The 56,172-nt window shown below is 40.0% G+C and carries 56 protein-coding genes, 1 tRNA gene and 1 pseudogene; 38 read left to right on the forward strand and 20 right to left on the reverse strand.

Annotated features, from left to right (window positions below; all coding sequences use genetic code 11):
* On the forward strand, positions 1–285 hold a 285-nt coding region (locus B5X76_RS20325), incomplete at its 5' end, for an integrase core domain-containing protein (RefSeq protein ID WP_139375431.1).
* Positions 286–301: 16 nt separating this feature from the next.
* Here B5X76_RS20325 and B5X76_RS22315 read toward each other — a convergent pair.
* From B5X76_RS22315 to B5X76_RS20340, 4 genes and pseudogenes are all read right to left on the reverse strand, one after another.
* The gene (locus B5X76_RS22315) at positions 302–1,042 is read right to left on the reverse strand and encodes an error-prone DNA polymerase family protein (protein ID WP_245801103.1); all 741 of its coding nucleotides are present in this window, start codon (positions 1,040–1,042) and stop codon (positions 302–304) included.
* A gap of 390 nt (positions 1,043–1,432) precedes the next feature.
* Positions 1,433–1,738 (reverse strand): annotated as a pseudogene (locus tag B5X76_RS22320) (PHP domain-containing protein); the annotation flags it as partial.
* A gap of 3 nt (positions 1,739–1,741) precedes the next feature.
* A complete protein-coding gene (locus tag B5X76_RS20335; protein ID WP_245801101.1) occupies positions 1,742–3,277 on the reverse strand; it encodes a Y-family DNA polymerase in 1,536 nt (511 codons plus the stop codon).
* A complete protein-coding gene (locus B5X76_RS20340; RefSeq protein WP_079645760.1) occupies positions 3,228–3,971 on the reverse strand; it encodes an ImuA family protein in 744 nt (247 codons plus the stop codon). The genes B5X76_RS20335 and B5X76_RS20340 overlap by 50 nt, the downstream gene beginning before the upstream one ends.
* 99 nt (positions 3,972–4,070) lie before the next feature.
* Here B5X76_RS20340 and B5X76_RS20345 point away from each other — a divergent pair, with 99 nt between their 5' ends.
* On the forward strand, positions 4,071–4,892 hold the full coding sequence (locus tag B5X76_RS20345) for an XRE family transcriptional regulator (RefSeq protein ID WP_079645761.1): 822 nt from the start codon (positions 4,071–4,073) through the stop codon (positions 4,890–4,892).
* Here B5X76_RS20345 and B5X76_RS20350 read toward each other — a convergent pair.
* Complete coding sequence (locus B5X76_RS20350; protein WP_079645762.1) at positions 4,858–5,271, reverse strand: PH domain-containing protein; 414 nt, start codon at positions 5,269–5,271, stop codon at positions 4,858–4,860. The two genes, B5X76_RS20345 and B5X76_RS20350, sit on opposite strands and share 35 nt — an antisense overlap.
* Positions 5,272–5,420: 149 nt before the next feature.
* Here B5X76_RS20350 and B5X76_RS20355 point away from each other — a divergent pair, with 149 nt between their 5' ends.
* Positions 5,421–5,906, forward strand: coding sequence for a BON domain-containing protein (locus B5X76_RS20355; protein WP_079645763.1), 486 nt, complete (start codon positions 5,421–5,423; stop codon positions 5,904–5,906).
* Between the two features lie 20 nt (positions 5,907–5,926).
* Positions 5,927–6,349, forward strand: coding sequence for an SH3 domain-containing protein (locus B5X76_RS20360; RefSeq protein WP_021070659.1), 423 nt, complete (start codon positions 5,927–5,929; stop codon positions 6,347–6,349).
* Positions 6,350–6,768: 419 nt separating this feature from the next.
* On the opposite strand, the gene B5X76_RS20365 is transcribed toward B5X76_RS20360, so the two are convergent.
* Together B5X76_RS20365 and B5X76_RS20370 are read right to left on the reverse strand one after the other, a co-directional pair.
* Entirely contained in the window at positions 6,769–7,779 is a 1,011-nt protein-coding gene (locus B5X76_RS20365) for a WD40/YVTN/BNR-like repeat-containing protein (protein WP_079645764.1), read from the reverse strand.
* Positions 7,780–7,786: 7 nt separating this feature from the next.
* Positions 7,787–8,446, reverse strand: coding sequence for a YceH family protein (locus B5X76_RS20370; RefSeq protein ID WP_079645809.1), 660 nt, complete (start codon positions 8,444–8,446; stop codon positions 7,787–7,789).
* A 391-nt stretch (positions 8,447–8,837) separates the two neighbouring features.
* On the opposite strand from B5X76_RS20370, the gene B5X76_RS20375 reads away from it, so the two are divergent.
* From B5X76_RS20375 to B5X76_RS20385, 3 genes are read left to right on the forward strand one after another with little or no spacing between them, the layout of a single operon-like run.
* Complete coding sequence (locus tag B5X76_RS20375) at positions 8,838–9,743, forward strand: histone deacetylase family protein (RefSeq protein WP_176141157.1); 906 nt, start codon at positions 8,838–8,840, stop codon at positions 9,741–9,743.
* A 23-nt stretch (positions 9,744–9,766) separates the two neighbouring features.
* On the forward strand, positions 9,767–10,828 hold the full coding sequence (locus tag B5X76_RS20380; RefSeq protein WP_079645765.1) for a nucleoid-associated protein: 1,062 nt from the start codon (positions 9,767–9,769) through the stop codon (positions 10,826–10,828).
* A complete protein-coding gene (locus B5X76_RS20385) occupies positions 10,812–11,939 on the forward strand; it encodes a DUF3810 domain-containing protein (protein ID WP_079645766.1) in 1,128 nt (375 codons plus the stop codon). The genes B5X76_RS20380 and B5X76_RS20385 overlap by 17 nt, the downstream gene beginning before the upstream one ends.
* A gap of 24 nt (positions 11,940–11,963) precedes the next feature.
* Here B5X76_RS20385 and B5X76_RS20390 read toward each other — a convergent pair whose 3' ends face one another.
* Positions 11,964–12,590 (reverse strand): NUDIX hydrolase, encoded by a 627-nt coding sequence (locus B5X76_RS20390; RefSeq protein ID WP_079645767.1) that lies wholly within the window; start codon positions 12,588–12,590, stop codon positions 11,964–11,966.
* Here B5X76_RS20390 and pyrE point away from each other — a divergent pair.
* The 4 genes from pyrE to trxB all read left to right on the forward strand — a co-directional run bounded on the left by pyrE (position 12,589) and on the right by trxB (position 15,839).
* Entirely contained in the window at positions 12,589–13,236 is a 648-nt protein-coding gene (gene pyrE, locus B5X76_RS20395) for an orotate phosphoribosyltransferase (protein WP_079645768.1), read from the forward strand. The two genes, B5X76_RS20390 and pyrE, sit on opposite strands and share 2 nt — an antisense overlap.
* Before the next feature lie 93 nt (positions 13,237–13,329).
* On the forward strand, positions 13,330–13,725 hold the full coding sequence (locus tag B5X76_RS20400) for an SRPBCC family protein (protein WP_079645769.1): 396 nt from the start codon (positions 13,330–13,332) through the stop codon (positions 13,723–13,725).
* A gap of 192 nt (positions 13,726–13,917) precedes the next feature.
* Complete coding sequence (locus tag B5X76_RS20405; RefSeq protein WP_079645770.1) at positions 13,918–14,859, forward strand: 3'-5' exonuclease; 942 nt, start codon at positions 13,918–13,920, stop codon at positions 14,857–14,859.
* 17 nt (positions 14,860–14,876) lie between these two features.
* Entirely contained in the window at positions 14,877–15,839 is a 963-nt protein-coding gene (gene trxB, locus B5X76_RS20410; RefSeq protein ID WP_079645771.1) for a thioredoxin-disulfide reductase, read from the forward strand.
* Positions 15,840–15,891: 52 nt separating this feature from the next.
* Here trxB and B5X76_RS20415 read toward each other — a convergent pair whose 3' ends face one another.
* The 3 genes from B5X76_RS20415 to clpB all read right to left on the reverse strand — a co-directional run bounded on the left by B5X76_RS20415 (position 15,892) and on the right by clpB (position 19,418).
* Positions 15,892–16,305 (reverse strand): SPFH domain-containing protein, encoded by a 414-nt coding sequence (locus B5X76_RS20415; protein ID WP_079645772.1) that lies wholly within the window; start codon positions 16,303–16,305, stop codon positions 15,892–15,894.
* 27 nt (positions 16,306–16,332) lie between these two features.
* Positions 16,333–16,698 carry a DUF4180 domain-containing protein gene (locus B5X76_RS20420; protein ID WP_079645773.1) on the reverse strand — a complete coding sequence of 122 codons (366 nt, stop codon included), beginning with the start codon at positions 16,696–16,698 and terminating at the stop codon, positions 16,333–16,335.
* Between the two features lie 110 nt (positions 16,699–16,808).
* Positions 16,809–19,418 carry an ATP-dependent chaperone ClpB gene (gene clpB, locus B5X76_RS20425; protein ID WP_079645774.1) on the reverse strand — a complete coding sequence of 870 codons (2,610 nt, stop codon included), beginning with the start codon at positions 19,416–19,418 and terminating at the stop codon, positions 16,809–16,811.
* Between the two features lie 294 nt (positions 19,419–19,712).
* Here clpB and B5X76_RS20430 point away from each other — a divergent pair.
* The 6 genes from B5X76_RS20430 (at position 19,713) to B5X76_RS20455 (ending at position 25,774) form a co-directional block, all read left to right on the forward strand.
* Positions 19,713–19,785 (forward strand) — tRNA-Thr (locus B5X76_RS20430).
* A gap of 204 nt (positions 19,786–19,989) precedes the next feature.
* Positions 19,990–20,691, forward strand: coding sequence for an ABC transporter ATP-binding protein (locus B5X76_RS20435; RefSeq protein ID WP_079645775.1), 702 nt, complete (start codon positions 19,990–19,992; stop codon positions 20,689–20,691).
* The gene (locus B5X76_RS20440; RefSeq protein ID WP_079645776.1) at positions 20,684–21,931 is read left to right on the forward strand and encodes an ABC transporter permease; all 1,248 of its coding nucleotides are present in this window, start codon (positions 20,684–20,686) and stop codon (positions 21,929–21,931) included. The genes B5X76_RS20435 and B5X76_RS20440 overlap by 8 nt, the downstream gene beginning before the upstream one ends.
* A 1-nt stretch (position 21,932) precedes the next feature.
* The gene (locus B5X76_RS20445; RefSeq protein ID WP_079645777.1) at positions 21,933–23,201 is read left to right on the forward strand and encodes an ABC transporter permease; all 1,269 of its coding nucleotides are present in this window, start codon (positions 21,933–21,935) and stop codon (positions 23,199–23,201) included.
* 52 nt (positions 23,202–23,253) lie between these two features.
* Positions 23,254–24,351, forward strand: coding sequence for an efflux RND transporter periplasmic adaptor subunit (locus B5X76_RS20450; protein ID WP_079645778.1), 1,098 nt, complete (start codon positions 23,254–23,256; stop codon positions 24,349–24,351).
* Between the two features lie 52 nt (positions 24,352–24,403).
* Complete coding sequence (locus B5X76_RS20455) at positions 24,404–25,774, forward strand: TolC family protein (protein WP_079645779.1); 1,371 nt, start codon at positions 24,404–24,406, stop codon at positions 25,772–25,774.
* Positions 25,775–25,820: 46 nt separating this feature from the next.
* Here the strand turns inward: B5X76_RS20455 and B5X76_RS20460 are convergent, their stop codons facing one another.
* Positions 25,821–27,740 carry an ABC-F family ATP-binding cassette domain-containing protein gene (locus B5X76_RS20460; RefSeq protein ID WP_079645780.1) on the reverse strand — a complete coding sequence of 640 codons (1,920 nt, stop codon included), beginning with the start codon at positions 27,738–27,740 and terminating at the stop codon, positions 25,821–25,823.
* A 206-nt stretch (positions 27,741–27,946) separates the two neighbouring features.
* On the opposite strand from B5X76_RS20460, the gene B5X76_RS20465 reads away from it, so the two are divergent.
* The 4 genes from B5X76_RS20465 (at position 27,947) to B5X76_RS20480 (ending at position 31,421) form a co-directional block, all read left to right on the forward strand.
* On the forward strand, positions 27,947–28,981 hold the full coding sequence (locus tag B5X76_RS20465) for a quinone-dependent dihydroorotate dehydrogenase (protein WP_079645781.1): 1,035 nt from the start codon (positions 27,947–27,949) through the stop codon (positions 28,979–28,981).
* Positions 28,982–29,064: 83 nt separating this feature from the next.
* Complete coding sequence (locus tag B5X76_RS20470; RefSeq protein WP_079645782.1) at positions 29,065–29,940, forward strand: OmpA/MotB family protein; 876 nt, start codon at positions 29,065–29,067, stop codon at positions 29,938–29,940.
* A gap of 109 nt (positions 29,941–30,049) precedes the next feature.
* On the forward strand, positions 30,050–30,802 hold the full coding sequence (locus B5X76_RS20475; protein ID WP_079645783.1) for a hypothetical protein: 753 nt from the start codon (positions 30,050–30,052) through the stop codon (positions 30,800–30,802).
* Positions 30,803–30,806: 4 nt separating this feature from the next.
* Entirely contained in the window at positions 30,807–31,421 is a 615-nt protein-coding gene (locus B5X76_RS20480; protein WP_079645784.1) for a hypothetical protein, read from the forward strand.
* Positions 31,422–31,444: 23 nt separating this feature from the next.
* Here B5X76_RS20480 and B5X76_RS20485 read toward each other — a convergent pair whose 3' ends face one another.
* Positions 31,445–32,578: an acyloxyacyl hydrolase gene (locus tag B5X76_RS20485; protein ID WP_245801102.1), complete on the reverse strand. Its 1,134-nt coding sequence runs from the start codon at positions 32,576–32,578 to the stop codon at positions 31,445–31,447.
* A gap of 71 nt (positions 32,579–32,649) precedes the next feature.
* On the opposite strand from B5X76_RS20485, the gene B5X76_RS20490 reads away from it, so the two are divergent.
* From B5X76_RS20490 to B5X76_RS20535, 10 genes are all read left to right on the forward strand, one after another.
* Positions 32,650–33,564 (forward strand): AEC family transporter, encoded by a 915-nt coding sequence (locus B5X76_RS20490; protein ID WP_079645785.1) that lies wholly within the window; start codon positions 32,650–32,652, stop codon positions 33,562–33,564.
* A 97-nt stretch (positions 33,565–33,661) separates the two neighbouring features.
* Positions 33,662–34,630, forward strand: coding sequence for a formylglycine-generating enzyme family protein (locus B5X76_RS20495; protein ID WP_079645786.1), 969 nt, complete (start codon positions 33,662–33,664; stop codon positions 34,628–34,630).
* A 34-nt stretch (positions 34,631–34,664) separates the two neighbouring features.
* Positions 34,665–35,978, forward strand: a complete 1,314-nt coding sequence (locus B5X76_RS20500; RefSeq protein ID WP_079645787.1) for a Gfo/Idh/MocA family protein — start codon at positions 34,665–34,667, stop codon at positions 35,976–35,978.
* Between the two features lie 9 nt (positions 35,979–35,987).
* On the forward strand, positions 35,988–37,022 hold the full coding sequence (locus B5X76_RS20505; RefSeq protein WP_079645788.1) for an FAD:protein FMN transferase: 1,035 nt from the start codon (positions 35,988–35,990) through the stop codon (positions 37,020–37,022).
* A 31-nt stretch (positions 37,023–37,053) separates the two neighbouring features.
* Positions 37,054–37,971 (forward strand): hydroxypyruvate isomerase family protein, encoded by a 918-nt coding sequence (locus B5X76_RS20510; RefSeq protein ID WP_079645789.1) that lies wholly within the window; start codon positions 37,054–37,056, stop codon positions 37,969–37,971.
* A 12-nt stretch (positions 37,972–37,983) separates the two neighbouring features.
* The gene (locus B5X76_RS20515; protein WP_079645790.1) at positions 37,984–39,231 is read left to right on the forward strand and encodes a nucleoside permease; all 1,248 of its coding nucleotides are present in this window, start codon (positions 37,984–37,986) and stop codon (positions 39,229–39,231) included.
* A gap of 45 nt (positions 39,232–39,276) precedes the next feature.
* Complete coding sequence (locus tag B5X76_RS20520; RefSeq protein ID WP_079645791.1) at positions 39,277–40,965, forward strand: GMC oxidoreductase; 1,689 nt, start codon at positions 39,277–39,279, stop codon at positions 40,963–40,965.
* Positions 40,966–40,986: 21 nt separating this feature from the next.
* Complete coding sequence (locus tag B5X76_RS20525; protein WP_079645792.1) at positions 40,987–42,411, forward strand: Gfo/Idh/MocA family protein; 1,425 nt, start codon at positions 40,987–40,989, stop codon at positions 42,409–42,411.
* A 10-nt stretch (positions 42,412–42,421) separates the two neighbouring features.
* Positions 42,422–43,051, forward strand: a complete 630-nt coding sequence (locus tag B5X76_RS20530; protein WP_079645793.1) for a gluconate 2-dehydrogenase subunit 3 family protein — start codon at positions 42,422–42,424, stop codon at positions 43,049–43,051.
* A gap of 208 nt (positions 43,052–43,259) precedes the next feature.
* Positions 43,260–43,823 (forward strand): DUF1003 domain-containing protein, encoded by a 564-nt coding sequence (locus tag B5X76_RS20535; RefSeq protein WP_079645794.1) that lies wholly within the window; start codon positions 43,260–43,262, stop codon positions 43,821–43,823.
* A 113-nt stretch (positions 43,824–43,936) separates the two neighbouring features.
* Here B5X76_RS20535 and B5X76_RS20540 read toward each other — a convergent pair whose 3' ends face one another.
* The 7 genes from B5X76_RS20540 to B5X76_RS20570 all read right to left on the reverse strand — a co-directional run bounded on the left by B5X76_RS20540 (position 43,937) and on the right by B5X76_RS20570 (position 48,880).
* Positions 43,937–45,568 (reverse strand): ABC-F family ATP-binding cassette domain-containing protein, encoded by a 1,632-nt coding sequence (locus B5X76_RS20540; RefSeq protein WP_079645795.1) that lies wholly within the window; start codon positions 45,566–45,568, stop codon positions 43,937–43,939.
* Positions 45,569–45,676: 108 nt separating this feature from the next.
* On the reverse strand, positions 45,677–46,288 hold the full coding sequence (locus tag B5X76_RS20545; protein ID WP_079645796.1) for a MarR family winged helix-turn-helix transcriptional regulator: 612 nt from the start codon (positions 46,286–46,288) through the stop codon (positions 45,677–45,679).
* 12 nt (positions 46,289–46,300) lie between these two features.
* Positions 46,301–46,564, reverse strand: coding sequence for a DUF2024 family protein (locus tag B5X76_RS20550; protein ID WP_079645797.1), 264 nt, complete (start codon positions 46,562–46,564; stop codon positions 46,301–46,303).
* Between the two features lie 91 nt (positions 46,565–46,655).
* A complete protein-coding gene (locus tag B5X76_RS20555; RefSeq protein WP_079645798.1) occupies positions 46,656–46,889 on the reverse strand; it encodes a thioredoxin family protein in 234 nt (77 codons plus the stop codon).
* A 308-nt stretch (positions 46,890–47,197) separates the two neighbouring features.
* Positions 47,198–47,905 carry an SH3 domain-containing protein gene (locus B5X76_RS20560; RefSeq protein ID WP_079645799.1) on the reverse strand — a complete coding sequence of 236 codons (708 nt, stop codon included), beginning with the start codon at positions 47,903–47,905 and terminating at the stop codon, positions 47,198–47,200.
* Between the two features lie 33 nt (positions 47,906–47,938).
* Positions 47,939–48,427 (reverse strand): hypothetical protein, encoded by a 489-nt coding sequence (locus B5X76_RS20565; protein WP_079645800.1) that lies wholly within the window; start codon positions 48,425–48,427, stop codon positions 47,939–47,941.
* A gap of 66 nt (positions 48,428–48,493) precedes the next feature.
* Positions 48,494–48,880 carry a DUF5856 family protein gene (locus tag B5X76_RS20570; protein ID WP_079645801.1) on the reverse strand — a complete coding sequence of 129 codons (387 nt, stop codon included), beginning with the start codon at positions 48,878–48,880 and terminating at the stop codon, positions 48,494–48,496.
* A gap of 245 nt (positions 48,881–49,125) precedes the next feature.
* Here B5X76_RS20570 and B5X76_RS20575 point away from each other — a divergent pair, with 245 nt between their 5' ends.
* The 7 genes from B5X76_RS20575 to B5X76_RS20610 all read left to right on the forward strand — a co-directional run bounded on the left by B5X76_RS20575 (position 49,126) and on the right by B5X76_RS20610 (position 55,960).
* Positions 49,126–49,986 (forward strand): phosphate ABC transporter substrate-binding protein, encoded by an 861-nt coding sequence (locus B5X76_RS20575; protein ID WP_139375432.1) that lies wholly within the window; start codon positions 49,126–49,128, stop codon positions 49,984–49,986.
* A 31-nt stretch (positions 49,987–50,017) separates the two neighbouring features.
* Positions 50,018–50,908 (forward strand): phosphate ABC transporter permease subunit PstC, encoded by an 891-nt coding sequence (gene pstC / locus B5X76_RS20580; protein WP_079645802.1) that lies wholly within the window; start codon positions 50,018–50,020, stop codon positions 50,906–50,908.
* Positions 50,898–51,755 (forward strand): phosphate ABC transporter permease PstA, encoded by an 858-nt coding sequence (gene pstA / locus B5X76_RS20585; protein ID WP_079645803.1) that lies wholly within the window; start codon positions 50,898–50,900, stop codon positions 51,753–51,755. The genes pstC and pstA overlap by 11 nt, the downstream gene beginning before the upstream one ends.
* The gene (pstB, locus tag B5X76_RS20590; RefSeq protein ID WP_079645804.1) at positions 51,745–52,491 is read left to right on the forward strand and encodes a phosphate ABC transporter ATP-binding protein PstB; all 747 of its coding nucleotides are present in this window, start codon (positions 51,745–51,747) and stop codon (positions 52,489–52,491) included. The genes pstA and pstB overlap by 11 nt, the downstream gene beginning before the upstream one ends.
* Positions 52,492–52,882: 391 nt before the next feature.
* A complete protein-coding gene (locus tag B5X76_RS20600) occupies positions 52,883–54,607 on the forward strand; it encodes an amidohydrolase (protein ID WP_079645806.1) in 1,725 nt (574 codons plus the stop codon).
* An 11-nt stretch (positions 54,608–54,618) separates the two neighbouring features.
* Positions 54,619–55,578 (forward strand): transporter, encoded by a 960-nt coding sequence (locus B5X76_RS20605; RefSeq protein ID WP_079645807.1) that lies wholly within the window; start codon positions 54,619–54,621, stop codon positions 55,576–55,578.
* Positions 55,579–55,774: 196 nt separating this feature from the next.
* Positions 55,775–55,960, forward strand: a complete 186-nt coding sequence (locus B5X76_RS20610; protein ID WP_079645808.1) for a CsbD family protein — start codon at positions 55,775–55,777, stop codon at positions 55,958–55,960.
* The last annotated feature ends 212 nt before the right edge of the window (positions 55,961–56,172 follow it).

Genomic DNA, 56,172 nt, shown 5'->3' on the forward strand with positions numbered 1-56,172 from the left:
GCTTGTGGCGAATTTAAATCGATACTCAGCGATAATAACATAATCCAGAGTATGAGTAGGAAAGCGAACTGTTGGGATAATGCCGTAGCGGAGAGTTTCTTCAAATCTTTAAAGGCAGAGATGGTCTACCATAGAAGGTTTATGGATCAGCACTCGGCTAAATTAGAGGTGTTCGGATATATAGAAGGTTTTTATAACACTAAAAGAACACATTCGGCTTTAGGTTACAAAACACCTAGGCAAATGGAAGAAATGCTGTTGGGTAAAGAAAGATTAGCAGCATAAAAAAAGTCTCTCATTTTTAGTTGCAGTTCCATTCGGTCAGTTCCAGTACCTTCCGCAGGAACGGGTCTTGTGCACTGAACCCCTGTGAGGTTTGTTCCTGTCCGTTGAGCCATTCTTCGGTCAGTTCGTACTTTGATTTGGCCAAGTGATCTACTGCGTCCACAGAGAGCCCCATAGCTTTGCCGACATCCCGTATGGCTCCCTTCCAATGTACTTGCGTTACTGTGGCAACAATGCCCGAGCGGTGGCGTCCGTATTTGTTGTAGACGTACTGCATGACTTCTTCCCGACGTTCGTGTTCAAAATCGACGTCAATATCAGGCGGTTCGTCTCGTGCGTCTGACATAAATCGGGCAAATAGCAGATTTATTTCTGTCGGATTTACCGAAGTGATACCTAGGCAGTAGCATACGGTCGAGTTGGCTGCGGATCCGCGTCCTTGGCAGAGTATTTCCCGTTCACGGGCAAAACGTACCAGGTCATATACGGTCAGGAAGTACGAGGCATAATTCTTTCGGGCTATGAATTCGAGTTCCATCTGTATGGTCGCTTTTATCTTTTCGGGTATATCTCCGTCAAATTGCCGGTCGGCACCTTTCCAGGTTTGATACTCCAGCTCTTCCTGTGGTGTTCTTCCTTCGGTGGTAATTTCTTGGGGGTAGACGTATTTCAGTTCATCCAATGAAAATCGGCAGGCTTTGGCAATTTGTAGTGCATTATGGATGGCCTGTGGGTAGTTGCGAAACAGGCGGTGCATTTCGTCTATCGGTTTGAGGTAGCGTTCGGCATGGGCATGTAAGCGGTAGCCTGCCGTATGGATAGTGCATTTCTCCCTGACACAGGTCAGTACGTCTTGTAGTTCACGGCGCTCAGGATTGTGGTAGTGTACATCATTGAGGGCCACGATGGGGATTCCAAGTTCTTGTGATAGCTGGTTCAGTCGAAATAATTTTTTGTGGTCGTCCCCATTGTACAGAAAAGATGCGCCCAGGTATAAATTGTCATGAAGTTGTTGTTGGTACTGCTTTAGCACTACACGGAAGTCCGGGGCAAAGTCGAAGTTTTCATGGAGCGTTTTTGGTGGTAGGATGACAAATTTTATGCCTGTAGCATAGCGAAACACATCTGCGCTATAGAGGTGGCACTCTCCTTTTTCAGCACGAAGGTTGCCTGTTGTGAGCAACGAAGAGAGCTTGCTGTAAGCTTTTATGTCGGTGGGGTAGGCTAGCAAGCTAGGGCCGTCGAGTAGGTCTAGCCGACAGGCCGGGATAAAATGGATGGCCTTCCCCCGTGCTGCCCGATGGGCGCGTACGATTCCGGCAAGGGTGTTGCGGTCGGTTATTGCAATAGCTTTGTAACCGAGCTGTACCGCTTGCTCGACCATTTCTTCGGGGTGTGAACCTCCCCGTAAAAAAGAGAAGTTGCTGGTGGTTTGTAATTCTGCGTATTCCATGTTCTATGTAAAATAACCATGAAGGAACCATTTGGGGTGGCCCTGTCCGTAATATCCGGAGCGAAACAACCAATATCTCGCTCCTTTTTCATCTTCCACACGATAGTAATCCCTCGGTTGTTCGCTGCTGATCCACCATTCCTGTTCGATGCGTTCAGGACCATCTGCTTTGACGAGCTTGTACACTTTCTTGCGGTGCCTAAAAAGTGCCGGGGGATAATCGGGTAGGGGCACCATGACCTCTATGGGTTCGGGCTGTGTCAGTAGGTGTAGGGGGCGCAGTGTATAGTTGGGCCAGCTCGATTGAGGCTGCATGTCCAAAGAAACGGTGGGTTCTATGGCTCGTTCGGGCCAATGGTGGGCCGACGGTAAAAAACGATGGATGCTCTGCGGGCCTAATTTGGCTGCAATGTTGTCCAGTAGTTCCGCGATTTCCGGCTGACCACCTTTAGTTAGCCAAAGGCCTTCCTGTGGAAGAACGCTGTTTTCTACCAAAGTGGCTTCCAAAACAAATAACTCAATACCTAAAGCAGGCTCGATGTTGGGTATCTTGAGGTCAAATAATTTGAAAAGATGCGAAGGGCTACAGGAAGCTCTTCCTGTGCCTATGTGGATGGATTGTAGGTTACCATCGATGCGATATCCTCTGAATACGGCTTGACGCAGTCCCTTCTCTTCTTTTCTTAATCTATCACACAAGGTGTTTAAGAGTCGTTCTAAGGCTATCTGGATGCCTGTGTTGGTCGATATAGGTTCTAAGCAAGATAGCCGCTCTTGATAGATCGGTATGGGCTCTATGGAAGTGATGTGTTCTTGCTGTGTCCCTAGGGCCTGTTCTAGCCGGGTGATGAGTTCATCTCCAAAACGTCGTCTTAATGTGCTTTTGGGGATGTGCATAAACTCTTCAATATAACGAAAGCCCAGTTTGTGTAGGCGCTGTTGTATCTGTTGGGAAATCCGGAGTGCTGATGGGGGTAGTCCGGATAGGGCTTGCGCTTGTTGTGCTGCAGGGACGATGCTGAGTCGTTGGGTATGACGGGCAACTGCCCAAGCTGTGCCTATGGTGTCGGCAATTGCTGCTTGTGCCTGGTAGCCCCCTTGGTCGAGCCTATCGATAATGTTGTTGCCGTATTTTTCTTCACCTCCCCAGAGGTGTGCACAGCCCGATATGTCAAGGACGATGCCATCGGGAGTTTGTAAGTCTACGATGGGAGCAAAACGGATGCACCATTCGCCGAGTGCTTTTAGTGTCTGGCTAAGCAGAATATAATCATAGGTCGATGATTCCAGTTGAGGTAATATAGCCTGGGCATCGGCGAATACCATACCGCAGGATAAGCCTTCTTGTAGCGCTGGTCTATTTGCTGCTTGTATTTTTATACGGCCGTTTTGGGCAAGAGTGAGCACAAAAGGGGCTTTCCTGCGTTCGGGCTGTTCCTTTTCTGCTCTATCGGTTCCGAAGAAGGGTAGCCAGATGCACATATAACGCTTAGGCATATTGTTCGTTGTTTTGTAGTCCCGTTGCTGGGTGTGCTTCATTGGGTAGATGTACCAGTCGATTGTTTTGCCAGCTGACCTGCCATTTTCCAGGTCTGCCGTTGCGGACTTTCTCTAGAGAAATCTCCCAGGTGGGATAACCTACCCCGGGGAGACCGTCTGGAACATTGCTGGCGATAGCGCGGATTTTCCATCGGGTCACACAAGCCAAGGTGTTTTCATGTCGAGGGCGTCTCCGATGTATGAAGCCAGTAACATTGCTTTTCTCTACAGCGAGCTGTAAGCGTTGGGATTCGGAAAAACTGACTTCTTCCATTTCTGCGACTACGGCTGCTAGTGCGGTGCATTTGAGGGATTGCTCCATGACCCATAGGGCATCTTTGTCCTGTGCGACATCAACAAAGATGATTTTGTGTGGTGCTATCCCGAAATGGGATAAACCAAGAGGGGATAAGCTACGTTTGGTACTGATCCAGAGACAGAAATTGCCTGCATGCATAAGTTTGGCAACTAAACTGGCAATAAAACCATTGGTAGCGGTGGCGTGGACTGCAGTGGGACTGATGAACTCATGGACTGCGGCGGTGGGGAATACTTCGAAAGGAAAAGCGGATTCTATCTCGGCCAAACCAAAATCAATCCGACTTAATAAGCCCGTATTGGGTTTGAAGCCTTCTAATTTTAAAATCTTTTCCTGAAGTTGTCTTATCACCTCTTGTTTTGCTGTCCCCTCCATACGCTGTGCTCTGTGTTTTTAGTTCATTCTTGTATTTACCGCATTGTTTACTTATTTTTGTTATTAATAGTAACAATATAATGTTATCTATAATAACAAATGAAGTCGGTAAATCAAAAAATATTTTTTGCTTCCAATATTAAATTCCTTCGTACACGCCAGGGATTGAGTCAGGAAGCAGCTGCTGAGAAATTAGGGTTAACAAGGGCGAAATTAGCTTCTATTGAGGCTGGAAATACGAAAGCGCCTCAACCTGAGGATTATCTTAATTTCTCTAATTTTTTTTCTGTAAGCATCGATACCTTGCTCAAGGTTAATCTTCCGCTATTGGGGGAATTGAAACTGAGAGAGCTGGAATCGGGTAATGATGTTTTTATAAAAGGAGGGAATCTTCGGGTATTGGCTATTAGTGTAGATAAAAGTAATAATGAGCATGTGGAGTATGTGCCGATCAAGGCCAAAGCAGGGTATGCGGCGAGTTATGCTGATCCTGAATTTATAGCTTCACTGCCTAAGTATTCACTGCCGCATCTACAGGGAGGGACTTTCCGTATTTTCCCTATTGTCGGTGATTCGATGTTACCGATTCCAGATGGAAGTGATATTACGGGAAGCTATGTGGAAGATTGGACGGTTCTTCCTGCCAATACGCCTTGCATTGTGATTCTCAAGGGACAACAGGATTTTGTCTTCAAGTTGGTCACCTGGCTTCGGGAGGGACAGTTTCTATTGTCGTCACTTAATCCTACTTATAGTCCCTATACAGTGCCTGTGGAAGAGGTGCTGGAGATATGGAAGTTTCATGCATATAGTACGCGTGTTTTCCCCGATGAACAGTCGGATTTATCTATGGTTATGGCGGCTATAAAAGATTTGGAACGGCATGTTACGACTTGTATTTCACCTCCACCTCAGGATTGATAGCTTGAATAGCACGGATAAAACCGGCTTTGTCTTTTGGGGATATCAGTACGGAATCGAAGTTGTTGTAAAATAGCTCCAACCGATCCAGGGATGCGGCAGGTGAGCTAATCATATTGTTGGTTTCTACAATCTTTCGGATGCTGTCTATGGCGAGATCTTTTTTATAAAATATTCCACTTCTGATTTTTAATGTGTTTTCTTCGATAGCATAGTGGGTGTTGAGTAGGGTAGGAAGGCATATTGCGGAGCTAAGTAATAAAAGGATTATAGCTTCCCATATATGTGTACGATGGTATAACATAATAGCAGGCGCAAGTAAAATAGAAGTTGAAAGTAGAATTAGCAATCCTGTGCTGATTTTTGACTTAAATACCATGCTTTGTTGTTTGTGTCGTTTTAGAAGATGTCAATCTACTAATATACATATGTTTTTCTTAAAGAAATATGTTGTAAAAAATAATTTTCCTTTCCAAACAATTGTGCTGTTTGGCTGTTTTTTATAAAATAATTAAACAAAACATGATTATGAGTCTAAGAAAAGTATTTTCAATGTTCCTGGTGGCGAGTATTGTCACTTTGGGAGCGATCTCCTGTAAATCTAAAGTGTCAGATGCTGATCTGAAAACAAAGGTAGAGGCAGCCGTGAGTGCAAATCCAAGTGTGATGGTAGATGTAAAGGATGGGGTTGTTACTTTATCGGGTACGGTAAGTTCGGATGAGGAACGGACGCTTTTGGAGAATTCTGCGAAAGCAGCGGATGCCAAAGGGATAAAGTCTGTCGTTAACAATATAACTGTACAGGCGCCCATTGAAATCAATACCAATGATGCGGATTTGACCGCTAAAATTGTGGACGCAACAAAAGATTTTCCAACGGTGAAAGCTACGGTGGCAGGTGGTGTGATTACTGTCACAGGTACATTAGAGCAAGCGCGGGTAATGGTGCTGAAGCAATCGTTGGATGCCCTGAATCCCAAGAAAGTGGATATGTCGGCGTTAGTTGTTAAATAGTGGTTTAAAAAAAAGAAAATATGTCTTTATTAAATAAATATAAAGTTTTGATCGATACCGCTAATGCTTCTGGTATCAGTGATCTGCAGATGGCAGAGCAGGATGGAGTTTTACAAATAAGAGGTACAGCTCCGAATGCTGATGTTAAGAATAAACTATGGGACATCTATAATCAGATAGATCCTAATTTTTTGTCTGGGGATGTGGTGATGAATGTGGATGTGTCTACCGCAGTAGCTGGTACACAGGCTCGTGTCATTACGGAAAGTTCAAACCTTAATGTTAGAAAGGGACCAGGGACAGATCAACCCATTGTAGGTAAGGCTGCAAAGGATGAAATTATTACCTTAATCAGCAGGGCGAATAGTCAATGGTGGTTAGTACGGACAAAGGATGGGGAAGAAGGATATTGTTACGCGCAGTATTTAGAGCCCATCGGCTAATTTTTAGTTTTAAAGAAAAAGATTTACTGTTTTTAATTTTGCAAAAGCCCTGCGCTATATATAGTGTGGGGCTTCGCTGTTTTGTTGCCATTTGTTGTTCGGGTGGCTTTATATTTATCTGTTGAATTGGGCTCAATAGATGAGTTCAAGGGCATGTACCAATGCCATAGCTATAATATAGATAGTATTGAGATTCGAATATGACAGTAATTGTGTGCGGACTGTGTGCGTGTTGTAACCGATTTGGCAGCAAGTAAAACCTGGACTTGACCTGGACTCACTCTGGACTTACTACGGAGACACTGTACATATGTGGTGCATTGTTCCTGTATTGTCTAAGGCTACTTATCGAATATAAGTAATATTTACCAGCTGTTGTGTTAAAATGTAATAGCTGGTAAATATTACGCTAAAAAGGGTTATAAGATTAATCTGGAAATATTGCCATTCGACCCCGTTAGGTAAATTGTTTTGCCGTCGGGACTTTTGCTAATCGTGTTAAAGCTATCTTGGGATATATTTTTCCAGTTCATGCCCCCATCGTAGGAAATGTCTGTGCCGGATGTTCCGGTAGCGAGTACAATGTTTTCGGTGATATAGCATACATCGGAACGGTAGCCCTGTACAGGGGTGTTTGGTCTGACCCAATTTTTGCCTGCATCGTTTGTCAAAAGTATACTATTGCTATTGTCCTGATCGGATAGGTAATCGCCACCTACTGCAATTCCAGTATTGGGATTGATGAAATCAATTGCAAAAATTCCCGCGGAAGCTTTGCCCGATAGGATCGGACAATCGTATTTGTCTACGCGGAGGGCTTTGGGGTTGAAGTCAAAAAAACTAGCATATTTTCCACCTGTGCCAATGTACAGGTGGTTTTTCCATTGTTTCATCGAGGATCCTGAAGCTGCAAAAGCGGCTTCACCCGAATCGGCAAACAGGATGAACTCATTGCTTACATCTTTCCATGAATTTCCTTTGTCTGTTGTCTTTAAGAGTTGAAAGGCACCATCGATAGGATCACCTAAGATATAGCCAGTTTTTCCATCAAAGGTTAGATCATCAAGAAAAATCTCAGGCCTGTTATCTTCATACACTTTGGTCCATGTTTTTCCTGCGTCTTTAGTTTTTAGAACAATAGCTGGAGAACCTACCCCCATGATTAGGGCTTCCTTTTTGTTGATGACAGCGATATCTCTGAAGTCAATATTTTCATATCCTACAGGGTTTACCCAATGCCAACTTTTACCTTTATCTGAGGAGTAGCCTACAGTTCCTTTGCTTCCCGATACCCATACGATTTCTTTTCCATAGGTTGCCAATCCTCTGAAGCTAGAGGGTTTGTTTTCTACTAGAGGTACAAAGGTCTGGGCGGCGCTTGTTGTTAGTATGCCAAGTGCTCCGGCAATCAGGGAGATTGTTATTTTCATTCTTTTGTTAGCTTAATTCTGCCATAAGCTTATTGAACTCTTCGCGTAAGGTAGATAGTTCGGTCTCTAATGTGGCTACACGTTCTTCTAAAGCTTGTACCTGAGAGCTTGATCCTGTGGTGGTCGGTATTGAATTTGCCTCGTAGTCTTCTTCGTCAAATTCTCCAAAAAGGTGGATATATCGGGCTTCTTTCTGTCCAGGACGTTTGGCTAGGAGTCTGACGTAAGGAGTTTCTTCTTCTGAAAGCTTGTTTAATAACTCTTGTACTTCATCCAGTGTTTCAAATTCATAAAGACGCCCTGAGTTAGAGTTGATCTCTCCTGCAGTGAGGGGACCTCTTAAGAATAATAGGCATAATGCTGCTAATTCGGCAGGAACTAAAGGGTACTGAATGGCTATGTTGTGTTTGTATTTGGTGACACGTGATCCTCCGCCTACAACAGTAGATACTAAGCCACGACGTTTTAAACCATCTAATGTGCTGATGATCGTGCTTTCGTCATAGTTGACTACAGGTTTGCGTGATGTTTTCTGGTTACAGGCTGCTTGAAGACTGTTGATGGTCATAGGGTAATATTCGGGGGTAGTTTTTGACTTTTCCAACAGGCATCCTAAGACGCGAATCTCTTCTGAGCTTAATTGAGGTAAAGTTTTTATTTCTTCCATTGTTGTATGTAAAGTATAATTGTTTTCTAAGATAGTAAACTTCTCGCTCAAGCCGCGAGTGGCTCTTACTTTTTTCCGTAAAAAGTAAGCAAAACTCATCGCTTCAAAGTTTTGCAACAACGTGTATCTATTCCTGCAGTTTTGCAAAACTTTGGAGGCGATAAAAGGAGAAAATGTAAGGGTTTTGCTTTAAATTGGTATTATCATAGAATTCTGAGGAATCACGAACTTCTAAAGTTTGGATATCTTCCTTTCCAAGCTTGTAGATTTAACTTCGTTGAGCGCTTCAGGCTTTTCTGTTTCTCTACGCTGCAACAGAGATGGGGAAGAAGTAAATAATTCCCTGAATTATTTACTTCTTTGTATTTTCGTGGGCTGAAAATATAACGAATTGCTTAAAATCGCTCATCATACCAAATATGTTCACCCTGTGCGTGAGGGGCATCGCTTTCCGATGTTGAAGTATGAACTGATTCCTGAGCAGCTCTGCTACGAGGGGCTGGTGTCCGCTGTTAATTTTTTTGAACCGGAGATGGTTGATTTTGAAACGGCAGCGCTGGTTCATGATGTGGACTATTTACGACGATTGTTTGATTTGACGTTGGATGCAAAGATGGTGCGACGCATAGGTTTTCCCTTGTCTCAGGAACTGGTGGAACGGGAGCGTTATTTGGTAGACGGTACCCTGAAATCTGCTTTGTTTGCGTTGGATTATGGTGTTTCCTTCAATGTGGCCGGTGGCACACATCATGCTGGACGTGATTTTGGAGAGGGTTTCTGTTTGATGAACGATCAGGCGATAGCGGCTGCTTACCTGTTGGAACAAGGATTGGCAACGCGTATTTTGATTATCGACCTCGATGTACATCAAGGTAATGGTACGGCGCATATCTTTGAGGGAGTTTCTCCGGTTTATACTTTTTCGATGCATGGAGACAAGAATTTCCCTTTTATCAAGGAACGTTCGGATAGAGATGTCGCGTTGGAAGATGGTATTACAGATGCCTTATATTTAAAGCTACTAAGCGACAATCTTGCCTTTCTTTTTGAAACGGTTAATCCTGATTTTGTTTTTTATCAATCAGGAGTAGATATCTTAGGCTCGGACAAGCTTGGGAAACTGAAGGTGTCTGCTGCTGGATGCCGAGAGCGAGATAGGATGGTGTTGGAAAGCTGTAAGGTACATAAGGTTCCGGTACAGGTCAGCATGGGTGGTGGGTATTCGACACAGATTCGTGATATTGTCAATGCACATGTCGAAACTTATCGGGTAGCAATTGATATTTTTAATTTTTAACTTCTGACTTTTAATTTTATACTATGTTTTTTTATCAAGATGCCTCTTTTGAAAACTTATCTATACATCACGTAGGTAATAAGACCAACGATGAATTTTATATATTATCCGAAGAGCCTGTGGATATTGCAGGAGATGAGGTTTTGCCGGATTTATTGATGCAATACTTCATGAAGCCTTTTGTCAAGGCGAATGAGGTATATCGTTTTTTTCATCCGAATGAGGAACTACAGCTTAATGAAGTGTATCACTTCAGTAAGAAATTTTTCGATAGAGAAATCGGTTTTCATGAATTTTCACAACAGGTGACCAAACATCTGTATGAGGTGTCTGAACATCCGAAAATTAAACCGGGTGAGGTGTATGTGGTTTCGTTGAAGAATGTGCAGATGGAAGGGGAGGATTGGAATGCTGTGGGGATCTTTAAGTCAGAGAATAAAGAAGCTTATTTGAAAGTATATCCAGAGCAGGGGGGATTTCAGTTGAATTATGAACAGGAGGCCATCAATATCAATAAACTCGATAAAGGGGTTGTTATTGTCAATACGGAATCTGAGGAAGGGTTTAAAGTCCTTGTCGTGGATCAGACGAATCAGTCCGAAGCGGTGTATTGGAAAGATAATTTTCTGCAGCTTAAATCGAGAAATGATAATTATCAGCAGACCGGTAACCTGATGAAGGTGTATAAAAAATTTGTAAACGAGAAGCTGGATGAGGTTTTTGAGTTGGAAACTGCGGATAAGATAGATCTTTTGAATCGATCTATGAATTATTTTAAGACCAAAGAGACGTTTGATAGTGCTGAGTTTGAAGAAGAGGTTATCGCTAATCCGCAGGCTGTCGGTTTGTTTAATGAGTACAAGCAGAATTTTGAGGATGAGTTCGATCTGCCGTTTCAGGCTAACTTTGAGATTGCTACACCCGCTGTAAAGAAAATGCAGTCTTCCTATAAATCGGTCATCAAGCTGGATAAGAATTTTCATGTTTATGTACATGGGAAACGGGAATATTTGGAACACGGGTATGATGAGGAGAAGGGGATGAACTACTATAAGTTGTATTACGAAAATGAGAGCGAAGGGTAAAAGAGAGAATAATACGCTGTATTATGTGCTAATTGGTATTTGTCTTTTTGTTCAGGTCTGTATGTTCTTTGTTAAGGATAGACCAGACTGGATAGAGCAATATTATTCCCAAACTTTTTATCCTGTATTTTCCTATTTGTCGATTTTACTCTTTTCTTGGGTGCCATTTAGTGTAGGGGATCTGCTCTATTTAGGAGTCGTGCTCATAACACTGTTGTTGTTAGTACGTATCACGATGTCGCTGTGGAAACGGATTTGGAAGGACGGGCTAAAATATAGTTTACAATTGGTAACTATGTTATGTGTGTTGTATACTTTCTTTTATGTCAACTGGGGACTTAACTATTTCAGATTGCCTGTAAGCCAGTCTTTAAATTTAGATGTACAGGGTACCCATGTTGACGATTATACGGAGGTCTTGGCCAAGTATATTGTTATGGCTAATAGACTTAGAGAGCAGTTAGATCTGGAGCACCAACCTCGATTGGGTGTAAAGATGGATCTAGAGGAGTATATCCGAAAAGATACTGTGTTTGGATCTTTTCTTTCCAAATCACAGGTGCATGCTAAAGAACCTGTATCGAGTAAATTGATTTCCTATTTTACAGTTTCTGGTTATTTTAATCCTTTTACGATGGAGGCTCATGTCAATCAAGAGATTCCTAATAGTTTATATCCCTTTGTGTATGTGCACGAACTGGCGCATCAGATGGGGGTTGGATTTGAAGATGAGTGTAATTTTATTTCTTTTCGTATGTTGGTCGATCATAAAAACAGCTGGTATCGGTATGCTGCTTACTATGCGGCTATTCAGAGTCTCTTGAAGCCTCTTTCTAGAGATAAGGAGCAGATGGAACGACTGCGTAATATGCTGTCGGAGAAAGTACGTGCTGATTTTAAGGAGGAATATACCTTTTGGAAATCCAAACAAGGGTGGTTGAATGAGTTGTCAGGGATGTTTTATGATCAGTATCTTCAACACAATAATCAACCAGAAGGTTTGGCCAGATACGATATGATGGCCCAGCTTATTGTAGCTTGGGAAAAACAACAAAGACATGAAATGTCTCAGGAAGAAAAAGAGAAGTTGTATGCTCCTCCCACTAGATGAAGGAGGAGGGCATAGACCTCTTTTTTACTGTTTTTTTTGTTTTTTCTTTTTAATAGTATTCAATATTTCACTTATTAGGGGGTAGGTATTACGTTCCACCTTGTCTAATTCTTTTGCATTCAGCCAGATAGCTTCGGTAATATCCTCTTCTGTTTGTGGGATTAATTTCGGAACCTTGTTCACGCCCATTTCATACCATTTCGTCTGTTTTAGTACAAATTTGCCACGCATGTAATAGGTATGATAAGTGGTAGCTATTTTAGGGCCTAGATAATTTACTTTAATTCCACATTCTTCCTCTACTTCACGTAGAGCTGCATCTTTCATTTTTTCAGACTCCTCTACTTTACCTTTGGGTAGATCCCATTTGTCTAGCCTGTAGATGAAAAGGTAGTCTCCTTCACCATTCTTTACAAGTCCTCCCGCAGCATGAATGATTTTTACCTTCGTTAATATGTTTTTTAATACCTGATTAATATTGGGGTGGACATATAAGTAAGTTAAGTCATTGTTTTTCGTAATACTGTTGAAAAGTTTTTCTAGATCAATATCTTGTAAACCAATAGTTTGTACGGTCCCCTTGATAGAGGGGGCAAAATCTGCTAAAATTAGCAGGCTTTGGTTCATATAAATTTTATAAATTTGTGCCATGAATAATTTTAATGAGGTTGAACAAAAAGTTGCTGAATCCTTATTGCAAATTAAAGCAATAAAATTACAACCTAAAAGTCCTTTTACATGGGCTTCGGGGTGGAAGTCTCCAATTTACTGTGATAATCGTGTCGCATTATCACATCCGGCTATCCGTACGTACATACGTCAAAAGCTTTCTCAATTAATCCAAGAGGAGTTTGGATCTGTGGATATGATATCGGGTGTGGCAACTGCAGGGATACCTCAGGGTGTACTGGTAGCACAAGATTTAGGATTGCCTTTTACTTATGTGCGCAGTAGCGCTAAAGAGCATGGGCGTCAAAATTTGATCGAGGGAGAGGCTGTTTCAGGTCAACGTGTTGTTGTGATCGAAGATTTGGTCTCTACTGGGAAAAGTTCTCTACAAGCTGTAAAAGCTTTGCGTGATGCAGGTTGTAATGTAGTCGGTTTAGTGTCGATTTTTACATATGGTTTGGATATTGCTACTACTAATTTTGCTGAAGCGAAATGTCCATTATTTAGTTTATGTGATTACAATGCACTTATTCATGTTGCGGTTGATAAAAGCTATGTTCTTGAAGCTGATATAGCAGTTTTGGAACAATGGCGTGTAGATCCAGCAAACTGGACACCGGAAGTTTAAAAATAAAGTGAGACAGGTGATGAAAGTTTGACTTTCATCATATAAATAGACTTACGTCAGTTTCATAATTTTAAAATATAAATCCTTAAAGAGATGACTGTTATCCAGAACAATGTAATTGTAAATAAGCCTGTAGGTGATGTTTATGCCTTCTTGGCTGATTTGAACAACCATGAGCAGCTGATGCCGGAGAATATCTATAATTGGACATCTACTGTGGACGAAGCTCGTTTTACGATTAAAAATATGGCGAAACTAGCGCTGAGGATAAGTCAGAGAGTTGAGAATAAGGAGATTATTTGTGTGCCTTCTGAAGATGCTCCTTTCGAGATTCAATTAGCATGGAGATTGGAAGAGCAGGGGGGAGAGACTAAAGCTACGTTTGTGATCGAAGCACAGCTTAATATGATGATGAAGATGATGGCTTCGGGACCTTTGCAGAAGTTGGTGGATCATCAAGTTCAACGGTTGAAAGAAACACTAGGATAACGAAGATTATTTTATAAAAAATAAAAAAGGGTAGATTTTTTCTACCCTTTTTTTGTTTTCCAAAGATATTGAGAAAGGGGAAATCGTCGTAAAATTTTCGGTTTTGGTCCCTTTTTATTGACGAAGAACTGATATTGTAACGATTTGGATTCAGTATTTTTGTATATACAGATTTAGAATTATCTTTAGCCCATGGAATTAAATTTGAGAAGACCGTTAGCCTTTTTTGACTTAGAAACTACAGGTGTAAATATTGCTACGGATAAGGTCGTTGAGATTGCTATTGTGAAAATATTGCCTGATGGAACTGAAGAGGTGTATACTAAAAAGGTTAATCCTGGGATTCCGATTCCTCCAGCTTCGTCTTTATTTCATGGTATTTATGATGAAGATGTAAAAGATCTTCCAACTTTTAAAGAGTTAGCACAAGAAATCGCCGACTTTATAGGGGATGCGGATTTAGCGGGTTATAATTCTAATAAGTTTGATGTTCCGATGTTAATGGAAGAGTTTTTAGCTGCGGGTGTTAATTTTTCGTTGGAAGGACGTGCTTTTATTGACGTTCAAAATATTTTTCATCAGATGGAGCAGCGTACATTGAAGGCCGCTTATCGTTTTTATTGTGATAAATCCCTTGAGAATGCACATCAAGCTGAAGCGGATGTTCGTGCGACATACGAGGTGTTGAAGGCTCAATTAGACAAGTATAACGGTATTGCTTTTGAGGATAAACATGGTGCTGTGTCCTATCCAGTTGTCAATGATGTAGAGGCGTTGCATACATTTACTAATCTTTCTAAGCCGGTTGATTTTGCGGGGCGTTTAGTTTATGATGAGGATGGAGAGGTTGCAATCAATTTTGGAAAGCATAAAGGGAAAAAAGTAACGGACATTTTTGATGTTGAACCGAGTTATTATGCTTGGATGCAAAATGGAGATTTTCCACGTTACACAAAGAAGGTATTAGAGAATATCTGGAATGCACATAAAACACAGAAGAAAGAAGCTAAAGGGAAAGAGGTTGCTGTAGGAAATGAAAATGTGAAGCGTGAGTTCAAGAAAAAGATAGATGAACCCAGCAAGCCTATAACGACAGATATGCTAAAGGGTTTGCAGGATCGATTTGGGAAGTAATATAGAATAAAATATAGATGAATACACAACAAGAGGTTGAACACGTAAAGTGTCTGATCATTGGCTCAGGTCCAGCAGGATATACTGCAGCCATTTATGCGGCTCGTGCCGATTTGAAACCTGTAGTCTATACAGGTATAGTACCTGGCGGTCAGTTAACGCAGACTACTGAAGTAGATAACTTCCCTGGCTATCCAAATGGAATTACAGGCCCAGTAATGATGGAAGATTTACGTGCACAAGCTGAGCGTTTTGGTACCCAAGTGCGTTTTGGTTATGCTACTAAAGTAGACTTCTCTAAGGACGGCGGTGTACATAAAGTGGAAATCGATAATATTAAAACGATCACTGCTGATACAGTTATTATTGCCACTGGTGCAACAGCTAAGTATTTGGGGTTACCATCAGAAGAAAAATATAATGGTTTTGGTGTTTCTGCATGTGCTGTGTGCGATGGTTTCTTTTACAAGGGTCAGGATGTGGCGATTGTTGGAGCTGGAGATACAGCGGCTGAAGAAGCAACTTACTTGGCTAAACTATGTAATAAAGTGCATATGTTGGTACGTCGTGACGAGTTCCGTGCTTCAAAAGCGATGGTACACCGCGTAATGAACACTAAAAATATCGAGGTGCACTATAACAGTGAGGCAGAAGAGATTTTAGGCGATGGACAGGTTGTGACTGGAGTTCGTGTAGTGAACAATCAGACTAAAGAAACAAAAGACTTAGACGTTATGGGATTCTTCGTAGCGATCGGACACCAGCCAAATACCGAATTATTCAAAGGTGTTTTGGATATGGAAGAAAGTGGTTATTTGATTACTAAGCCAAATGTTACGGCTACCAATATACCAGGTGTATTTGCTTGTGGTGACGTACAGGATCATGTTTATCGTCAAGCTATTACAGCTGCAGGAACGGGATGTATGGCTGCCTTAGAAGCGGAACGCTATTTGGCTGCTAAGGAAGATGGCGAATAACAACTGTTTTTAAGTACAAAAAAGGGGGTAGATTGCCCCTTTTTTTATTGATTTAATTAGTTGGAGCTGAAGTGGTATTCTTTTTACTAATATCCAACACGGGAACTAGGCCTTCTGATGGCATATAGATAATTTGGGGTAGATCTCCTTTGTCAGCTAGTTTTTCTAATGTACGTATAAATAGATACTGATTGTAAGTGCTGTTAAGCGTTCCATTTTCTAATTTCATGGCCTCAGCCATTCCTTTCGCTCGTTCAATTTCGGCTTGAGCATTTAGTTTTTCTGCTTCTAATCTTGCTTTAGCTTCTTCTATGAGGATTTTTCTGTTTTGTTCTGCTTTGGCCATTTCAGCCTTACCGGCCATTTCCTGTTGCCATACGTTGTAACGAGGGAGTCCGAACATTAAAATGATGACAATTAATGCTACAGCTCCTAAGATTATACCAATAGGTTTTGATGTGTTCATAATATATAGATTTATAATGTTGCAATATTAATGTAGTCCACCAAAGAGTTCGAGTGCTTCTTCTCTTGTGTTGACAAAGTTTATATGTTTTGTGCGATTACTCTCTCGTATAAAATCGTGTAAACTTTTGCTGTTATAAATGGAAAAGTCTCCGACTATCGCCAGACGTGCTTGATAGTTGGAGAATTTTTGTAGGATATCACCTGCGAGCTTGGTTCTTAGGTTGAAGAAATCGGGGATAATGTTCGTTTGGTGTAAGATTAATTTATCCGCACCACCATATAGGCAGTTCATCATTAAGTTTAAGGCATCATCTTGATTTTGGATAAAAACATTTTCTCCAGTTATTTCTGCAATCTGGCCCTGTCTACTAGGGATGTACTTGATTTCCATAGTTTTGTTCTTGTGTTTTGATCGTAAATATAATAAATTGGCCGACTATAGTAATAAATAGGGCCTCTTTATCTTAAAGAGGCCCTATTTATTACTGAAGCTGATGTGTTTTAGGATGGATTCTCCGCATTCTTATTGATGAATACGAATTTTCCATCAAAGACATCCAATTGAATAATGGAGTCGCTTGTTACATTACCTGCGAGAATTTCTTTAGATAGCTCATTGAGTATCCGTTTTTGAATGACCCGTTTTAGTGGACGGGCACCGTAAATCGGATCATACCCCAGCTGTGCTAACCAATCTAAGGCATCTTCGGATGCCGACAGGAATATGTTTTGCTCTGCGAGCTGTTTTTGTACACGATCAAACTGCAAACGTACAATACTGCCGATTTCGTTACGACTTAATGGTGTGAACATGATGATTTCGTCAATACGGTTGAGAAACTCGGGGCGTATTGATTTTTGGAGCAGTTCAAATACTTCATCTTTTGTTTTTGCAACTACTTCATCTCTGTTGTTGTCAGTCAGTCCTGCAAAGTTCTCTTGTATCAAATGCGATCCTGTATTTGATGTCATGATAATGATCGTGTTTTTGAAATTCACTACCCGTCCTTTATTATCGGTAAGGTGACCATCATCTAAAACCTGTAAGAGAATATTAAATACATCAGGGTGTGCCTTTTCAATTTCGTCTAGCAAGACTACGGAGTAGGGGCGACGTCGAACGGCTTCAGTGAGTTGGCCGCCTTCCTCGTAGCCTACATATCCTGGAGGCGCTCCGATCAATCGAGATACAGCGTGTCGTTCTTGATATTCAGACATATCTATCCTGACGAGTGCGTGTTCGTCGTCAAATAGAAATTCTGCGAGCGCTTTGGCTAGTTCGGTTTTGCCGACTCCGGTAGTACCGAGGAAGATAAATGAGCCAATTGGTTTTTTAGCATCACTTAGTCCTGCCCTAGAACGGCGTATGGCATCAGAAATCGCTTCTATAGCTTCTTCTTGTCCAGCTACCCGTTTATGAAGTTCTTCTTCTAGGTTCAGTAGCTTCTGACGCTCTGATTGTACCATCTTGTTTACCGGTATGCCTGTCCATCTCGATACGACATCTGCAATGTCTTCGGAGGTAACTTCCTCTTTTAGCATACGGCTGCTCTGTTGTTTTTCGTTAAGCTCAGCTTTTAACTTTTCTACATTATCTTGCGCTTCTTTGATTTTTCCATAGCGTAGCTCGGCTACTTTTCCATAGTCACCTGCCCGTTCGGCCTGGTCTGCTTCGAGTTTGTAGTCCTCAATATTCTGCACTTCTTGATTGACACGGTCTACTAGTGTTTTTTCCGATTGCCACGCTGCTTTCAAAGAGTCTCGTTCATTTGATAAATTAGCTATAGTTTCTGATAGCTCTGCAACTTTTTTATCATCATTTTCTCTTTTTATGGCTTCACGTTCTATTTCGAGCTGCATAATACGACGTTCTAATTCATCCACTGCTTCTGGAACGGAGTCCATCTCCAAGCGTAGTTTGGAAGCTGCTTCATCAATTAAATCGATAGCCTTGTCCGGTAAGAATCGATCCGTAATATAGCGTTGTGATAATTCTACAGCTGCAATAATGGATTCATCCAGTATCCGTACTTTGTGGTGTGTTTCATAACGTTCTTTAAGACCTCTTAAGATGGAAATAGCATCTTGGGTATCCGGTTCTTCGACCATTACTTTTTGGAAACGACGTTCAAGGGCTTTGTCTTTCTCAAAATATTTTTGGTATTCATTGAGTGTGGTTGCCCCTATAGCACGGAGTTCGCCACGTGCTAGTGCAGGTTTTAAGATATTTGCTGCATCCATTGCCCCTTCGCCACCGCCGGCTCCGACTAAGGTGTGGATTTCGTCGATGAATAGGATAATCTCACCATCACTATCGGAGACCTCTTTTACTACGGCTTTTAATCGCTCTTCAAATTCGCCTTTGTATTTTGCACCGGCAATTAATGCACCCATATCTAATGAAAATACTGTTTTGTTCTTTAGATTTTCTGGCGCATCTCCCTTAATGATGCGGTGTGCGATTCCTTCGGCAATAGCTGTTTTACCAACTCCGGGTTCTCCGACGAGAATAGGATTGTTCTTGGTTCGGCGAGAAAGGATCTGCATTACTCTTCTGATCTCTTCGTCTCGACCAATGACAGGGTCTAATTTTCCGGACTCCGCAAATTCGTTTAGATTACGAGCATATTTACCTAAAGCATTATACGTAGCTTCAGCATTTTGGTCGGTTACTCTATTCTTACCTCGTAATTCTTTTATGGCAAGTTTTAAATCTTTTTCATTTACACCTTGATCTTTAAGGAGTGAGGATGTTTTGTCATTAGCGGACAGCAAGCCTAAAAGAATATGTTCGACTGATATGTACTCATCGTTAAATTCTTTGAGATAGCTTTGTGCTTTTTGTAAGACAGTGGATGTCGGATTGGATAAATAGACATTTGTTCCGCTTACTTTTGGTAAGGATTCGATAAGTTTGTCTATCTCGGACGTTACATATCCAATATTTGCGTTTAGTTTTTTTAAAAGGTGGCTTATGACATTTTCATCTACTGTTAGCAGCGCCTTTAGTAGATGAGCTGGTTCAATCGCTTGTTGTTGATTGCCTGTTGCTATTTCTGAAGCTTTCTGTATAGCTTCTTGTGCTTTGATTGTATAGTTGTTGAAATTCATGTTACAAATTTTAAAGTCAAAAGTTTAAAATCAGAAACCTTTGAGATCAATTGTTCCCGACTTTTGCTAAAGACTAAACAAAATAGATGCCTTACGGTTTTTTTGCTTTTTTACTGAAATTTTGTCTTGTTTACTTGGTTGTATGCTGTCAAATTTTCCGATTATCAATAAAATAAAAGTTTTTATATTGAATTTCAAAGTATTATGCGTGTGGATGGGATGAAGTGTATTTAGGTATTGCAAAATAGGGTAAAACTTCTCATATTTGCATCGTTGAATCCGAAAGGGATTTACGCCTCCTTAGCTCAGCTGGTAGAGCAACTGACTTGTAATCAGTAGGTCATTGGTTCGATTCCGATAGGAGGCTCAAAAAAACTCAAGTGCAATCTGCCCTTGAGTTTTTTAATTTTATAGACCTCCTGTAAGCCAAAATCAGCTATTATTATTTTAACGGAATCTTTTTTTTATGGAATTTATTTTGAAATACTTATTATTTCTTACAAAAAATAAGTATTTTCATTCAATTTAAACCAAGTTCTAATTGCTTAATCCGTATTTAAAAGAAAGCTAGATGATAGAAATTAAAGATCTTCAAAAATCATATCAGATGGGGAAAAATTCTTTGCATGTTCTTAAGGGGATTGATTTTTCTGTTAAAGAAGGGGAGTTTGTATCTATCATGGGGAGTTCGGGGTCAGGCAAATCTACGCTCTTGAATATTATAGGAATTCTTGATGAGGCTGACAGTGGGTCTTACTTTTTGGATGACGTGGCTATTAAGAATCTTAACGAGACTATTGCTTCGCGGTATAGGAATAAATTTTTGGGTTTTGTATTCCAATCCTTCAACCTTATAAATTATAAAACTGCATTAGATAATGTAGCATTACCCTTATACTATCAAGGTCTGGGTAGGAAGGAGCGCATGGAGCGCTCCATGTATTATCTCGAAAAAGTAGGATTAGCAAATTGGGCAAAGCATTTACCTAATGAAATGAGTGGTGGACAAAAGCAGCGTGTAGCAATAGCCAGAGCTTTGGCTTCCGATCCTAAGGTGCTACTAGCTGATGAACCTACAGGTGCGCTGGATACCAAAACATCGTATGAAGTAATGGAGCTGATACAGCAAATTAATGATGAAGGCAAAACGGTACTTGTCGTGACACACGAGCCCGATATTGCGGAGATGACAAAGCGAATTGTATACCTCAAAGACGGACAGATAGAGTCAGACAAAGCGGTTAATCAGATAAGAGCCTCAGCATATGTTTAGTATCGAAAGTTGGCAGGAAATATTCGAAGGGTTGTTTAAAAATAAACTTCGTACAGTATTAACAGGGGTCTCTGTGGCCTCAGGTATCTTTATTTTGGTGATACTTTTGGGCGCGGGTAATGGTATTCAGAACGGAATTCAGAAACAATTTGAACGCGATGCTGTAAATCAGATTTCGGTATGGCCAGGTATTACTCAAAAAGAATATAAAGGACTGGGGATTGGTCGCGAAATTCAACTTCATAATGCAGATTATTCGATGTCGACCCAACTCTTGGCGGATTATATCGAATATAAATCTGCAGTTTATTCTGTTTGGAGTGGAAATATGGTATTTAAAAAGGAAACAGGTACCTATAGAGTGGAGGGGGTGCATCCTGATTACCAGTTTATCGAAAATACTTCCATTGTGAAGGGAAGATTCCTTAATCCAGCAGATATAAGCAATTACGAAAAACACGTTGTCATCGGGAAGAAAGTTGCGGATGATCTGTTCAAGAATGAAGAAGAGCTGTTAGGTCAGGAATTGAATATTTCGGGTACAATCTATAAAGTAATAGGTGTTTTTACGGATCCAGGTGGTGAAAGAGAAGAAAGCAGGGTGTATATTCCTGTTTCTACAGCTCAACGTGCATATAGCGCGGGGGATAAAATCCGTAGTATAGCTTTCACTCTTAAAAAGAACGTTGATTTTGATAATGCGGTTGCTGAGTCGCATGAATTTACGCAAAAGTTGGAAACCTTTCTTAGAGCTAGGCATACCATTGCACCCGATGATGAAGGAGCTTTATATGTCAATAATTCGTTAGATCAGGCAAAGAATATTTACGTTATAACTGGGGGAGTAAAGGCATTCTTTTGGTTTGTAGGGATATGTACCATCATAGCTGGAGTTGTGGGGGTTGGAAATATCATGCTTATTATTGTAAAAGAAAGAACAAAGGAAATCGGGATAAGAAAGGCTTTGGGGGCTTCTCCTCTATCTATTATCACCATGATACTACAGGAAGCTGTTTTTATCACCGTCGTCGCTGGGTTTTCGGGACTCATTTTAGGTTTGCTGGTATGGGAGCTTGTAGGGCCTTCGATCGAAACAGATTTTTTTACTCGTCCTGAGGTTGACTTCGGCGTTGCTATTACCACACTGGTTATTTTGGTGGTAGCCGGCGCTTTTGCAGGGTTTGTTCCTGCTTATAGGGCTGCTAAAATTAGACCAATTATCGCATTAAGGGGAGATTGATATGTTCAATAGAGATAACTGGAATGAAATAATTGAAGCGATTTCTGCTAACCCATTCAGGACACTGATTACTGCTTTCGGTGTGTTTTGGGGGATTTTTATTTTGATAATACTGCTATCCGCAAGTCAAGGGTTGCAGAATGGTATCAAAAGACAGATGGGAGGATTGTCTACGAATACGATGTTTATGTGGGCCAATTCGACTTCTAAACCTTACAACGGGCTTCCTCAGGGACGAAGTTTCAATTATAAGAACGGAGATGTAGCGACAATAAAGGAACGAATAGACGGTTTGTTGTATGTTTCACCAAGAAATCAGCTAGGTGGGTTTGGTGGGAATAACAATGTGGTAAGGGGAACTAGAACCGGAGCATATAATGTATATGGAGATTATCCGGAGTTTATTTTGCAGCAGCCAATGGATATTTTAAGTGGGCGCTTCATTAATTACGGTGATATTGACAGTAAGCGGAAGGTTGCGGTGATCGGTGAAGGCGTAATAAGAGAACTGTATACGGCAGGTGAGGAAGTTCTGGGCTCTTATATAAAAGTGCATGGGGTAAACTTTATGGTGGTAGGTGTTTACAAGAGTATTTCCAATGTAGGTGGTAGTGCAGAGGAAGGTCAGAAGCAGGTTTTTATACCTTTTACTACTTTTCAGCAAGCTTTTAATTATGGTGAAGTCGTAGGCTGGATGGCCATTACGGCAAAAGATGAGTTGCCAATAACGGAAATCAAGAGTCGTATTTTCGATCTGTTAAAGCAAAGACACAATATAAATCCAGACGATGATCGGGCGATTGGCCATTTTGATTTGTATGCCGAATTTAAAAAGATAAATGGGTTGTTTTCTATCCTAACTGCTGTTTCATTTATTGTAGGAATTTTTATTTTGGGTTCTGGTATCATCGGGATTGTAAATATCATGCTGATCATCGTAAAAGAAAGGACACAGGAAATAGGTATAAGAAGAGCTTTAGGGGCAACTCCTTTGACTATAATAAAGCAGATTCTAACTGAATCGGTCGTGTTATCGCTTATCTCGGGGATGGCGGGGATTATTTTTGCTTCGTTTGTACTAAGTGTCATTAACCTGGGGCTTGAAAATGCACCCAATGCAGATAGTATCCCAATTGTAAATCCAAGCGTAAATTTAGGTGTAGTAGTTATTGCTTTACTGATATTGGTCTTAGCTGGACTTTTAGCCGGGTTAATACCAGCTATTACTGCGGTGAAAGTAAGACCAATCGATGCTTTAAGAGAGGAATAGGTGTATTAAATGAATAATAAAGAGATAAAATTTTAATAATAGAAAATATAAGATGAAAAAAGGCTGTACGATTTCAATTTTAGTTTTTTTAGCAATTGCTTTTGTAGGTGCTTTGGCTTGGTTATATCTTAAGAATAAGCAGCCCGATGTCATTTACGAAACTGCTCAGGCTGAAATCCGTTCTATTTCCAAAAGTACGGTCGCTACCGGAAATATCAATCCGAAAGAAGAGGTTTTGATCAAACCTAATATTTCAGGAATCATAGATGAGGTTTATGTGGAGGCTGGTGATTATATCAAGTCTGGTGACTTGATTGCTAATATCAAAGTAGTACCGAATGTCTCTAGTTTAAATCAGGTTAACAATCAAATTCAAACTGCGAAAATAGATCTTGAAAACCAAAAGCGGGTATTTGAACGTCAGAAAATACTTTTCGACAAAGGTGTTATTTCAGCAAACGATTTTGATGCTGCTCAGACTACATTCAAACAGGCGCAGCAAACTTACAGTTCATTACAGCAGAGTGCAGAAATTATTAGAACAGGTACAACATCTGGGCTCGCGAATATTGCGCAGACCCGAATTCGGTCTACTGTGTCGGGGATGGTGCTCGATGTTCCTGTAAAAAAAGGAAATCAGGTAATCGAGGCAAATAACTTTAACGAAGGAACTACTATTGCAAGTTTGGCTGATGTCAGTAATATGATTTTTGAAGGGAAACTGGATGAAGCAGAAGTTGGAAAAATTAGGCTTGGGCTTCCTTTGGAAATAACTGTCGGTGCAATTGAAAACAAAAAGTTCAATGCAGTTTTAGATTATATCGCACCTAAAGGAGTGAATGAGAATGGGGCAATGCAGTTTCCGATAAAAGGAAATCTCATCAACAAGGATACTACATTTATTCGTTCGGGATTAAGTGCTAATGCTTCTATTATTTTAGAAAGTGTAGATGATGTACTTGCGCTTAAGGAAGGTTTGGTACAATATGATGAAAAAACTAAAAAGTCCTTTGTTGAAATCGAAGTTGCCCCGCAAAAATTTGAACGTAGGGATGTACAATTAGGGGTAAGTGATGGTATTTATGTTGAAATTAAGAATGGGATTTCTAAAGATGACAAGATCAAGGTTTGGAATCAGGTTAAGAAGTAAATTCCTTGGGCTAAAAAAAATAACCATAACAGAATATGTTGAATATTAAGATATGAAGATTGTATCAAAAATAATTGCTGTTGTTTGTCTTTTTTTTGGACACAATGCATTCGCCCAAAAGAAATGGACGTTGGAAGAATGTGTGTCATACGCAATCGAAAATAATGTTTCAATTGGACAGATAGAACTGGATAACAAGCTTGCGGAGATTGATAAAAAAGATGCTTTCGGAAGTTTTTTGCCAAATGTAAATGCGAGTGCTTCACATTCTTGGAATAGGGGGCTAAACACCAATATTACTACAGGGATCTTAGAAAATCAAACTACACAGTTTACTTCAATGGGGGCATCTTTAGGCGTTGATATTTTTAAAGGAATGCAGAATCAAAACCGCTTCAGGAAGTCTAAGTTGGCACTCATTTCTTCCCAATATCAGCATCTTAAAATGGAAGAAGATGTAGCACTGAATGTTGTGAATGCTTATTTGCAGGTTCTGTTCAACAAAGAAACTGTAAAAGTTCAGAGGGAACAATTTAATGCTGATAGTTTGCAATTGTTGCGTTCGGAGGTTTTGGTTGATGCTGGCATGATTCCGCGTGGAGATTTGTTTGATATGAAAGCTACTGTTGCTACAGACAAACAGCGGATTATTGAAGCCGAATATGCACTGCTTATTGCGAAAATGAGTTTAGCTCAACTACTTCAGATGAAAGATTTTAAGGATTTTGAGATTGCTGATGTGGAATATGATTTTCAGAATAGTGCTATTTTATTAGAGGGGCCTGAATCTATTTATAGGAAAGCCAAGAATGAGCGAACCGAATTGAAAATAGCAGAAAACAATGTGAAAATAGCTGAAAAAGATATTGATATTGCTAAAGGAGCGCATTTGCCATCACTTACAGGTTTTTACGGTTTCAGTTCACGTGTTTCTTATGCTAAGGTTCCCGATGGGCAAGGTGGTGTAAAGAACCCGCCTTCATTCTTTGAACAGTTTGACTTGTACAAAGGACATAATTTCGGACTTCAGTTAAATGTGCCCATTTTTAATGGCTTTTTGATCCGTAACAATGTCACAAGGTCTAAAGTGAATTTAGATAAAAGTAAATTAGCGCTAGCGCAGACTGAGCTGGATCTAGAACGCAATATATACACGGCCTATGCAGATGCTAAAGGAGCATTGGAAACATACCTAGCAACGAAGGAAATGTTGAAAGCACGGGAAGAAGCTTTTCGCTATACCAAAGAACGTTATGAAAATGGAATGGCAACAGGTTTTGATTACAACCAATCACAGACTCTTTTAGTAAATACCCAGTCAGATCTGTTAAGAACAAAATATGATTATCTGTTCCGTACAAGAATACTGGAATTTTATTTCGGTATTCCGATTATTAAGAGAGAAGGCATGCAGCTGAATTAATTCTGCTCTATTTATTCTTCATGAAGAATAAATAGAGCAGCTTGGCTTAATTTTCTAATTCGATTATTTCTTCGGCTATCTTTTCCCATTCCGTTTGCAGCTGTTCTAGCTCTGCTTTTGCTGAATTGTAATTACGTGTGCATTCACGCAATTTGATTTCATCACTGTACACTTCTTCATTCGCCAATTCGAGTTCGAGCGATTTAACTTGAATTTCTTTATCTGCAACTTTTTGTTCTAAGATCGAAAGATCTTTGTTTTTTTTGCTTATTAATTTGAACTTGTCTTCAGAAGGAGCAGATGTTTTTGTTTTCTTTGGAGCTTCTTCCTCTATCTTTTTTACAGGCGCTTTCTCCTCGGGTTTGATGACTCGTTTTGCATTCCAATCTTCATATTCTTGGTAGGTGCCTGGGTATTCTTTAATTTGCTTATCTTCAATATACCATATCTTATTCGCTACGTGGTCTAAAAAATACCGATCGTGTGATACAACAATTAAGGTGCCTTCGTATTGCTGAAGTGCTTGAATTAGAATATTGACCGATTGCATGTCCAAGTGATTCGTCGGCTCATCTAAGGCTAAGAAATTGGCGTCCGCAGTTAATGCTTTAGCTAATGCTACACGTGATTTTTCACCACCTGATAGTACTTTTATTTTTTTAAAGGCATCATCGCCTGTAAATAGAAAACAGCCTAGTATAGAACGTAATTCTGTTTCTGTGTGTTTAGGTGCAAAAGTTTGCATTTCGGCGATAATGCTGTTCTCGAGGTGTAATGCTTCGAGCTGGTGCTGTGCGAAAAAAGTTTGTGACACATTGTGGCCGTGTTCGGACTTTCCTTCAAACTCGTTGTCTGCACCAGCGACAATACGAAGCAAGGTCGATTTTCCCTTTCCGTTGGCACCGATAAGCGCAATTTTATCGCCTTTTTCAATAATACCATCTGTGTTACGAAGTATTTCTAAATTTGGATAAGATTTTGACACATTCTCTAAGGTGATCACATGGCGACCAGAGGGTTTTGAGAATTTGAATTTGAAATTGACCGTAGGATTATCATCATCGACATCTTCTACGCGTTCCATGCGGTCCAAAGCTTTAATTCGCGATTGTGCCATCTTGGCTTTGGAGGCCTTGGCTCTAAAACGTTCAATTAAGCGTTCCTCTTGTTTAATTTTTGCTTGCTGATTTTTAAACTGACCAGCCTGTATTTCACTACGTAGCGCTTTTTCTTCGAGGTAAAATGAGTAGTTGCCGGCATAGAGCGTCAACTTACCTTTTCTAGATTCTACTGTTTTCTTGATAATACGATCTAGAAAATACCTGTCATGCGAAACAATAACAATCGCTCCTTCAAAAGCCTGTAAGTATCCCTCGAGCCATTTAATAGAGGGTAAGTCCATATGGTTTGTAGGTTCATCTAGTAGTAGAATGTCGGGAGTTTGTAATAAAATACGAGCAAGCATAACCCGCATACGCCAGCCTCCTGAAAAGGTAGCTAATGGACGTTTCTGTTCTTCTTCGGAGAAGCCAAGACCAGCAAGAATCTCGTGTGCACGAAACTCAATGCTATAGCCGTCCAATGCCTCAAACTCCATTTGTTTGTCACTCAGTTTATTTAAGATATCATCTGAATAATCAGTCTCTAGTTTATGAAGTAGCTTCTCAATTTCTGTATGCAGTTGATTTTGACGCTCGAATGCCTCCATCGCTACATGTAAAATACTTTTGTCTGAATGATATGATAGCAAATCTTGATTTAGGTAGCCTATCTTTAGATCTTTAGCCATAGAAATGCTTCCTGATGTCGGTGTATATTGCCCGACAATTAATCGCAATAAAGTAGATTTTCCGGTGCCATTTGCCCCGATTAACCCTACTTTGTCTCCTGGTTTGATATGCCAGTTGGCCTCGTCATACAACGCTCGAGAGCCTATTTCAAATGTTAAATTGTTTATTGATATCATTTCGTATGTGTACTATTTGACTTTTAAAAGTCATACGGAATATCCAAGTTTTAGTGCTCTAGTATTAGTTTAATGCGAGCTATAGATATTTCACTAGCAAAAGTAGTGATTATTTCTGCTTCTTTTCTACCTTTGCACAGATAAGCCAAATGCGATTTTAAATCCTTTGTTTGGTAAATTATCTTCAATGACTTTTATAAAATGCCATGTATAAATTAGTAAAGCCGATTTTCTTTTCGATGAATCCCGAGAAGGCGCACCATACAGTGACAGGAGGACTTAAGACTTTTTCAAAGATTTGGGGAGCCAAAGCTTTGCTTCGATCTATTTATAGTGTGTCTGATCCTCGTTTGGAGCGTGAGGTTTTTGGTCTCAAATTTAAGAATCCTGTAGGATTGGCTGCTGGATTTGATAAGAATGCAGAATATATTGAGGATATGGCCAAATTTGGTTTTGGCTTTATCGAGATCGGAACAGTAACCCCAAAACCTCAGCCAGGCAATGATAAACCTCGGATGTTTAGATTGGTTAATGATGAGGCACTAATCAATAGGATGGGATTTAATAATCAGGGAGCTGATGTGGCTGCCGGTCGATTGAAACATCTAAAAGATAGGGAGGGAGTTATAATCGGAGGTAATATTGGGAAAAATAAAATCACTCCGAACGAGGAAGCTGTAAACGATTATATTTATTGTTTTCATGCTTTGTACGATTATGTGGATTATTTTGTTGTAAATGTTAGTTCGCCGAATACGCCGGGACTACGTGATCTACAGGAAAAGGAGCCATTAATGCGAATTTTGGATACACTACAACAGCTTAATCTGGAAAAACCTAAACCTAAACCGATTCTGTTAAAAATAGCACCGGATCTGACGAATAGCCAATTGGATGATATTGTAGAGATTGTTACTGAAACGAAAATTGCGGGGGTAATAGCGACGAATACGACTATTTCTAGAGAGGGGCTTCGTAGTTCGAAGGAATTGCTGAGTGAGGCTGGTGGAGTGAGTGGAAAGCCTTTAACTAACCGTTCTACTGAAGTTATTCGTTATCTGTCCCAAAAATCGAATCAGGCTTTTCCTATTATAGGAGTAGGCGGTATACATTCTGGCGCAGATGCGATTGAAAAACTTAATGCTGGAGCCTCCTTGATTCAGGTGTATACTGGTTTTATCTACGAAGGACCTGGCTTGGTTGGAGAGATCTGTAAGCATATCCTCCAAGAGGGAAAGTAGGATAATCTATTTTTTTAACTATTTGTAACAAAACTAAGGCACTTTATTTGCTATCTTGTATTTATCAAATTTATAAAGATATGATGTATAAAAAACGCATTTTGCCAATTACGATATTATTGGGTGGGATTGTAATGAATAGCTGTGTGAGTAATAAGAAGTATCTAGCCTTAGAAACCCAACATAAGGATCTTGCTGAGCTGTATCAAAAAGGACAAATGGATCTTGCTGAAAGTCGCGCAAAGATCAAGAGTCTGGAAGATCAGTTGGAGTATGAACGGAAGAACAATGCTTCTCTTAAGGAAGCCTATGCTAAGCTGCAAGCTACATTGGATAATAGTATTGCTCAAAACTCCCAAGGAAATGTCAATATTTCTAAGCTAGTTGATGAGATTAATGCATCCAATAAGTATATACAACATTTGGTTAATACGAAAAATAAAAGTGATTCGCTTAACATGGTGCTGACAAATAATCTGACTCGTTCTTTAAGTCGCGAAGAACTTAAGGATGTTGATGTGCAGGTATTGAAAGGTGTAGTTTATATTTCATTGTCAGATAATATGCTTTATAAATCGGGTAGCTATGAGGTGTCTGATAAAGCTGGAGAGACATTGAGTAAGATCGCTAAGATTATTCAGGATTACAGAGACTACGATGTGTTGATTGAAGGTAATACGGATACAGATCCTATCTCTAAACCAAATATCCGTAACAATTGGGACTTGAGTACGTTACGTGCCTCTTCTGTTGTTCAGGCTTTACAAACTTCTTACGGCGTAGATCCGAAGCGTTTGACTGCAGGAGGACGTGGTGAGTATAATCCAATTGCTGATAATACGACGGCGAATGGCAAAGCTAGGAATAGACGTACGCAGATTATTATTACACCAAAATTAGATCAGTTTATGGAGCTGATTGATAAAGCTCCAGAAACGGAAGAAATTTCTTCTAATTAAGCTTGTAAAATAAAAAAGAGAGTCCTTGGAAATAATTCAAGGACTTTTTTATGCTTTATAAGATCGTGGTTTCACAAAAATTGGCATGATTGTTTAGGTAGTGCAGGTTATGTTCAAGACTCATCATATCATACCTGCTCTGATTTTATTTGTTCCTTTGATCTTCTTTGGATGTAGCTCCATTTATATGCCTAATGTACCTGCAACGCCTATGTTTAGAAGCCAAGGCGAAGGATATTTGTCGGGGCATGCCAATCTGAAGGGTAATATTTCTGGAACTGCTGGGGTCTCTCTTACCAATCATATTGCCTTGATCGGAAATGCTTCGTCAGTTAATAATGGTTCAAAATCCAATACTCATTTCCGACAATGGTTGGCTGAAGGTGCTGTAGGGTATTTTACGCAGATCGGAAAATCGAAAAGACAGGTTCTGGAAATTTATGGCGGATATGGTGTCGGTAACTCGAGAGAGACGGATCAACGTGCATCTATTCATGGTTTTGATGTTGTGGAGTCCAGGAAGATGGATTTTGATAAAGTGTTTCTTCAGGTAAATTATTCGTCTACGACGAAGAGAAAGTTGAATTTATTTGGAGCCAAGAGAGAATTGAATTATGGGACAGCTATTCGAGCCAGTCGAATAGGTATGACAGGTTTTAGTATCAATGGGTTCGAAAGTCCGAAAGAGGAGAATATTTTTATCGAACCGGTATTCTTTACACGCATGGAGTTGTTAAAGGGATTGCAACTTCAGTATACGACGGGGTTTAATATCGGATTTGTAAATAATTCTTACCTAAAAGCAGGAAATTCTATTTTTACATTGGGAATAGTGTATAACTTTGGGAAATTAAAAAAGTAAAGAAATGAATAAATTTAAAACAGTGTTTTTGTTGCTCACCGTATTACTGTTGTCGAGCTGCGCTATTAACCAAAAGGCCCAAGTCGAGGCATTGAGTAAATTTAATTATAGCGTAGAGTCGGTTGACCAGATGCGGCTGGCTGGACGCGATATTAATTCATATCAGACAGGCGGAGGGGTTTCTTTGGCAAGTCTTCCAGGAATCGCGATGGCGCTGTTACGTCAGGATCTTCCTTTGGAGGCTCGGGTAAACCTCAAAATTAGTAACCCGACCACTACTGTAACAAAGATCAATGAGTTTAAATATATTATTGAGATGGGAGGAAAGCCTTTATTTGAGGGATCTGTGAATGAAAATATAAACCTGTCTAATGGTCAAAGTATGGTGGTTCCTTTGAGTTTTTCAGCTAATATCTTTGGTGTAGCAAAGGAACAGGGATTTGATAAGGTTCTGAATGATATTTTTACGAGAAAAATTAATGGCTTCTTTGCCCTTAAAATAAAGCCTTCTATTAAGATCGGTAATACAAATGTTTTTTATCCGGGCTATATCACTGTTGATAAGGATTTTGGAAAAAGTATTAGTAAGGCCGTAGAAAAAGGTCTTGATAAACTATAATTGAATGAGGACTAGGTTATACATTATCTGTTAAATGTATAACCTACTGTCCATTCTATAAAGTCCGCTTTGCCTTTATGGGCTTTTATAGATATCCCTGCATTGATGTTTTTGTATACGTAGTAACGGAATCCTGCTCTCAAGAATATCTTGTTTATTTCGCCATTGAAAGACTGGTTATGAATGTAGTAACCTACATTTCCATTAAGTACTAGATCGTTGTTTAGAACGTGTACCAAGTAGAAAGCTGGTCCTCCTGATAGTTTTGCACTAAGTTTTCCGGTCTTATCTTCTGCAATTTCTTCATTGTTTCCGGAGTCTGAGTAGAAAATATCTACACCTCCTCCAATCCTCCATTTGTAGCTTACGTGCTTACTAGCATACATGCTTAGTGTAGATTTAAAGAACTTTTGATCCATATCACGAGCGACTTGCTTCAGACCTGCACCGATATTAATATGGTAGAGTATCTTTTTAGGATAAGGCTCTAGGCTACTGGTGTCCTTTTTGTATGATTTTCCGTCGGGTTGGTAGGTGATGGAAGCTGTTAATGGGAACAGGTTCACTCCTTTATTGGGCAGCTTTAGCGCCCCGTTGGAAAAGTGGTGAAAGGATAAGCCTACACCTGCTTTAAATTTTTGGGATAATTTGTATTGACTACGAATTCCAAAGTCGATATAAACATTATTTTTGGTTGCGATAGCGAGATTTAATGGGTTGTTTTCTGGGTCGTAGGGTTTGAAATTGCCTGATAAACCTAATCCAATACGGTAGTCAAAAGACCATTTTTCATTATTTATATTGCCAAAGGGCGTTTGAACAAAACCATATATAGCATACGGACTGCCTACGATATCATTGTTGAATGTACTGCTGTAAAAACCTATTCCATATGTTGGGTTGTTATACAGTTTGAAATACTGGTCACTTTTGGCATTCATTTTCCATCCGACTTTAAGGTTGAAGCCATTGTAATAAGCGTCTTTAAAAGTTGTGTTTTTTAACTCTCCTGTGGCCAAAATTCCTCCATTTTCAATTTCGGCTTCTATTATCAATGAATTCTTAATTGGGGTAGTTGTCAATGTATCTGTTAGAGCCCATGCTAAATTTGCTTGTAAAAATGATCCTAAAAGGATGACGAGGAATTTAGTTTTCAAGATGATGGATAATTAAATATCAAGTTATAAATTTGGGCAAATTTATTAAATTATAACTAATCCTGTGCTGAATGGTTAACTTTTTCATTATAGTTGTTTGTCTGTTTGTAGGTTTTTTGTTTCGTCGCTTTAAATTAGCTACGAGAGATAGCTATAAGATTGTTAATAATTGGATAATCTATATCGGATTGCCTGCTATTGCACTTTTATATATTCCAAAGATTGATTGGAATTTAGGTTATCTTTTTACGGCTTTATTGCCTTTTTTTATCTTCGGGCTTTCGTATTTGTTTTTTCAAATCATTCAATACAGAATGCGCTTTTCATCCAGAACGCTGACTACGCTGATTATTGTATCGGGATTAAGTAATACCTCTTTTGTTGGTTTTCCGCTTATCATTAGTTTTTTTGGTAGTGAGCAGCTGAAAGTGGGAGTAGTTAGTGATCAAGCTACTTTTTTCGTGCTTTCTTCTTTTGCTGTGCTTTTGGCCACAAATACGAGAACCTCGAAGCTTGATTCGAGCCATAAATGGCGACTTATTTTGAAACGAATAGTAACTTTTCCTCCATTTTTAGCTGCTATGATTGCATTGGTTTTTCAGGATATATTGCAGCATGCGCATTTTGAAGCTTTTTTTTCTAGTCTAGCAGCTACAGTAAGTCCCTTAGCCTTGTTTTCGATAGGTCTGCAATTGCACTTCCAGCGTATACATAAAGAAGTGAAAGCTATAAGTATCTCGTTGTTCTATAAATTGCTATTTGCTCCAGCGGTGGCGCTTCTGATTGCTTTCGCGATGGGGTGGAAAGGTGTTTTTTTTCAGGTGTCGGTTTTCGAAATGGCTATGCCAAGTTTGGTCGCTTCTGGTATTGTTATTCAGAATTTTGGTCTTAATTCTAAATTGGCGAATACCATTATCGGCCTGAGTATTTTATTGGGGTTAATTCTTTCATTTTTATGGCATAGTGTAATTATTACACTTCTGTAACATAAATGTTATAGAGAATAGGGGTTAAAATTTGATTTTACTTTTACCTTTATTAAAACATTAAAGGCAATTAGCTTATAAACCCCTTGTGATACACATGAAGAGACTTTTTTCTGCAGTTCTTATTTTCAGCGGGACCATCGTTGTAGCCCAAAATAAGGACCACAAAAACTACATTCAAGAAATAAAAGGTACCTCGCTTTCGTTTTCGATGCAAGCCATACCTGGCGGGACTTTCGATATGGGAAGTAATAATTCTGCTCATCCGGAAGAGCAACCTGTGCATCAAGTTAAGATAGCTCCCTTTTGGATGGGTACTTACGAGGTTACATGGGATATATACGAGCCGTTTCTGTATAAGGATTATGAACAATCGAAGCAGACTGAGGGTTCTGTTCCCACGGATGTCGATGCCGTAACCCGCCCTACCAAACCTTATTTAGATATGACATTTGGCATGGGGAAGGAAGGTCACCCTGCGTTGGCAATGACGCACTATAATGCTATTCAATTTTGTAAATGGCTTTATAAACGTACTGGGGTATTTTATAGATTACCAACAGAGGCGGAATGGGAATATGCATGTCGGGCGGGATCAAAAGATGATTATTTCTTTGGTAAAGAGGTTTCCAAAATCGGAGATTACGCTTGGTATGGACAGAATAGTGATGAGCATACGCATAAGGTAGGTGAAAAGAAACCGAACGCATTTGGACTGTTTGACATGTTAGGGAATGTTTCTGAGTGGACCTACGATCAATATCTAGTGGATACGTATAAGGGGCGCTCGGGCAAAGTGTCTGACAACCCTGTGGTGGTGCCGACTGAATTGTACCCACATGTGGTACGGGGTGGTGCGTTTAATAGTACAGTAAAGGATTTACGCTCTTCTGCTAGATCAGCTTCGGATCCGATATGGAAACAATTGGACCCTCAGATGCCTAAGTCGAACTGGTGGTTCCCGGAGGCGCCTTTTGTAGGTATGCGCCTGGTTCGTCCCGTAAAAGTGCCTTCTCACGAAGAGATTATGAGCTATTATGATAAAGCTCCGATAGAAGATTTTTAATAATTTTATTTACCAGTTATAAATAGTTAAAACTATGAATAGTTTCAATAGGAGAGATTTTATAAAGTCTACTTCAATCATTGCAGGAGGCGCTGCTATGAGTGCGGCTCCCGTTAGCTCTATATTTGCGGCAGGGACTGATGTTATCAAGGTAGCATTAATTGGTTGTGGAGGTCGAGGAACCGGTGCCGCTGTCGATGCATTAGAGTCTGGTCAGAATATCAAAATTGTAGCTATGGCGGACGCATTTCAGGATAACCTGGATTCTGCTTATACCAATTTACAGAAGAAATATGCGGCTAAAATGGATATTCCTGAGAGTCGTAGGTATGTTGGATTTGATGCTTATAAAGCAGCTATTAAAGATGCTGATGTGGTGATTTTGACGACTCCTCCGGGATTCCGTCCGATGCATTTTGAAGAGGCTATAAAGGCAGGTAAGCACGTTTTTATGGAGAAACCTGTTGCTGTAGACATTCCAGGTATCCGTAAGGTACTCGAAGTTGCTGCTGAAGCAAAGCGTAAAAAATTAAATGTTGTAGTGGGGCTGCAACGTCGCTATCAGACAAATTATCGTGAAGCTATAAAGCGTATTCAAGACGGTGCTATCGGTGATGTGGTAGCTGGTCAGGTCTATTGGAATAGTGGCGGTGTGTGGGTTCGTCCGCGTAAGCCAACACAGACTGAAATGGAATACCAAATGCGCAACTGGTATTATTTTAACTGGTTGTGTGGAGATCATATTGTAGAACAGCACGTACATAATATTGATATCGCAAATTGGGTGAAGGGTAAGTATCCGGTATCTATTGAAGGGACGGGATCGCAAGCACATCGTACAGGTAAAGACTACGGTGAAATCTACGATAACTTTGCTATTGAAATGACATATGATGATGGTTCAGTAGTGTATAGCCAATGTCGTCACTATGAAGGTACGCATAACCGTGTAGATGAAACTTTTCAAGGAACCAAGGGGAGAGTTTATTTGTCGGCAGGCAACCAGGCTGTGTTATGGGATGCTAAAGGGAATGAAATATATCGTCACGATGCTAAAGGAAATCCTAATCCTTACCGTCAAGAGCATGTTGAATTATTTGCAGCTATTGCTAATGGCGAATATAAATTTGATAATGCGGAGTACGGGGCATACAGTACTTTGACAGGTATTATTGGTCGTTTAGCATGTTATACTGGAAAAGTGATTAAATGGGATCAGGCTATTCAGTCGAATATCAATATTATGCCAGATCGTTATGCTTGGGATGCTCTTCCAAAGCCTCTTCCAGATGAAAATGGTTTATACCCGGTTGCCGTACCTGGAATTAATACACAGATCTATATATAGACTATTATAATGGCTCTTTTAAATATCCACAGACTACTATTGTGTTTTTCAACGTACGCTTATATCCGTGGATATTTTTTTTCTATAATTTTTTTTGCGTGGGGGTGTTGTGCTTATGGACAACATCCCTATGTTTTATCGGGTAAGGCACAAGGAACTACCTATCAAATTAAATATTATGCGGATAAGGAGGAAGTCCTTAAAAGTGAAGTCGATAGTATCCTGGGTGTAATTGACCGATCTATGTCTTTGTACGATATGTCTTCTACGATTTGTCAGTTTAACCATCCAGATACCTCGCAGGTTGTTATGGATAGGCATATGAAAAAGGTAATAGATGCTAGTATGAAGACCTATAAAGAAACTTCCGGCTATTTTGATATTACGGTCTATCCATTGGTTAAGCTTTGGGGATTTGGTGTCGGTGGAGCTCGGGCGGCGCCGAGTCTTAGGGAGGTCGATAGTGTAAGGCAGATTATCGGTATGAACAAACTGCGTATTAAAGGTAACCGCCTGACGAAACTTGAAAAGAATGTGTCAATTGATTTAAATGGTATTGCGCAGGGATACTCTGTGGATGTGCTTGCTGAACATCTAAAAAGTAGGGGGGTAAAAAACTTTTTAGTTGAGCTGGGTGGTGAGATTAGATCTCTGGGGCAGAAACCTAATGGTTCATTTGTCGTGGAGATATACAGACCGGATGGGATCAGCGGTGGACAGGTGCTTAAGGTGAGGTTAAAAAATAATGCAATCACCAGTTCTGGTACTTATGAGCGTCAGCGTAATATTGGAGGAAAGATGATATCGCATCATATGAATCCCCTTACAGGGCAGCCCTTGGAAAGTACTATTGTGAGTACTACAGTTATTGCCAAAACGGCTATGGAGGCCGATGCGTTGGACAATTATTTTATGAGCATGTCACCGCGTGAAGCTATAGCGTTTGCTAATAAGCGTAAGGGGATAGAGGTGTATATTGTTTATTTTGATGGTAATACTTTTAAAGAGTTGCAAAGCTCGGGATTTAATAACTATATTTATTAATTAATCAACGAATAAACCTTGTAATTAAATAATGAAAAGATCTGATTTTTTGAAAAACTCAGGATTGATAGTTGGTAGTAGCCTATTTGCTCCTTCTGTGACGAATGCTTCGTCAACGGTAGTGAAAAATGGCGCTGGTGCTACTTTCAAACTTGACTATGCGCCGCATCAGGGGATGTTTGCCTCAAGCGCAGGAAAGAGCTTTCTTGATGAGATAAAGTATATGCATGATCTTGGGTTCCGTAGTATTGAAGACAACGGAATGGTGGGAAGAACTCCTGATGAACAAGCAAAAATTGGAGCGCTTCTAGCGAAATTGAATATGCGTATGGGCGTTTTTGTTGTACCTAAAGGTGGTAATGGGGCGAATACCCTGGCTGCTGGCAAACAAGAGCACGTCGATATATTTTTAAAAGGTTGCCGTGAGTCTATTGAAGTAGCTAAACGGGTTAATGCGAAATGGATTACTGTAGTACCTGGCGATTATGAGCGGCGTCTTCCTCTTGGCGTACAGACCGCTAACGTAATTGAGGGACTGAAGCGTGGGGCAGAGCTACTCGAACCACATGGTATCACGATGGTTTTAGAGCCCCTGAGTGATACTCCTGACTTGTTTTTACGCTTTACAGATCAAGCTTATGAAATATGTAAAGCGGTTAATAGCCCATCCTGTAAGATTTTATATGATGCTTATCACCAACAAAAAAATGAGGGTAATTTGATTAACCTGATGGATCAATGTTGGAGTGAGATCGCTTATATACAGGTAGGGGATAACCCTGGTCGTAGAGAACCAACGACTGGAGAAATCAATTATAAGAATGTGTTTAAATGGCTTTATAATAAGGGATACAAAGGCGTCGTGGGGATGGAACATGGTATGTCCAAAGGGGGGAAGGAAGGGGAAGATGCTCTAGTTAAGGCTTATAGGGAGGTCGATAATTTCTAATTACTTAAACTTATGAATTCAACTACGAAAGTTAAACTATCTTTTATGATGTTTCTCGAATTTTTTATTTGGGGAGCATGGTTTGTTACATTGGGGACATTTCTCATCAAAAACTTGAATGCAAGTCAATTTGAAATAGCGAACGTTTTTTCTACGCAATCGCTAGGGGCTATTATTGCTCCATTTATTATTGGAATGATTGCAGATAGATACTTCAATGCAGAGAGAATACTTGGGATATTACATTTAGTAGGTGCAGTCCTTATGTATCAGATGTATCAATCTTCGGATGTAACTGTTTTTTATCCTTACGTATTGTCCTATATGATTTTGTATATGCCGACGCTGTCTTTGGTGAATTCGGTTTCATTTAGACAGTTGTCTAATCCGGAGAAGCAGTTTTCAGCTATTCGTATCTGGGGGACGATAGGCTGGATTGTTGCAGGCTTGTCTATTAGCTATTTGTTTAAATGGGACAATGCTGATGCTTCAGGCCAAGGGGCTTTGAAAAATACATTCTTGATGGCTGGAGTAGCCTCTCTAGTACTTGGGCTGTTTTCATTTTTCTTACCAAAAACACCACCTGTAAAAGCATCGGCGGATGAAAAGCCTTCTTTTGCTTCAATTATCGGATTGGATGCGATCAAATTGTTAAAGGATAAGAATTTTTTGATTTTCTTTATCGCTTCTATATTGATATGTATTCCTTTGGCTTTCTATTACCAAAATGCAAACCCATTTTTAGATCAAATCGGATTAGAGAATCCTACAGGGAAGATGACTATCGGTCAGATTTCGGAAGTAGGGTTTCTATTGCTTTTGCCTTTGTTCTTTACACGGTTTGGATTTAAAAAGACAATTCTTGTAGGTATGTTGGCTTGGGCGCTACGCTATTTGTTATTTGCTTACGGGAATGCAGATGAACTGTCCTATATGTTGATTTTAGGAATTGCTTTACATGGTATCTGTTATGATTTCTTTTTCGTGTCGGGACAGATTTATACCGATAGTAAAGCTGGAAAGAAATATAAAAGTGCTGCACAAGGCCTGATTACGCTAGCGACTTACGGTGTAGGACAGCTTATCGGTTTTTGGGTAGCTGGTTATGTAGGCGAGATGTACAAAGGATTGCAAGAGACTGATGTTGCTGCTTTTTGGCAGCAGACCTGGATTATTCCGGCGGGTATTGCTTTTGTTGTAATGATCATTTTTATGTTGTTCTTTAAAGATGAGAAGGTAGGAGCAACGAATGAAGTTTAGTTTGTAAAAGAGAGAGAATTTGTTAAATAAAAATATTGAAATGTCATGGTAGAGAATAATACATATGATGCTATTGTAATAGGTTCAGGTATAAGTGGTGGATGGGCAGCAAAGGAGTTAACCGAAAAAGGACTTAAAACTATTATGTTGGAGCGTGGACGAAATATCGAACACGTTAAAGATTATGTGGCTGCAAACAAGCATCCTTGGGAATTTGCCCACGCTGGTGGAAGAACTCAAGAGATGATCGCAGATCATCCAGTGTTAAAGCGTGACTATCCATTGAACGAGAAAAATCTCGATTACTGGGTCAATGAAAAGGAGAGTCCTTACACGGAGATTAAGCGCTTCGACTGGTATAGAGGTTATCATGTAGGTGGTCGCTCATTGATGTGGGGAAGACAGTCTTATCGTTTAGGAGACCTGGATTTTGAGGCGAATTTAAAAGATGGACATGGTGTAGATTGGCCAATTCGTTATAAAGATATCGCACCTTGGTATAGCTATGCAGAAAAATTTGCTGGTATATCAGGTAGTCGAGATGGGGTGCCATCATTACCAGATGGCGATTATATGCCAGCTATGCCGATGAATATTGTGGAGAAAGATCTAGCTGCCCGCTTAAAACAGCAATATGGAGGTAAGCGTCATTTCATCATGGGACGTACTGCTAATATCACAGTTCCTCATGAGGGACGTGTCAATTGCCAATTTCAAAATCAATGTTGGTTGGGATGTAACTTTGGCGCTTATTTTAGCACGCAATCGGCTACTCTTCCTGCGGCTGTAAAGACGGGGAATCTTACCTTAAGACCTTTTTCTATTGTTACTAAAATCATTTACGACAAAGACACGAAGAAAGCGAAAGGAGTTGAAATCTTAGATGCAGAGACAAATCAAACGTATGAATATTATGCAAAGATTGTTTTTGTATGTGCTTCGGCCATGAATTCTACCTGGGTGTTGATGAATTCGGCTACCGATGTTTGGGAAGGTGGATTAGGTAGTAGTAGTGGTGAGTTGGGGCATAACTTGATGGATCATCATTTCCGTTGTGGTGCAGGAGGTACTGTGGAAGGATATGAAGATAAGTATATCTTTGGAAGGCGCCCTACAGGTCTGTATGTCCCACGTTTTGTGAATGTGGAAGGGGATACGAAGCAGCGTGAGTATGTGCGTGGATTTGGCTATCAAGGGGCAGCCGGTAGAGGACGTTTTTCGGGCTCTGTAGAAGAGGAGGCTGTAGGTGGAGCATGGAAAGATGCTATTTGCGAACCTGGTTCTTGGTATGCAAGTTTCGGTGCTTTTGGTGAGATGCTTCCTTATCACGAAAATCATATCAAATTGGATAAGAATAATAAGGATAAATGGGGGTTGCCTACACTGGCTATCGATGCGGAGATCAAAGATAATGAAATCAAGATGCGTGGAGATATGCAGAATGAGATGAAAGAGATGTTGGAAAGTATTGGTGTGAAGGATGTGAATACTTATGATAATGTTTATGGCTTAGGTCAAGGGATTCATGAGATGGGAACTGCTCGTATGGGGAGAGATCCGAAGACATCGGTATTGAATGGTAATAACCAAGTGTGGGATGCGCCAAATGTATTTGTTACTGATGGGGCAGCGATGACGTCTGCGGGCTGTGTTAATCCATCATTGACCTATATGGCATTGACGGCACGCGCTGTAGATTTTGCAGTTACTGAACTTAAGAAAGGGAACTTATAATATACCGATAGAAACTATATTATGAACAACGAGAGTAGAAGAGATTTTATAAAAAAGGCAGCTGTTGCTGCTGCTGGAATCACCATAGTTCCTCGGCATGTGCTCGGAGGTAAGGGATTTCGTGCGCCTAGCGATATGTTGCAGGTGGCATCAATTGGTGTTGGAGGTATGGGGGGAGCCGATGTAAATAATATCTTTAAAAGTAATAAGGCTAATATTGCTTACTTATGCGACGTAGACACTGCGCGAGCTAAAGGTTCTGTTGAAAAGTTTCCCAAGGCTAAGTTTTATACGGATTTTAGGGAGATGTTAGATAAAGAGCAACAACATATCGATGCGGTGTCGGTATCTACGCCTGATCATAATCATGCTATTCAAGCCTTGGCAGCGATGCAGTTGGGCAAGCATGTGTATGTTCAGAAACCACTGGCTCATGACGTGTGGGAAGCACGGGCTCTGACTCATGCCGCGAAAAAATATAAAGTTGTGACACAGATGGGTAACCAGGGTGCCTCAGGAGATGGAGTACGGCAGATGCGGGAATGGATTGATGCAGGGCTTATTGGTGACTTGGTCGAAATCTATGCTTGGACGGATAGACCTGTATGGCCACAAGGTATAGCTTGGCCTGCTCAGAAGGGCTCTGTACCTTCTACTTTAGATTGGGACAAATGGTTAGGAACCGCCCCACATACGGATTATTTCGACAAATTAGTGCCTTTCAATTGGAGAGGTTGGTGGCCTTATGGTACGGGAGCATTGGGAGATATGGGGTGTCATAACCTAGAGGCTCCATTCAGTATTTACGGTCTTCAGTACGTTAAGGATGTTCAGGCTAGTGTGGGCTCGGTGTATGTAGATGAATTCAAACGCGGTTATTTTCCAGAGTCTTGTCCTCCATCGAGTTCGGTGACGATGACTTTTCCGAAGACAGCCAAAACAAAGGGGGATGTGAAAGTACATTGGATGGACGGTGGTATACAGCCGCCTAGACCTGATGAATTGGGAGCGAATGAAAAATTTGGAGATGGTGGTAATGGTATCCTGATTATTGGAAAGAAAGGGAAAGTATTGGCCGATACATATGCTGCTAATCCACGGTTATTACCAACAACGAAGCAGCATAAAAAAGTTGCGGAGAAATATCAAAGAGTGGCCAACGGTGCTAATGGGCATTGGGCGCAATGGGTGGAAGGTTGCATGGCAGGGTATGCTAATATGGAGATGTCTTCACCTTTTGAGATCGCAGGACCTTTAACGGAAGCACTATTGATGGCTAACCTTGCTATTCGCGGTGCAGATTTAAAAATTGATAATAAATATCCTGGTCGAAGCTTGAAGTTGCTTTGGGACAACGATAATATGCGCGTTACAAATTTTGATGAAGCGAATCAGTTTGTAAAACGCACATATAGACCAGGCTGGGAAGTAAACTATACCTTTTAAATAAAGAGAGATGAATAGAAGAGAAGCAATACAGCGTGTAGCCATGATTTTAGGAGGCTCAGTAATTGGAGCTAATCTGTTTTTAGAAGGCTGTACACGGCCTGCATCAAAAGATGTTGCAGGTCTTTTTGAAAAAGATATTATTGAACGACTTGGTGATTTGGCTGATGCTATTTTGCCACCTACGGCTACTCCAGGGGCAAAAGAAGCTGGGGTAGGTAGTTTTATTCCAGTTATGGTAAGAGATTGCTATACGGAAAAGCAACAAAAGGCATTTATCGAAGGCTTTGCTTCGTTGGATACTAAAGCGAAAGAAGTTAAAGGGAAGCCTTTTGCAGAGCTATCTATTGAAGATCGTACAGCAATAGCGGCGGTACTTGATAAAGAGGCGGGCGAGTTTAATAAAAAGCAATCGGAAGATCAAAAGGAAATCCGTGAGAAAAATAAGGTGAAACAAAATGAGCTTTATCACTCGGAAGAGAATGATCCTTCGCACTGGTTTACGATGTTCAAACAATTGACATTGACAGGCTTTTTTAATTCGGAACTTGGATGTACGAAATCGCTTCGTTATGTCAAGATACCGGGTAAATACGATGGTGAATTCCCGTACAAAAAAGGAGATAAGGCCTTTGCTTAACGTTAAGCGAATCGCTAAAAATAGGGTGCCGCTTAATAAACGGCGCCCTATTTTTTCTGAAAGTGTTTGTACTCAATGGCCATCAAGAACTTTCATGTCTGTTGCTGATCCAAAGGCATCATGAAAGTTTTTTTGTAATAAATTATTATCTTTATTTGGTGACTTCGGAAGGATACTCCAATTTTATATCTAAAATAAGAGATAAGAAATGAACAATCGTAAAGAACTCGATGCTATTATCGAGAGAAATAATGACAATGTGCGTAGACTCCATGAGATAGTTAAACAGACTATGGTGGAGGAGGCTCTGATTGTGGATCGGTTGGTTCATCCACCGAAAGAGATTTTGAGCCGAGGTCAACGTGTATCGGATAAAGTCGCACAATTTGGGGGAAGTTGGCGCTTTATTATCATTTTTATTGTTATTCTCGTAGTTTGGATTGCTTACAATACAATTGCGCTGACAGACGATAAATTTGATCCTTATCCTTTTATTTTGATGAATCTTGTCCTTTCTTGTGTTGCAGCATTGCAAGCCCCGATTATTATGATGAGCCAGAATAGACAGGAGGAGAAAGATCGAATGCGTGGGGAAAATGATTACTTGGTAAATTTAAAGGCAGAATTGGAGATACGAAGTCTCCATCAAAAACTTGACGTTTTACTTGAAGAGCAAATCAAGGGATTATATGAATCCCAGCAGGAACAGTATAAGCTAATTAAAGAGTTGTATCGTAAGGTGGAAAAGTTAGACCGTAAACTGAACCCTTAAGATTTAGCGCCGGAATAGCCTGTCGGGCTAAGGGGCGGGTCGTAAAAAAGTTTGACCACTGTATCAAGCGTGTTGATAAGTGGTCAAATAGATTGTGCCGAACGGAAATGAGTTTAGCGCTCTATCTCCTTTAGACTATTCATTTTTTTGTACTCTAAGAAGCCTTTGATGTCTTCGAAATGTTCTCTGACGCGTTTGTTTCCAAACTCAAATACTTTGGTTGCCAGTCCATCCAGGAAATCCCTGTCGTGAGAAACTAGTATAAGTGTTCCATCAAAATCTTGAAGAGCATCTTTTATTATGTCTTTGGTCTTCATGTCCAAATGGTTGGTTGGCTCATCTAGAATCAAGACATTGACAGGTTCCAATAACAGTTTGATCATTGCAAGTCTTGTTTTTTCTCCACCAGAAAGGACTTTAACTTTTTTGGTGGTGTCGTCGCCGCTGAACATAAATGCACCGAGCATGTCTTTTATTTTTACACGAACATCGCCTATTGCAATCTGGTCGATAGTTTCAAATACGGTTAATTCTTCGTCTAGTAAAGCTGCTTGATTTTGGGCGAAATAACCTATTTTAGCGTTATGACCTACTTTTAAGGACCCTTCAAAGTCAATTTCTCCCATGATAGCTTTAATCATGGTTGACTTTCCTTCTCCGTTTTTGCCTACAAAGGCTACTTTTTCGCCACGTTCGATGACCATCGCTGCCTTTTCAAATACGACATGTTCACCGTATTTTTTAGTTAGTTCTTCTACCATTACGGGGTATTGTCCGGAACGGGGAGAAGGTGGGAATTTTAATCGCAAGGCTGATGTATCGACCTCATCTATCTGGATGATTTCGAGTTTTTCTAACATTTTGACCCGAGATTGTACCTGTAGCGTTTTAGAATAGGTTCCTCTAAAGCGATCGATAAATTCTTGGTTGTCCGCTATAAAGCGCTGTTGTTCTTCGTACGCTTTTAGTTGGTGTAGACGACGATCTTTACGTAGCTCGAGATAATGACTATATTTGGCTTTATAATCGTAGATACGTCCCATCGTAACTTCGATGGTACGGTTGGTAATGTTGTCTACGAAAGCTCTATCGTGAGAGATGACAATAACTGCTTTGGCTGAATTGATCAAGAATTCCTCTAACCATTGAATACTTTCAATATCCATGTGGTTTGTAGGTTCATCGAGAAGAATTAAGTCTGGTTTTTTTAAGAGTATTTTTGCTAATTCGATGCGCATGCGCCATCCTCCAGAGAATTCGGAGGTCTGACGGGTGAAATCTGCACGTTCGAATCCTAATCCTTTGAGCACCTTTTCAACTTCTGCGTCGTAGTTTGTCTCTTCTATAGAGTAGAATTTTTCGCTTAGTTCGGACACCCGTTCGATTAGTTTCATGTAATCGTCGGTTTCATAATCCGTACGTATATTAAGTTGTTCATTCAGTGTCTCTAATTCATCGCGCATCTGATAGACTTCTTCGAACGCTTTTGAGGTTTCTTCGAAGACAGTCATATTATCTTGGGTGAGTAGGTGTTGCGGTAAGTAGGCAATAATGGCATCCTTAGGTCCTGATATATTACCGGATGTAGGTTTGCCGGCACCTGCAATAATTTTTAACAAGGTGGATTTACCAGCTCCATTTTTGCCCATAAGCGCTATTTTGTCATTTTCGTTGATCGAAAATGAAACATCGCTGAAAAGAGTTGTGCCTCCAAATGACACAGAGACATTATTTACGTTGATCACTATAAACCGATATTAAAATAAACCGCAAAGATAGCATTTAGATGTTAGATGTAAATCATCAGATTTGAGATAGTTGATCCTTATCAAAGATGGCGTTTATCCCTTTGCTTACCCAGCTTTCGCTTGATGCTCAGGACAGTCTATCCGAAGGTCTTTGGTATCTAGTTTTTGATTGAGTAATCTACAGAAATGTGTTCCGTCATCTGTTGAATGGTAATAGGAGCAACTGATACACATCCTTTGCACGCTGATTATTCCAGATTTATTGAGATGACCGATAATTTCCAGTAGACTGGATAGCAGGGTTTCTTTGCTCTTATCGTCCAACTTATCGATAGGTGTTCTGATTTCCTTCGTGAATAGGGATGTCCGCTCGGCTATATTTCTCCCGTTGTCGGTGAGATTGATGGTGTAGCTTCTTGTGTCTAATCCGCCATATTCTTTGACAATGAGTTTCTTTTGCTCCAATGTTTTGACTGTGTCACTAATAGTAGCTTTGCTCATGTTGAATTCTTCAGCGAGGTAGCTTACTTTTCTATTTTCAGGACCATGATGAAGTAGAAAAATCAATAATTGTATTTGAGTGGGTGTCAAAGTGAATTCTTTGCTTTGTTGCCACAGCAGTACGCGAAAAGATTGAGATATTCTTTCGAATGAAGCTACAATTTTGCTTTCTATGTTCTTGCTCTGTTGTTCCAGATCGAAATCAGATCTGTTCATGCTATATATTGTTTATTTACAGTTTTCCATTTCATAGATGAAAACTCCTTTATTGTTTATTTCATTTTGCCATTCGATTTTGACTTTTTCTATATGGCAGAATTTGCATTCATGTGACGTCAATGGTTGACCCTCTTGGTTTTTGATTCTCAGGTACTCTCTCCCATAGTCGTAAATTACAGAGGTATCCGTTATTTCTGCAGGAACAATAATGTCAAAGTGCATAATTGTTCCGTCTTTTTTGGTTACGTAGGTATCCCAAACCGCTACTTGCATGTTTTATTGATTTTTGTGATGTTCTGATTTTGTTTTAACTCATAAAAGATGCCCCTCAAAGATAGTTATCCTATCTAAGTGGGGCAAACTTTTAACCTTTTACATCTTCGATAGACGCGCCAAAGTTGATGTGTAATACATTTCCTTGCGGTGTTACTAGAGCTGGTACTGACTTTACTCCAACTTTTTCAGCTTCCTCTATCCGGTCTCTCACTTCTCCGATGTTTACGACTTCTACGTTGTCAATACCTAGAAGATTGATGATGTCATGTTCTGCGCTGACGCATACGGGACATCCTGCGTGGTAAAAAACTGATTTTGACATGTTTGTTGTATTTTAATTTACTTCTGGGTAATATTACCTCTTCAAAGGTAGTTAGGATTCCTAACTAATTCAAATTGATGAATAAAGATAATTGCCTGGACCATTCGTATTTTTAAAATCTGTGCTACCTCAGATGTCATGCATTTTTCAAAAGATGTATTTTACGAAGAAGTCTAATCGTCGAGATGTAGGGCGCAGCACTTTTTTTATGAACGAACCGGTTATAAGGATAAGGATAGGGATTCTCTTTACGACGATGTGATAGCCGAACTTAAGCAGTTTTACGATGCCGTATAACACAGAATTTATTAGAATGGCATTTCGAGTTTTTTGCCCGCGTATTTACCTTTTTCAATCTTGAAAAGGACTACATAACCGCCTGCTCCGTCGCCGTTTGTGGCAACGATGTACAAGCAATCTTTTTCATAGTCGTAGTAGCACCCTACACTTTCATTATTGATATTGAAAAGATTTTCGATATCTCGCTCAGGAATTCTTATCGTCTTGTTTCTGATCTGAATGATAATTGATTTATAGTGTGTCTGTGGTATGGTACCGTCAGTACCCCACATTTCCTGTCCTTTATAACGGTCCAGAATACTGTAAGTTCCATAGTCCGAAATAGAAAAGTCCTTTTTGTGTTTTGCATAGTCAAAATCGTCACTTTCGATATCGATTTGAATATCCTTCATTTGAAACGACGCGGATGCTCTGTTTGATAGGAGCGAAGGGATTTGTTCGTAAGAGGCAATTTCTTTGAGCCTAGATTTATGGATATATCCCGTAATCAGTTCGTTCTTTTCATTTCGATAGTCAGCAATACGCCAATTTCCAAATTCGTCGTCATGGAATGTATAGACGATTTCTTCAGAATTTATTTTTCCTACAATGCGGCTAGTTGCACTTGCCTTCTCCCTAAGATTGGTATAACCATCCTTATCGATAATTTTGGCAAATTGCGCAAAACATGTAGAGGAAAATATAGAAAGAAGAATAAAAGTTAAGAATTTAAGCATTACTGTCTATGCTAATTTTTCATTACGAATTATTTAATTTTCAAAAGAGAATCGGCTGTATGTACCCGGAGCGGCATGATCCCCTTCCTGGAAATCAAAAGTCACATATTTTATTCCGGTTTGTTCTGTCAAAGTGAAGGTAGCTAGGGTTAAATAGGCTCGCGCACCAGTAGAACCCATTTGTTGTGTCAAAACTTGTGGCTGTTCTATTTTAACAAATAATGTGTCTGTGTTCTGTCTAACGAAATCTAATTTGACTTTTCCATCGTAGTTTTTATTGATAATTCTTAACGCGTTATCAATAGAATGAGGCCGATTTTGGTTAGAATCGATACGGATAAGGGTGTCTGCCTGATAGTCATATTCCCACAACGGAGCATCTTTGTTGATACTATCGTCGTGAAGAGATTGTTGTTCGGGAATATTATTTGATTTTGTGTCGGTTCGATTATTACAGGAAGCTAAGAATAGGCACAACAAAACGGTTACCGTTTTGTTGTGAATAATCCGACGTATTTGCATATTCGATTTGATTCGTTAAGTTGTAAGATTAATAGTTCTTAAATATACAGGAAATATAATTGAAAATTATTCTAAACGTTTCAGACGGAACAGTAATTGTTGTATCGTCTCTTGCGCATCATCAATTATCGATTGAGAAAAGGTCTCTGGGAATAATGGGCCTCTTGTACGTTCTATATGTGCGTAATATTCTTCAATATATTTAATGTGATTGTTAGGTCGTTTCGTTTCGGGAATAACGATATCCAACGTACCCTTTAATGAAAATGTAGTTTCTACAAGACGATCAGTAATATCTATAAGCGACGCGATCGCCTGATCTAGCGAGATATGCGTTTCGTAGCTTCCTTTTCCTGTGATGGACCAATGGATTAATTTAAGTGAATTACGAAAAGAAATGAGTTCGGCCAAAAAATTAGCGATGTCTTTGTTGTTTGATTTTGTACTTGCCATTGTGAGATGTCTATAGTTAAATGAACTAAAGTGATTGTCGTAACATGAACAAGTGGAACTGTTTTTTGTTTTTCTAAGTTTTTAGAGGTAGCGGGTCGGTTAGTCGTTAGGAAGGATATAGGTAAATGTTAAATTTAGCTCATTTAATGTTTTTTTTACCTGTTTTTAACATAAAATAGCTCGCTTAACATTGGCTTAACACTTCGTTAAAGTTCTCTTTATATTAAAATAGCACTTTTGTGCTGATGAAAAGAATCAGACATACCTGTTTTGGCTATTTTGGACTCGTGGTATTGACTATTGCCAATAGCTGTACCTCGAAAGACCATTCTATAAAAATGAAAGGGTCGGATACAGAAGTGAATTTAGCAGTTAATCTAGCTGAGAAATTTACGGAGATTGACCCCAGTTTTAGTATTGCGATATCGGGTGGAGGATCCGGATTGGGTATTACCTCTTTGTTAAATGGACAGGCGGACATAGCGAACTCCTCACGGCCATTGTCTGAAGAAGAAATCAAACAATTTAGGGATAAGAATATACCGCTTAAGACGGTGGTCTTTGCGGAAGATGCGACTGCTTTCATTGTTCATAAAGACTTACCATTGGAAGAGTTGGATCTAGAGACTTTAGGGAAGATTCTGGATGGTAGAATAAAAAACTGGAAAGAACTGACACCGGTAGATTTGCCCATTAATATCTATGGTAGGCAAAGTAGTTCGGGTACTTATTCCTTCGTGAAGAAGAAACTTAAGATTGAATTTTCACCCTCCGCAAAGGAAATGACGGGTAATGCACAGATTATCGAAGGCGTAAAGGTGGATAAATCAGGAGTTGGGTATATCGGAGCAGGTTATGTGTCTGACGAACCAGAGCGTAAACAGGGGATACGGCTTGTCAAAATAAAAGAAACCCCTACAGCTGTTGCTTATTCGCCTAATGATCTTGAAGCTATTAATAATAGTAAGTATTTTTTTCAAAGACCTTTGTATCAGTTTGTAATTGAGAGCTCTTGGGAAAAGGTACGGCCTTTTATTGAATTTGAACAAAGTGAAAAGGGCAAACAGATGATCAAGGAACATGGTTATTATATTAAAGACAAGTAGTGTCTGTACATTAAAGAAATAATATATTCTAATGAAGTATAAAACACGATTATCCCTGGATGTAGCATTCAAGTATATTTTCAAAATTACGGGACTGCTTGTACTGGCAGCATTGGGTGGAATATTGGCCATGCTTGTCTACAATTCGTTTTCTTTCTTTCTGGACGTTAAACCTTTGGATTTTATTACTGGAATGGAATGGAATCCGACAGGTAAAACCCCGAAATATGGTATGCTCCCTTTAATACTAAGTACGACCTTAGTGACCTTTGGCGCAATGTTGATTGCGATCCCGTTAGGTATTGGTACTGCAGCTTTTATCGCGGTATACGCCAGCCCTCGATTAAAAAATATTTTAAAGCCTGTTATCGAAATGTTAGCTGCGGTCCCATCTGTAGTAATTGGTTTCTTGGGTATTGTTCTGGTTGGGCCAGGTATCGCTGATCTTGCAAGTTTGCCCAATGGTTTGAATGCATTAAATGGAGCTATTCTTTTGGCGGTTATGGCATTGCCAACGATTATTACGGTGGCAGAAGATGCTATTCATGCTGTTCCGAAGACTTATAAAGAAGCTAGTTACGGTGTAGGTGCTACCAAGTGGCAGACATTGTGCCGAGTGATCATCCCTGCTGCGGCTCCAGGAATTATCGCTGCTGTGATGTTGGGTGTAGGTCGGGCTATAGGCGAGACAATGACAGTACTTATGGCCACAGGAAACGCTTCTTTATTACCTGAAGGTATGTTTGATTCGGTCAAGACAATGACAGCAACTATTGCTATTGAGATGGGAGAAGTACCTTATCGGACAACGCATTATTTTGCCCTTTATGCCATTGCTACCGTTCTGTTTTTTATGACCTTGATTGCCAATTTAGTAGGCGAATTTTTTATTAACCGTTTTAGAAAATATCATGCAGCTTAGAAAATTTAATTTTACATCGATAATTGAATGGGGTACCTTGTTATTGAGTACCGGGCTTGTTTGTTTTTTTCTGATTGTTATTCTTTGGGAAATTGTATCAAAAGGAGCTAGTTCTTTGTCTTGGGAATTTATCGTAGATGTACCCCGAGAAGGGATGACCAAGGGTGGAATTTTGACACCTATTTTAGGAACGGTACTACTTACATTGTTGACAGCCTTGTTCTCTATTCCTTTTGGTGTGTGTTGCGCCATTTATTTAAATGAGTATGCGGAGGATAATTGGCTGACTCGTATAATACGTGCAGCAATACGTAACCTGTCGGGAGTTCCTTCAATAATCTACGGTTTGTTCGGACTGGCATTATTTGTTCAGGCTTTGCAATTTGACACCTCGATGTTATCTGCAGGATTGACCCTAGGTTTATTATCGTTGCCCTATATCATTACCACGACAGAAGAGGCACTGATGCGTATCCCTGCAAGTACGCGTGAGGCTGCCTTGGCGGTGGGTGCCACAAAGTTTGAAACAATCAAGGATGTGGTGTTGCCATCGGCAATGTCGGGTATTCTTACAGGGGTAGTATTGACATTGTCGAGAGCAGCAGGAGAGACGGCTCCCATTTTGTTTACGGGTGCTGCCTTTTATATTAATGGATTAGGCGGAGCTGTGGACAATGAATTTATGGCATTGCCGTATCATTTATATATGTTATCCACCCAACACCAATCTATAGAGGAGGTACGGCCTATCGCTTATGGTACGGCTCTGGTATTAATTATCGTTGTCTTTTTGTTGAATTTGACAGCTTTTTATATACGTTACAAATACAGGAAAAATGAAAACTAAGTTATCAGCAGAAAATCTAGAGATAAGTTTCGGAACGAAGGAAGTGTTGAAAAAAATCAATGTTTCATTCGCTGAAAATGAAATTACTGCCCTGATAGGGCCATCCGGATGTGGCAAGAGTACCTTATTAAGGAGCTTTAATCGTATGCATGATCTTTCTCCTGATGCGAAGATTACAGGAACACTTAAACTGGAAAATCTGGACCTTTATGATCGATCTATTCCCGTCACAGAGATTAGAAAACGTATAGGCATGGTATTTCAAAAAGCGAATCCTTTTCCAAAGAGTATATATGAAAATATTGCCTACGGACTAAAAATCAATAATCTTCCATACGGAAAAGATGTAATCGAGAAGGCGCTTAGGGAAGCATTTTTGTGGGACGAAGTCAAGAATGATTTAAAAATGCCTGCGACACGACTTTCAGGTGGACAGCAGCAGCGATTATGCATCGCACGAGCTGTGGCTTTACGTCCTGAGGTCATTTTGATGGATGAACCCTGTTCGGCATTAGATCCCGTTAGTACTTTAAAGATTGAAGAGTTGATATCGCATTTGAAGGAAAAATATACGATTGTGATTGTTACGCATAACATGCAGCAGGCTCAACGTATTGCTGATAAAACTGTATTTATGTATTTGGGAGAGGTTAAAGAGGAGGGGCCTACGAGTCAGATATTCAACGCGCCGAAGAATGAAATGACACTGAATTACATTAATGGTAATTTTGGATAGGTGGTATGGAGTATGCTAGATTCGGTGGTGTAACCTACGGATATAATATGCTAAAAAGTGTAATCTGATGAAACTAGCGGATTACACTTTTTGTTTATCGCTCTAGCTTTTCGACTTGTAGAAGATCTTGTCTATCTCATAATCCTGCAAATACTTCTTGAACCAGCTCTTTGGAAAGTTCTTTGTTATTTGCAGTAATTATACCCAAATTATAAAAAGTTTCCTGAATACCGTCGATAAATTTCTGTAAAAGCGCGCTCCCCTCTGTCTTTGAAAGACCAATGCAATAATCTATTGGGAAAACTACTGTTTGTGTAGTTGGTAGATTTGATTCAAACAATTGTCCCGTAGAATTGTTGTTGAGTAAATAATAATTTCAACCTATTAGATTATGAGAAGTCTCTTGTATATAATATCAAACGTATTGCTTTTAGCCACAATCGGCTGTAACTCCTCCTCGCAAGAAGGTGATACTATTTATTTCGGCGGACCTATTTTGACAATGGAAGATTCGCGGCCAGAGGTAGAAGCGCTCGTGGTGAAAGATGGCAAGATTGCTTTTGTGGGAAGAAAAGCTGAAGCTCTCAAATGGTCAGGTAAAGGTACGATTGAGGTCGACCTAAAAGGTGAAACTATGTTGCCCGGGCTGATCGATGTGCATAGCCATATCACTTCTCGCGCAGGAATGGCACAGGCGGTAGATTTGTCTCCTAGTCCTTATGGGACAGTCGACGATATCCCTCATCTACAAGAAGTTATTAGGAGTTATATTCTAAAACAAAATTTGCCCGAACAGGCTCCAATACTCGGAAACGGTTACGATGATGCAATTATGAGTGAACATCGACATCCAACACGGGCCGAATTGGATGCGATCAGTCAGACACACCCTATTATTATCGTCCATGCTTCAGGGCACGCCAGCGTAGCGAATACAGCTATGTTTAAGTTGCTGGGCATTAAAGAGGATGTCAAGGATCCTCAAGGAGGACATTACGGCAGGGATTCAAAGACTAAATTGTTGAATGGTAAAATGGAGGAAAATGCCAGTTTTGAGGCATTGATGAAGTTAACAAGTCTTCTGCCTAAGCCGACAAAGACCGATAGTATTTCTGATGAGATAAAGAGCTTTATTGCTGCGCAAGATGAATGGTTGAGTTATGGACAAACAACTATGTGTGATGGACGTACAATGGGAGTAGGGTTAGATTTGTTAAAGGAGATTGCTGCAAAAAAAATATTAAAAGCTGATTTGGTCTACTTTCCAGATTTTGAAGCCAATAAAAAGAATTGGGAGGTATTGGCAAAAGACTATATGCGCTATGAAAACAGGTTGAAGCTGGGCGGATTTAAATTTTCAGACGATGGTTCACCGCAGGGGAAAACCGCATGGCTTACTGAACCCTACTTAGTTCCTCCCGAGGGGCAGACCAAAGACTACAAAGGATTTCCAATTTTCACCGACGAGGTCTTGTATGCCGACTTAAAGGCAATTTTTTCAAAAGGAATAACGGCTCAACTCCATGTTAACGGAGATGCGGCCATAGATCAAGCCATTCGTGTCATCGGAAAACTCAAAGAGGAGGGTATTTATAAGCCCGAAATGCGGGCTACATTAATACATGTACAGAATAGCCGACCGGATCATATCGAGAAAATCAGGAAGTTGGGTGTAATCCCATCTTATTTTTCTGCGCATGTCTATTTATGGGGCGATTGGCACTATCAAAGCGTGTTTGGTCCCAAGCGGGCTGCATTTATAAGCCCGGCTGAAGCTGCAAAAAAGGCGGGTATTACTTTTACTATGCATCATGATGCACCTGTAACGCCACCAGACCTGTGGACAGGTATTTATGCTGCGGTCAATCGAACGACACGTTCAGGAATGGTGCTTGGTGGAGATCAAAAAATAAGTGTATGGGATGCCCTAAAAGCAGTTACGATAAATGCGGCATATCAATATCAAGAAGAGGATCGAAAAGGATCGCTGGAGGTAGGTAAGTTAGCTGATCTTATTATCGTAAATGAGAATCCCTTAACATTAGACCCTGCACGACTGCGATCGATACAAGTCATGGAAACCATAAAGGAAGGCAAAATTGTATTTAAACGTTAAACCTATACGCTATGAAAGCTTTTTTAGTATTCGTTATACTCTTGTTCTTTTTCCGGATCACTTATGGACAAGGACACTATAGTGGATCTTCGTTTAATCCGAACGATTACTTTGCTCCTCATGCCGGTATTATTATTCCGGTTTGGTATGGATTTGCGAATATGGATTACTATAATGCAGCGGGCAAAAAGTCGGATCAACTTATTAATCCAGTGCCTGAAAACCCTACTGCATTAAATATTAAACAAAATGTCAAAACGCACTCGTTTATTCTGATGGCTATTTATGGAGGTAAGGGTAAAATATTGGGGGCCGATTGGGGCATGATGGTCATACCTACACTCAATAGTCCAACTGCTAGTATTGCTTTGGATTATTATTCACAGCAAACTGGAACGGGTAATTATACTTTTACGAATAAGAGTCTTGGTTTCGGAGATATGTATATTCAACCCGTCTGGCTATCGTGGAAGCAGAATAAGATGCAGTATGCTTTAAATTACGGTGTATGGGCTCCTACAGGCAAGTATGAGCCTAATAGTCTAGATAATGGCGGTCATGGATATTGGTCTCAGAATATTCGAGGCGCCGTAAAATATAAGCCCATTGGACAGGTTGGAATCACCGTAGCTACGACTTTGGAGATAAATCATTGGCAAAAAGATACTGATTTTAGAGAAGGAAGTCATCTTACGATAGATGGAGGTGGTACACACCTTCTAAATTCACGTGGTGATGAAATCGGAATATTTGGTCATTATACCAAGCAGGTGTCTGATGATAAGGGCAGTACAGGTAGTTTTTTGTCCGATAGAATAGCTGGGGTAGGTGGTTTTGTGTCGTATTGGATCGTTCCTAAAAAAGTGGGAGCTATGGCTCGTGTGACCCAAAACTTTTCTACGGAGAGTAGGTTTGGGGGCATTGCATTTCAGACAGGTCTCAACATATTGATACCGACATCCCCCCATTAGGAGTTTAGTTTCTAGATTAGATGTGGTACCGTTTTCTTATTTATACAACAATCAGGTTTGAGGCCGAATGACAGGGCGCGGCATGTCCTTTTGAAGGTATTCTGTCTAAAAGTTGAAATAATTAAAACGTTTGACCATTCGGGTTGTTCTATTATCGAAACAACAGATTGGAAACAAATAATAGAAAGGAAAAACTATGAACAAATTGACTTGGAAAGGCCGTTGGAACGAATTGAAAGGTAAAGTGAAACAACAGTATGCAGATATGACAGATGATGATTTACTTTATGCGGAAGGTAAAGAAGAAGAGTTGTTAGGTAAGTTGCAAAAGAAAACAGGTAAAACCAAAGATGAGGTTGAAAGTTGGTTAAATAATTTATAACAATTTCTTATTTAGGAATAATAATGTAAAATGAGAGGTATTTTCAGTAATGGAAATACCTCTCGTTCTATATACAGAATATGGTTCAAACAATTATTTTAGTAGACTGAAAATAATTGGGGAGTGTAACTCAAACTGTGTCATTGGATAATTAACCAAAATCTAAAAGCCTCTATCAAGTTTGAGCCTATCCCCAAATTTAATGTAAAGTT

Origin of the sequence: Sphingobacterium nematocida (genome assembly GCF_900168125.1) — a bacterium.
GTDB lineage: Bacteria > Bacteroidota > Bacteroidia > Sphingobacteriales > Sphingobacteriaceae > Sphingobacterium > Sphingobacterium nematocida.

Bases quoted from the DNA above. Each gene is read 5' to 3' on its own strand.
- B5X76_RS22315 (WP_245801103.1), bottom strand. From the start codon at position 1,042: ATGCACCGCCTGTTTCGCAACTACCCACAGGCCATCCATAATGCACTA.
- B5X76_RS20335 (WP_245801101.1), bottom strand. From the start codon at position 3,277: ATGAAGCACACCCAGCAACGGGACTACAAAACAACGAACAATATGCCT.
- B5X76_RS20340 (WP_079645760.1), bottom strand. From the start codon at position 3,971: ATGGAGGGGACAGCAAAACAAGAGGTGATAAGACAACTTCAGGAAAAG.
- B5X76_RS20345 (WP_079645761.1), top strand. From the start codon at position 4,071: ATGAAGTCGGTAAATCAAAAAATATTTTTTGCTTCCAATATTAAATTC.
- B5X76_RS20350 (WP_079645762.1), bottom strand. From the start codon at position 5,271: ATGGTATTTAAGTCAAAAATCAGCACAGGATTGCTAATTCTACTTTCA.
- B5X76_RS20355 (WP_079645763.1), top strand. From the start codon at position 5,421: ATGAGTCTAAGAAAAGTATTTTCAATGTTCCTGGTGGCGAGTATTGTC.
- B5X76_RS20360 (WP_021070659.1), top strand. From the start codon at position 5,927: ATGTCTTTATTAAATAAATATAAAGTTTTGATCGATACCGCTAATGCT.
- B5X76_RS20365 (WP_079645764.1), bottom strand. From the start codon at position 7,779: ATGAAAATAACAATCTCCCTGATTGCCGGAGCACTTGGCATACTAACA.
- B5X76_RS20370 (WP_079645809.1), bottom strand. From the start codon at position 8,446: ATGGAAGAAATAAAAACTTTACCTCAATTAAGCTCAGAAGAGATTCGC.
- B5X76_RS20380 (WP_079645765.1), top strand. From the start codon at position 9,767: ATGTTTTTTTATCAAGATGCCTCTTTTGAAAACTTATCTATACATCAC.
- B5X76_RS20385 (WP_079645766.1), top strand. From the start codon at position 10,812: ATGAGAGCGAAGGGTAAAAGAGAGAATAATACGCTGTATTATGTGCTA.
- pyrE (WP_079645768.1), top strand. From the start codon at position 12,589: ATGAATAATTTTAATGAGGTTGAACAAAAAGTTGCTGAATCCTTATTG.
- B5X76_RS20390 (WP_079645767.1), bottom strand. From the start codon at position 12,590: ATGGCACAAATTTATAAAATTTATATGAACCAAAGCCTGCTAATTTTA.
- B5X76_RS20400 (WP_079645769.1), top strand. From the start codon at position 13,330: ATGACTGTTATCCAGAACAATGTAATTGTAAATAAGCCTGTAGGTGAT.
- B5X76_RS20405 (WP_079645770.1), top strand. From the start codon at position 13,918: ATGGAATTAAATTTGAGAAGACCGTTAGCCTTTTTTGACTTAGAAACT.
- trxB (WP_079645771.1), top strand. From the start codon at position 14,877: ATGAATACACAACAAGAGGTTGAACACGTAAAGTGTCTGATCATTGGC.
- B5X76_RS20415 (WP_079645772.1), bottom strand. From the start codon at position 16,305: ATGAACACATCAAAACCTATTGGTATAATCTTAGGAGCTGTAGCATTA.
- B5X76_RS20420 (WP_079645773.1), bottom strand. From the start codon at position 16,698: ATGGAAATCAAGTACATCCCTAGTAGACAGGGCCAGATTGCAGAAATA.
- clpB (WP_079645774.1), bottom strand. From the start codon at position 19,418: ATGAATTTCAACAACTATACAATCAAAGCACAAGAAGCTATACAGAAA.
- B5X76_RS20435 (WP_079645775.1), top strand. From the start codon at position 19,990: ATGATAGAAATTAAAGATCTTCAAAAATCATATCAGATGGGGAAAAAT.
- B5X76_RS20440 (WP_079645776.1), top strand. From the start codon at position 20,684: ATGTTTAGTATCGAAAGTTGGCAGGAAATATTCGAAGGGTTGTTTAAA.
- B5X76_RS20445 (WP_079645777.1), top strand. From the start codon at position 21,933: ATGTTCAATAGAGATAACTGGAATGAAATAATTGAAGCGATTTCTGCT.
- B5X76_RS20450 (WP_079645778.1), top strand. From the start codon at position 23,254: ATGAAAAAAGGCTGTACGATTTCAATTTTAGTTTTTTTAGCAATTGCT.
- B5X76_RS20455 (WP_079645779.1), top strand. From the start codon at position 24,404: ATGAAGATTGTATCAAAAATAATTGCTGTTGTTTGTCTTTTTTTTGGA.
- B5X76_RS20460 (WP_079645780.1), bottom strand. From the start codon at position 27,740: ATGATATCAATAAACAATTTAACATTTGAAATAGGCTCTCGAGCGTTG.
- B5X76_RS20465 (WP_079645781.1), top strand. From the start codon at position 27,947: ATGTATAAATTAGTAAAGCCGATTTTCTTTTCGATGAATCCCGAGAAG.
- B5X76_RS20470 (WP_079645782.1), top strand. From the start codon at position 29,065: ATGTATAAAAAACGCATTTTGCCAATTACGATATTATTGGGTGGGATT.
- B5X76_RS20475 (WP_079645783.1), top strand. From the start codon at position 30,050: ATGTTCAAGACTCATCATATCATACCTGCTCTGATTTTATTTGTTCCT.
- B5X76_RS20480 (WP_079645784.1), top strand. From the start codon at position 30,807: ATGAATAAATTTAAAACAGTGTTTTTGTTGCTCACCGTATTACTGTTG.
- B5X76_RS20490 (WP_079645785.1), top strand. From the start codon at position 32,650: ATGGTTAACTTTTTCATTATAGTTGTTTGTCTGTTTGTAGGTTTTTTG.
- B5X76_RS20495 (WP_079645786.1), top strand. From the start codon at position 33,662: ATGAAGAGACTTTTTTCTGCAGTTCTTATTTTCAGCGGGACCATCGTT.
- B5X76_RS20500 (WP_079645787.1), top strand. From the start codon at position 34,665: ATGAATAGTTTCAATAGGAGAGATTTTATAAAGTCTACTTCAATCATT.
- B5X76_RS20505 (WP_079645788.1), top strand. From the start codon at position 35,988: ATGGCTCTTTTAAATATCCACAGACTACTATTGTGTTTTTCAACGTAC.
- B5X76_RS20510 (WP_079645789.1), top strand. From the start codon at position 37,054: ATGAAAAGATCTGATTTTTTGAAAAACTCAGGATTGATAGTTGGTAGT.
- B5X76_RS20515 (WP_079645790.1), top strand. From the start codon at position 37,984: ATGAATTCAACTACGAAAGTTAAACTATCTTTTATGATGTTTCTCGAA.
- B5X76_RS20520 (WP_079645791.1), top strand. From the start codon at position 39,277: ATGGTAGAGAATAATACATATGATGCTATTGTAATAGGTTCAGGTATA.
- B5X76_RS20525 (WP_079645792.1), top strand. From the start codon at position 40,987: ATGAACAACGAGAGTAGAAGAGATTTTATAAAAAAGGCAGCTGTTGCT.
- B5X76_RS20530 (WP_079645793.1), top strand. From the start codon at position 42,422: ATGAATAGAAGAGAAGCAATACAGCGTGTAGCCATGATTTTAGGAGGC.
- B5X76_RS20535 (WP_079645794.1), top strand. From the start codon at position 43,260: ATGAACAATCGTAAAGAACTCGATGCTATTATCGAGAGAAATAATGAC.
- B5X76_RS20545 (WP_079645796.1), bottom strand. From the start codon at position 46,288: ATGAACAGATCTGATTTCGATCTGGAACAACAGAGCAAGAACATAGAA.
- B5X76_RS20550 (WP_079645797.1), bottom strand. From the start codon at position 46,564: ATGCAAGTAGCGGTTTGGGATACCTACGTAACCAAAAAAGACGGAACA.
- B5X76_RS20555 (WP_079645798.1), bottom strand. From the start codon at position 46,889: ATGTCAAAATCAGTTTTTTACCACGCAGGATGTCCCGTATGCGTCAGC.
- B5X76_RS20560 (WP_079645799.1), bottom strand. From the start codon at position 47,905: ATGCTTAAATTCTTAACTTTTATTCTTCTTTCTATATTTTCCTCTACA.
- B5X76_RS20565 (WP_079645800.1), bottom strand. From the start codon at position 48,427: ATGCAAATACGTCGGATTATTCACAACAAAACGGTAACCGTTTTGTTG.
- B5X76_RS20570 (WP_079645801.1), bottom strand. From the start codon at position 48,880: ATGGCAAGTACAAAATCAAACAACAAAGACATCGCTAATTTTTTGGCC.
- B5X76_RS20575 (WP_139375432.1), top strand. From the start codon at position 49,126: ATGAAAAGAATCAGACATACCTGTTTTGGCTATTTTGGACTCGTGGTA.
- pstC (WP_079645802.1), top strand. From the start codon at position 50,018: ATGAAGTATAAAACACGATTATCCCTGGATGTAGCATTCAAGTATATT.
- pstA (WP_079645803.1), top strand. From the start codon at position 50,898: ATGCAGCTTAGAAAATTTAATTTTACATCGATAATTGAATGGGGTACC.
- pstB (WP_079645804.1), top strand. From the start codon at position 51,745: ATGAAAACTAAGTTATCAGCAGAAAATCTAGAGATAAGTTTCGGAACG.
- B5X76_RS20600 (WP_079645806.1), top strand. From the start codon at position 52,883: ATGAGAAGTCTCTTGTATATAATATCAAACGTATTGCTTTTAGCCACA.
- B5X76_RS20605 (WP_079645807.1), top strand. From the start codon at position 54,619: ATGAAAGCTTTTTTAGTATTCGTTATACTCTTGTTCTTTTTCCGGATC.
- B5X76_RS20610 (WP_079645808.1), top strand. From the start codon at position 55,775: ATGAACAAATTGACTTGGAAAGGCCGTTGGAACGAATTGAAAGGTAAA.